Annotated in this window: 54 protein-coding genes, 1 tRNA gene and 2 pseudogenes (2 of these 57 only partly in view); 34 read left to right on the forward strand and 23 right to left on the reverse strand. The window is 61.6% G+C overall.

What is annotated here, in order from left to right; translation table 11 throughout:
- The 13 genes and pseudogenes from atpD to H4I97_RS00535 all read left to right on the forward strand — a co-directional run.
- Positions 1-71, forward strand: partial view of a F0F1 ATP synthase subunit beta gene (gene atpD, locus H4I97_RS00475; protein WP_182307497.1) — the 3' portion only. It extends 1318 nt beyond the left edge of the window; the window shows 71 of its 1389 coding nt (coding positions 1319-1389); the start codon falls outside the window, past its left edge; it ends in the stop codon at positions 69-71.
- A 62-nt stretch (positions 72-133) separates the two neighbouring features.
- Positions 134-541, forward strand: coding sequence for a F0F1 ATP synthase subunit epsilon (locus H4I97_RS00480; protein WP_182306034.1), 408 nt, complete (start codon positions 134-136; stop codon positions 539-541).
- Positions 542-698: 157 nt separating this feature from the next.
- Positions 699-1631 carry an L-lactate dehydrogenase gene (locus H4I97_RS00485; protein WP_182306035.1) on the forward strand — a complete coding sequence of 311 codons (933 nt, stop codon included), beginning with the start codon at positions 699-701 and terminating at the stop codon, positions 1629-1631.
- 93 nt (positions 1632-1724) lie between these two features.
- Positions 1725-2075, forward strand: a complete 351-nt coding sequence (locus tag H4I97_RS00490) for an ArsR/SmtB family transcription factor (protein WP_182306036.1) — start codon at positions 1725-1727, stop codon at positions 2073-2075.
- Between the two features lie 66 nt (positions 2076-2141).
- A complete protein-coding gene (locus H4I97_RS00495) occupies positions 2142-3035 on the forward strand; it encodes a LysR family transcriptional regulator (protein ID WP_182306037.1) in 894 nt (297 codons plus the stop codon).
- Between the two features lie 203 nt (positions 3036-3238).
- Positions 3239-3718 (forward strand): formate dehydrogenase subunit gamma, encoded by a 480-nt coding sequence (locus tag H4I97_RS00500; protein WP_182306038.1) that lies wholly within the window; start codon positions 3239-3241, stop codon positions 3716-3718.
- Positions 3715-5271, forward strand: coding sequence for a formate dehydrogenase beta subunit (locus H4I97_RS00505; RefSeq protein WP_182306039.1), 1557 nt, complete (start codon positions 3715-3717; stop codon positions 5269-5271). The genes H4I97_RS00500 and H4I97_RS00505 overlap by 4 nt, the downstream gene beginning before the upstream one ends.
- A gap of 60 nt (positions 5272-5331) precedes the next feature.
- The gene (gene fdhF, locus H4I97_RS00510; protein WP_182306040.1) at positions 5332-8214 is read left to right on the forward strand and encodes a formate dehydrogenase subunit alpha; all 2883 of its coding nucleotides are present in this window, start codon (positions 5332-5334) and stop codon (positions 8212-8214) included.
- Positions 8211-9044, forward strand: a complete 834-nt coding sequence (gene fdhD / locus H4I97_RS00515; RefSeq protein ID WP_182306041.1) for a formate dehydrogenase accessory sulfurtransferase FdhD — start codon at positions 8211-8213, stop codon at positions 9042-9044. The genes fdhF and fdhD overlap by 4 nt, the downstream gene beginning before the upstream one ends.
- Positions 9034-9267 (forward strand): formate dehydrogenase subunit delta, encoded by a 234-nt coding sequence (locus H4I97_RS00520; RefSeq protein ID WP_182306042.1) that lies wholly within the window; start codon positions 9034-9036, stop codon positions 9265-9267. The genes fdhD and H4I97_RS00520 overlap by 11 nt, the downstream gene beginning before the upstream one ends.
- Before the next feature lie 96 nt (positions 9268-9363).
- Complete coding sequence (locus tag H4I97_RS00525; RefSeq protein ID WP_244658684.1) at positions 9364-10752, forward strand: sigma-54-dependent transcriptional regulator; 1389 nt, start codon at positions 9364-9366, stop codon at positions 10750-10752.
- A pseudogene (locus tag H4I97_RS00530) lies at positions 10745-12768 on the forward strand (sensor histidine kinase). Before H4I97_RS00525 ends, H4I97_RS00530 begins: the two are co-directional and overlap by 8 nt.
- A 295-nt stretch (positions 12769-13063) precedes the next feature.
- Positions 13064-14716, forward strand: a complete 1653-nt coding sequence (locus H4I97_RS00535) for an OFA family MFS transporter (protein ID WP_182306044.1) — start codon at positions 13064-13066, stop codon at positions 14714-14716.
- A 65-nt stretch (positions 14717-14781) separates the two neighbouring features.
- Here the strand turns inward: H4I97_RS00535 and H4I97_RS00540 are convergent, their stop codons facing one another.
- The 4 genes and pseudogenes from H4I97_RS00540 to rocF form a co-directional block, all read right to left on the reverse strand.
- Positions 14782-15627: an asparaginase domain-containing protein gene (locus H4I97_RS00540; RefSeq protein ID WP_182306045.1), complete on the reverse strand. Its 846-nt coding sequence runs from the start codon at positions 15625-15627 to the stop codon at positions 14782-14784.
- 154 nt (positions 15628-15781) lie between these two features.
- Positions 15782-16261, reverse strand: a complete 480-nt coding sequence (locus H4I97_RS00545; RefSeq protein WP_112686511.1) for a chemotaxis protein CheW — start codon at positions 16259-16261, stop codon at positions 15782-15784.
- Between the two features lie 195 nt (positions 16262-16456).
- Positions 16457-17664, reverse strand: a pseudogene (rocD, locus tag H4I97_RS00550) (ornithine--oxo-acid transaminase).
- Positions 17665-17682: 18 nt separating this feature from the next.
- Positions 17683-18618, reverse strand: a complete 936-nt coding sequence (rocF, locus tag H4I97_RS00555) for an arginase (RefSeq protein ID WP_182306046.1) — start codon at positions 18616-18618, stop codon at positions 17683-17685.
- A gap of 123 nt (positions 18619-18741) precedes the next feature.
- Here rocF and H4I97_RS00560 point away from each other — a divergent pair, with 123 nt between their 5' ends.
- Positions 18742-19170, forward strand: coding sequence for an Lrp/AsnC family transcriptional regulator (locus tag H4I97_RS00560; protein WP_182306047.1), 429 nt, complete (start codon positions 18742-18744; stop codon positions 19168-19170).
- Positions 19171-19204: 34 nt separating this feature from the next.
- Here H4I97_RS00560 and H4I97_RS00565 read toward each other — a convergent pair whose 3' ends face one another.
- From H4I97_RS00565 to H4I97_RS00575, 3 genes are all read right to left on the reverse strand, one after another.
- A complete protein-coding gene (locus H4I97_RS00565) occupies positions 19205-23368 on the reverse strand; it encodes a translocation/assembly module TamB domain-containing protein (RefSeq protein WP_182306048.1) in 4164 nt (1387 codons plus the stop codon).
- Between the two features lie 42 nt (positions 23369-23410).
- Complete coding sequence (locus H4I97_RS00570) at positions 23411-25276, reverse strand: autotransporter assembly complex protein TamA (protein WP_182306049.1); 1866 nt, start codon at positions 25274-25276, stop codon at positions 23411-23413.
- Between the two features lie 222 nt (positions 25277-25498).
- On the reverse strand, positions 25499-25759 hold the full coding sequence (locus H4I97_RS00575; RefSeq protein WP_148154097.1) for a YMGG-like glycine zipper-containing protein: 261 nt from the start codon (positions 25757-25759) through the stop codon (positions 25499-25501).
- Between the two features lie 310 nt (positions 25760-26069).
- Between H4I97_RS00575 and H4I97_RS00580 the strand changes: the two genes are divergently transcribed.
- The 4 genes from H4I97_RS00580 (at position 26070) to hemA (ending at position 31228) form a co-directional block, all read left to right on the forward strand.
- Entirely contained in the window at positions 26070-26558 is a 489-nt protein-coding gene (locus H4I97_RS00580) for a (2Fe-2S)-binding protein (protein ID WP_182306050.1), read from the forward strand.
- Positions 26559-26637: 79 nt separating this feature from the next.
- Positions 26638-28986 (forward strand): xanthine dehydrogenase family protein molybdopterin-binding subunit, encoded by a 2349-nt coding sequence (locus H4I97_RS00585; protein ID WP_182306051.1) that lies wholly within the window; start codon positions 26638-26640, stop codon positions 28984-28986.
- Positions 28987-29001: 15 nt separating this feature from the next.
- The gene (locus tag H4I97_RS00590; protein WP_182306052.1) at positions 29002-29796 is read left to right on the forward strand and encodes an FAD binding domain-containing protein; all 795 of its coding nucleotides are present in this window, start codon (positions 29002-29004) and stop codon (positions 29794-29796) included.
- A 217-nt stretch (positions 29797-30013) separates the two neighbouring features.
- Positions 30014-31228: a 5-aminolevulinate synthase gene (gene hemA, locus H4I97_RS00595; protein ID WP_182306053.1), complete on the forward strand. Its 1215-nt coding sequence runs from the start codon at positions 30014-30016 to the stop codon at positions 31226-31228.
- Positions 31229-31327: 99 nt separating this feature from the next.
- On the opposite strand, the gene dxr is transcribed toward hemA, so the two are convergent.
- On the reverse strand, positions 31328-32518 hold the full coding sequence (dxr, locus tag H4I97_RS00600; RefSeq protein ID WP_182306054.1) for a 1-deoxy-D-xylulose-5-phosphate reductoisomerase: 1191 nt from the start codon (positions 32516-32518) through the stop codon (positions 31328-31330).
- Between the two features lie 114 nt (positions 32519-32632).
- On the opposite strand from dxr, the gene H4I97_RS00605 reads away from it, so the two are divergent.
- Both H4I97_RS00605 and H4I97_RS00610 read left to right on the forward strand, forming a co-directional pair.
- Complete coding sequence (locus H4I97_RS00605; protein ID WP_244658685.1) at positions 32633-34489, forward strand: heavy metal translocating P-type ATPase; 1857 nt, start codon at positions 32633-32635, stop codon at positions 34487-34489.
- Positions 34490-34581: 92 nt separating this feature from the next.
- Entirely contained in the window at positions 34582-35079 is a 498-nt protein-coding gene (locus tag H4I97_RS00610) for a YciE/YciF ferroxidase family protein (protein ID WP_182306056.1), read from the forward strand.
- Between the two features lie 36 nt (positions 35080-35115).
- Here the strand turns inward: H4I97_RS00610 and H4I97_RS00615 are convergent, their stop codons facing one another.
- Both H4I97_RS00615 and H4I97_RS00620 read right to left on the reverse strand, forming a co-directional pair.
- On the reverse strand, positions 35116-36171 hold the full coding sequence (locus H4I97_RS00615; RefSeq protein ID WP_182306057.1) for a DNA topoisomerase IB: 1056 nt from the start codon (positions 36169-36171) through the stop codon (positions 35116-35118).
- Positions 36172-36207: 36 nt separating this feature from the next.
- Complete coding sequence (locus tag H4I97_RS00620; RefSeq protein WP_182307498.1) at positions 36208-36471, reverse strand: hypothetical protein; 264 nt, start codon at positions 36469-36471, stop codon at positions 36208-36210.
- Between the two features lie 166 nt (positions 36472-36637).
- Here H4I97_RS00620 and H4I97_RS00625 point away from each other — a divergent pair, with 166 nt between their 5' ends.
- Complete coding sequence (locus tag H4I97_RS00625; RefSeq protein ID WP_182306058.1) at positions 36638-36982, forward strand: hypothetical protein; 345 nt, start codon at positions 36638-36640, stop codon at positions 36980-36982.
- A 16-nt stretch (positions 36983-36998) separates the two neighbouring features.
- On the opposite strand, the gene H4I97_RS00630 is transcribed toward H4I97_RS00625, so the two are convergent.
- Positions 36999-37328: a hypothetical protein gene (locus H4I97_RS00630; protein WP_182306059.1), complete on the reverse strand. Its 330-nt coding sequence runs from the start codon at positions 37326-37328 to the stop codon at positions 36999-37001.
- Between the two features lie 302 nt (positions 37329-37630).
- Here H4I97_RS00630 and H4I97_RS24485 point away from each other — a divergent pair, with 302 nt between their 5' ends.
- The 3 genes from H4I97_RS24485 to H4I97_RS00645 all read left to right on the forward strand — a co-directional run bounded on the left by H4I97_RS24485 (position 37631) and on the right by H4I97_RS00645 (position 38455).
- The gene (locus H4I97_RS24485) at positions 37631-37843 is read left to right on the forward strand and encodes a BON domain-containing protein (RefSeq protein WP_244658809.1); all 213 of its coding nucleotides are present in this window, start codon (positions 37631-37633) and stop codon (positions 37841-37843) included.
- Positions 37836-37994, forward strand: a complete 159-nt coding sequence (locus H4I97_RS00640) for a hypothetical protein (protein ID WP_182306061.1) — start codon at positions 37836-37838, stop codon at positions 37992-37994. Before H4I97_RS24485 ends, H4I97_RS00640 begins: the two co-directional genes overlap by 8 nt.
- 89 nt (positions 37995-38083) lie before the next feature.
- Positions 38084-38455, forward strand: a complete 372-nt coding sequence (locus H4I97_RS00645; protein ID WP_182307499.1) for a metal-dependent phosphohydrolase — start codon at positions 38084-38086, stop codon at positions 38453-38455.
- Between the two features lie 3 nt (positions 38456-38458).
- Here the strand turns inward: H4I97_RS00645 and H4I97_RS00650 are convergent.
- A tRNA-Arg gene (locus tag H4I97_RS00650) sits at positions 38459-38535 on the reverse strand.
- Positions 38536-38616: 81 nt separating this feature from the next.
- A complete protein-coding gene (locus tag H4I97_RS00655) occupies positions 38617-39777 on the reverse strand; it encodes a M20 aminoacylase family protein (protein WP_182306062.1) in 1161 nt (386 codons plus the stop codon).
- Between the two features lie 153 nt (positions 39778-39930).
- On the opposite strand from H4I97_RS00655, the gene H4I97_RS00660 reads away from it, so the two are divergent.
- Both H4I97_RS00660 and H4I97_RS00665 read left to right on the forward strand, forming a co-directional pair.
- Positions 39931-41043, forward strand: coding sequence for a D-alanyl-D-alanine carboxypeptidase family protein (locus tag H4I97_RS00660; protein WP_378143158.1), 1113 nt, complete (start codon positions 39931-39933; stop codon positions 41041-41043).
- A 16-nt stretch (positions 41044-41059) separates the two neighbouring features.
- Positions 41060-42199: a CobW family GTP-binding protein gene (locus tag H4I97_RS00665; RefSeq protein ID WP_182306063.1), complete on the forward strand. Its 1140-nt coding sequence runs from the start codon at positions 41060-41062 to the stop codon at positions 42197-42199.
- Positions 42200-42208: 9 nt separating this feature from the next.
- On the opposite strand, the gene H4I97_RS00670 is transcribed toward H4I97_RS00665, so the two are convergent.
- From H4I97_RS00670 to H4I97_RS00690, 5 genes are all read right to left on the reverse strand, one after another.
- Positions 42209-42439 (reverse strand): sulfurtransferase TusA family protein, encoded by a 231-nt coding sequence (locus tag H4I97_RS00670; RefSeq protein ID WP_182306064.1) that lies wholly within the window; start codon positions 42437-42439, stop codon positions 42209-42211.
- Positions 42436-43644: a L,D-transpeptidase family protein gene (locus H4I97_RS00675; protein ID WP_182306065.1), complete on the reverse strand. Its 1209-nt coding sequence runs from the start codon at positions 43642-43644 to the stop codon at positions 42436-42438. Before H4I97_RS00675 ends, H4I97_RS00670 begins: the two co-directional genes overlap by 4 nt.
- A gap of 167 nt (positions 43645-43811) precedes the next feature.
- Complete coding sequence (locus H4I97_RS00680; RefSeq protein ID WP_182306066.1) at positions 43812-44765, reverse strand: acetyl-CoA carboxylase carboxyltransferase subunit alpha; 954 nt, start codon at positions 44763-44765, stop codon at positions 43812-43814.
- Between the two features lie 61 nt (positions 44766-44826).
- A complete protein-coding gene (xerD, locus tag H4I97_RS00685; protein WP_182306067.1) occupies positions 44827-45774 on the reverse strand; it encodes a site-specific tyrosine recombinase XerD in 948 nt (315 codons plus the stop codon).
- Between the two features lie 29 nt (positions 45775-45803).
- The gene (locus H4I97_RS00690) at positions 45804-45956 is read right to left on the reverse strand and encodes a hypothetical protein (RefSeq protein ID WP_182306068.1); all 153 of its coding nucleotides are present in this window, start codon (positions 45954-45956) and stop codon (positions 45804-45806) included.
- 149 nt (positions 45957-46105) lie between these two features.
- On the opposite strand from H4I97_RS00690, the gene H4I97_RS00695 reads away from it, so the two are divergent.
- Complete coding sequence (locus H4I97_RS00695) at positions 46106-46699, forward strand: shikimate kinase (protein ID WP_182306069.1); 594 nt, start codon at positions 46106-46108, stop codon at positions 46697-46699.
- On the forward strand, positions 46692-47819 hold the full coding sequence (aroB, locus tag H4I97_RS00700; RefSeq protein ID WP_182306070.1) for a 3-dehydroquinate synthase: 1128 nt from the start codon (positions 46692-46694) through the stop codon (positions 47817-47819). The genes H4I97_RS00695 and aroB overlap by 8 nt, the downstream gene beginning before the upstream one ends.
- Before the next feature lie 119 nt (positions 47820-47938).
- On the opposite strand, the gene H4I97_RS00705 is transcribed toward aroB, so the two are convergent.
- Positions 47939-48220 (reverse strand): BolA family protein, encoded by a 282-nt coding sequence (locus H4I97_RS00705; protein ID WP_182306071.1) that lies wholly within the window; start codon positions 48218-48220, stop codon positions 47939-47941.
- A 108-nt stretch (positions 48221-48328) separates the two neighbouring features.
- Here H4I97_RS00705 and H4I97_RS00710 point away from each other — a divergent pair, with 108 nt between their 5' ends.
- The 4 genes from H4I97_RS00710 (at position 48329) to H4I97_RS00725 (ending at position 52933) form a co-directional block, all read left to right on the forward strand.
- On the forward strand, positions 48329-48955 hold the full coding sequence (locus H4I97_RS00710) for a J domain-containing protein (protein WP_182307501.1): 627 nt from the start codon (positions 48329-48331) through the stop codon (positions 48953-48955).
- A gap of 65 nt (positions 48956-49020) precedes the next feature.
- Positions 49021-50013 carry a cobaltochelatase subunit CobS gene (cobS, locus tag H4I97_RS00715; RefSeq protein WP_182306072.1) on the forward strand — a complete coding sequence of 331 codons (993 nt, stop codon included), beginning with the start codon at positions 49021-49023 and terminating at the stop codon, positions 50011-50013.
- Between the two features lie 15 nt (positions 50014-50028).
- Positions 50029-51927 (forward strand): cobaltochelatase subunit CobT, encoded by a 1899-nt coding sequence (gene cobT, locus H4I97_RS00720; RefSeq protein ID WP_182306073.1) that lies wholly within the window; start codon positions 50029-50031, stop codon positions 51925-51927.
- Positions 51928-51979: 52 nt separating this feature from the next.
- Positions 51980-52933, forward strand: coding sequence for an esterase-like activity of phytase family protein (locus tag H4I97_RS00725; protein WP_182306074.1), 954 nt, complete (start codon positions 51980-51982; stop codon positions 52931-52933).
- Positions 52934-52986: 53 nt separating this feature from the next.
- Here the strand turns inward: H4I97_RS00725 and H4I97_RS00730 are convergent, their stop codons facing one another.
- Together H4I97_RS00730 and rpmB are read right to left on the reverse strand one after the other, a co-directional pair.
- Positions 52987-53622: a queuosine precursor transporter gene (locus H4I97_RS00730; RefSeq protein ID WP_182306075.1), complete on the reverse strand. Its 636-nt coding sequence runs from the start codon at positions 53620-53622 to the stop codon at positions 52987-52989.
- 110 nt (positions 53623-53732) lie between these two features.
- Entirely contained in the window at positions 53733-54023 is a 291-nt protein-coding gene (gene rpmB, locus H4I97_RS00735; protein ID WP_129334129.1) for a 50S ribosomal protein L28, read from the reverse strand.
- Positions 54024-54264: 241 nt separating this feature from the next.
- Here rpmB and H4I97_RS00740 point away from each other — a divergent pair, with 241 nt between their 5' ends.
- Positions 54265-55041, forward strand: coding sequence for a DUF3108 domain-containing protein (locus tag H4I97_RS00740; protein ID WP_182306076.1), 777 nt, complete (start codon positions 54265-54267; stop codon positions 55039-55041).
- A gap of 145 nt (positions 55042-55186) precedes the next feature.
- The gene (locus tag H4I97_RS00745) at positions 55187-55843 is read left to right on the forward strand and encodes a lysoplasmalogenase family protein (RefSeq protein ID WP_182306077.1); all 657 of its coding nucleotides are present in this window, start codon (positions 55187-55189) and stop codon (positions 55841-55843) included.
- Here the strand turns inward: H4I97_RS00745 and H4I97_RS00750 are convergent.
- Together H4I97_RS00750 and gloB are read right to left on the reverse strand one after the other, a co-directional pair.
- Positions 55840-56265, reverse strand: coding sequence for a cupin domain-containing protein (locus H4I97_RS00750; protein ID WP_182306078.1), 426 nt, complete (start codon positions 56263-56265; stop codon positions 55840-55842). The genes H4I97_RS00745 and H4I97_RS00750 overlap by 4 nt on opposite strands.
- On the reverse strand, positions 56265-56386 hold the final stretch of the coding sequence (gene gloB, locus H4I97_RS00755) for a hydroxyacylglutathione hydrolase (RefSeq protein WP_182306079.1). Its footprint extends 649 nt past the window's final position; 122 of the gene's 771 nt are visible here — the last part of the coding sequence; its start codon lies beyond the right edge, outside the window; it ends in the stop codon at positions 56265-56267. Before gloB ends, H4I97_RS00750 begins: the two co-directional genes overlap by 1 nt.

Consider the following 56386-nt stretch of genomic DNA (forward strand, 5'->3'; position numbering starts at 1 on the left):
CCTTCTACATGGTCGGCTCGATCGACGAAGCGATCGAGAAGGCGAAGAAGCTGGCGGCCGAAGCTGCCTGATCCTGCAACGGGCGCGCGTTCCGACGCGCGCCTCTGCCCTCCATTTGAAAAAGTGAAGAGTCATGGCCGACAATTTCAACTTTGAACTCGTTTCGCCCGAACGTCTGCTGCTTTCCGAGAAGGTGAGCGAAGTCGTCATCCCGGCGACCGAAGGCGAAATGACCGTTATGGCCAATCATGCGCCGACCATGACGACGATCAAGCCTGGTGTCGTTTCGGTAAAGTCTGCCTCCGGGCAGACGAGCCGGTACGTCGTTTTCGGCGGCTTCGCAGATATCCTTCCGACAGGCTGCACGCTGCTTGCGGAATCGGCGGTCGAGATGAGCGAGTTGAACCGCGAGACGCTGGTAAAGCGAATTGAGGCGGCAAAGGCCGATCTCGACAAGGCCGACAGCGCCGAGCACAAGACCAAGCTCGAGCAGTATCTCGCCGAGTTGACCCACCTCAACGGAGCCATCATTCCGGCCTGATTCCGGGCCATGCAAGTAAAGAGAGGCGGTCGAAAGGCCGCCTTTTTTGTATTTCGGATTTGACGGCGAGCCGTCCACCGCAGCTTGACGCGTCCGTTTCCATCAGCGAACCTGAGAGGCGGGGGCGACGAGCATCGGGCGACATCGGCAGGTGAGCATGAAGATCGGTATCGTGGGCGCAGGCATGGTAGGCAGCTCGGCCGGCTACGCACTGGCCATGATGGGCGGCGTCAGCGAGATTGTCCTCGTCGACCGGAACGACGCCCTGGCTCGTGCGCAAGCCGAGGACATATCTCACGCTGTGCCTTTCGTCTCGGCAACACTCGTCCGTTCGGGCGCCTATCATGATCTCGCTGGCGCACGCATCGTCATCCTTGCGGCAGGCGTCAGCCAGAAGCCGGGCGAGACGCGGCTCGAATTGCTCGAGCGGAATGCCGAGGTGTTTCGCAAGGTCGTTGAGGCCGTCCGGAATGCTGCGCCGGACGCGATCCTGCTGATTGCGACCAATCCCGTCGACATCATGACCCACGTTGCGACCAAGCTCTCGGGGTTGCCGCCGCAGCGGGTGATCGGTTCAGGGACGATCCTAGATACCGCCCGTTTTCGCAGTCTCGTCGGCCGTCACCTCGGTATCTCACCGCAGTCTGTGCACGCCTATGTGCTCGGTGAGCACGGGGACAGCGAAGTACTCGCCTGGTCCAACGCACGCGCGGGATCGATCGGGCTGGAAACCTTTGCAGACCAGATCGGTAAGCGCCTCGACGCTACCGTTCGTCAGAGCATTGATGACGGCGTACGCAATGCCGCCTATCGCATCATTAGCGGCAAGGGCGCGACCTATTATGGCATCGGAGCGGGTCTTGCCCGGATCGTCAACGCGATCGCGCGCGACCAGCGCGACGTTCTCTCCGTATCAATCGTGACGGATATGGTGGAGGGCGTGACCGATGTCGCGCTCTCGGTCCCGCGGGTCATCGGTGCGGACGGGGTGCTTGCCGATCTCTTTCCCGAACTCGACCGCGACGAGCAGGCGGCCTTGCGAAAAAGCGCAATGCTGATCAAGGAAGCGACGGAGTCGCTTCGCCTCTGATGCAAAGACGGGAACGTTGCGGGTTGGTTTTGCCAATCAGATACTTTATGACATTTCGTGAATTAGGCATATGCGTGCCTCAACCGAACTGTGATGGTAGTAGCCTTGCTGGACAACGTGACCGATAAGAGCCATCTCGACGACTTCATGTCGAAAGCAGCGGCCGCGAGTGAACTGCTTAAAGCGCTTTCGCACGAATCGCGCCTGCTTATTCTCTGCATCCTCGTGAACGGCGAACGGACTGTCAGCGAGATCGAGGCGATCCTCGGCATTCAACAGGCGGTGGTCTCCCAGCACCTCGCGCGGCTGCGGATCGAGGAACTGGTCAAGACACGCAGAGAGGGCCGGCAGGTCTATTACAGCATCGCCAATCCTGGTCTCAACGACCTTCTCGCCGTTCTTTACCGGATGTATTGCGAGCCGGAAGGCAATAATCGCTCTTGATCGCTATCCTGTCGCCGCTTCCCGCGCCGACGAGAGCTGTGCTATTCCTCATGCGGAGGAGCGGCAATGATCGACAAGCTGGAATTCTTTATCGCCCTGGCGCGTGAGCGACATTTCGGGCGAGCGGCCGAGGAGTGCGGGATTTCGCAGCCTACGCTTTCGGCCGCCATTCGCCAGCTCGAAGATCAGCTCGGAGTGGTTTTGGTCCAGCGCGGTTCCCGTTTTCAGGGGTTGACGCCGGAAGGACAGCGTGTGCTCGAATGGGCGCGTCGCATCGTCGGCGACACCCGGACGATGCGTGAGGAGATGCGGGCCGCCCGTCACGGGTTGGCCGGACATGTCCGGATCGCAGCCATTCCGACAGCGCTCGCCATAGTCCCGAAGATTACGGAGCCCTTCCAGGTCAAACACCCGGATGTGACCTTCTCTGTGATTTCTAGGACATCACTGCAGGTCCTGAGCCAGCTCGAGAACTTCGAGGTCGATATTGGCATCACCTATCTCGACAACGAACCGCTTGGCCGCGTCAGTATGGTGCCGCTCTATGCGGAGCGCTACCACCTCATCACGGCCTCGGACTCGCCACTGGCCGATCGCGAAACTGTGACCTGGCGCGAGGTTGCCGATCTTCGGCTTTGTCTATTGACCGCGGACATGCAGAACCGTCGCATCATCAATCAGCATATGGCCGAAGCAGGCGTTGTGCCGCAGCCTACGCTCGAATCAAACTCAATGATCGTGCTCTTCTCGCATATCCGCACCGGACGATGGGCCTCGATCATGCCGAAGAACGTTGCGGAATCCTTCGGTTTTTCCGCCGGTATCCGAATGATTCCTCTCGTGGAGCCGGAGGCGGAGCATGTCGTCGGTCTTGTCGCGCAGCATCGTGAGCCGTTCACCCCGCTCGTTTCAGCCTTGCTGCACGAAGGCCGCAGGCTGGCGGAGGTCGAAGCGTTTTGATAGTTTTTATCTATCGATCAACGAAACACCATTATTGACCCCGACGCCCCCAGTCGGCGATCCTTGCTGCTATAATCAGCGGACAGCGAAGGTTTCCGGTCTCGCGCACTGAGCAGCAAAGCTACTGAACAGAAGACCGGCACGCCCAAACGGTTCAACACGACCCGCTGAAGCCATTTCGTGTCGGTTTGGGAGGACTGATCATGAATATACGGTCATCGGTGGATGACATCTTGTCTCGCACGAGTGCGATCGTCGAAGAGCACAAGCGTTCGGAAGGGCCCTTGCTGCCAATCTTGCATGCGGTCCAGGAAGCGTTTGGCTTCATTCCGGAAGATGCAAAGCCACTCATTGCGCAAGCCCTCAATCTTTCACGCGCCGAAGTACATGGCGTCGTTTCCTTCTACCACGATTTCCGTTCGGAACCTTCCGGTCGGCATGTGCTCAAGCTCTGTCGCGGAGAGGCGTGCCAGTCGATGGGGGCGGACCGGCTTGCGGATGAGTTGAAACGGCTGCTCGACGTGGAGTGGGGTGGCACGACGGCGGACGGTGCTGTGACCGTCGAGCCGGTTTTCTGTCTGGGCTTATGCGCCTGTGCGCCATCGGCCATGCTCGATGGTCAGGTGCATGGCCGGCTGGACGGCGAAAGCTGCGCTGCACTGATCGCGGAGGTGCGCCGATGACCATAACCGTTTTCGTCCCCTGTGATGCTGCCGCCCTTGCGGTGGGCGCAGACAAGGTTGCCGCGGCGATTTCCCGCGAGATCGAAGCGCGCGGTGTCGACGCCCGCGTCGTTCGCAACGGTTCTCGCGGGCTTCTCTGGCTTGAACCGATGGTGGAAGTCAGAACCGAGCATGGACGCATCGCCTACGGGCCGGTAACGCCGGGCGACGTACCGGAACTGTTTGCTGCGGATTTCCTGCGGGGAGGAGCGCATCCGCTGTGTCAGGGACGGACCAGAGACATTCCGTTCCTGCGCAATCAGACGCGCCTCACCTTTGCCCGTTGCGGTGTCACCGATCCCCTGTCGCTCGATGACTTCCGCGCCTATAGCGGCCTCAAGGGGCTCGAAAAGGCGCTGGCGATGTCTCCCGGCGAAATCGTTGCCGCGGTCACCGAGAGCGGCTTGCGCGGCCGCGGTGGCGCGGGCTTCCCGACCGGCATCAAGTGGAAGACGGTTCTGGATGCCCCGGGCACGACGAAATACATCGTCTGCAATGCCGACGAGGGAGATTCCGGAACGTTTTCGGACCGCATGGTCATGGAAGGCGATCCGTTCATGCTGATCGAAGGCATGATCATCGCCGGGATGGCAACCGGTGCGACCAAGGGGTACATCTACACCCGGTCCGAGTATCCGCACGCCATCGAGACGATGCGACGGGCGATTACGATCGCTCGGGAGGCAAATCTTCTCGGTCCCTCCATCCTCGGGTCCGGCCGGGCCTTCGACCTGGACGTTCGCGAAGGCGCGGGCGCCTATGTCTGCGGCGAGGAGACGTCCCTGCTGAACAGCCTCGAAGGCAAGCGCGGGATCGTCAGGGCAAAGCCGCCGCTACCGGCCCTGCAAGGGCTCTTCGGCTGTCCGACGGTGGTGAACAATGTGATCTCGCTGGCGTCCGTTCCCGTCATTCTTGACCGTGGACCGGCCTTTTATCGGGATTTCGGCGTCGGCCGCTCCCATGGCACGATCCCTATCCAGCTTGCGGGTAACGTCAAGCACGGTGGCCTCTATGAGACGGCATTCGGCCTTTCGCTCGGCGAAATCGTCAACGATATCGGCGGGGGCACCTTGAGCGGGCGTCCGGTCAAGGCCGTGCAGGTCGGCGGCCCACTCGGAGCCTACTTCCCGCCCTCGCTTTTCGATACGGTCTTCGACTACGAGGCCTTTGCCGCTCGCGACGGTCTCATCGGGCACGCGGGTATCGTCGTTTTCGACGACACCGTCGACATGCTGAAGCAGGCGCGTTTCGCCATGGAGTTCTGCGCGATCGAAAGTTGCGGCAAGTGCACACCTTGTCGGATCGGCTCGACACGTGGCGTCGAAACGGTCGACCGGATCGCGCATGGTATCGAGCCGGAGCAGAATAAGGCGTTGCTGGGCGATCTCTGCAACACGATGAAGTTCGGCTCGCTCTGTGCGCTCGGCGGCTTCACGCCCTACCCGGTGATGAGTGCGCTTAAGCACTTTCCGGAGGATTTCGCGCCGGCGCCCGTAAAGGAGGCTGCGGAATGACAAAGATGACCGTCGCTCTCTGCCGGACCTTTTCTTTTGTTTTCAACCAGGAGGCTCGCCATGCCCCTCGTTCCTGAAATCGATTACGGCACTCCGGCTTCGAGGTCGGAGAACACCGTCACGCTGACCGTCGACGGGAAGCGCGTCACGGTTCCTGCAGGGACCTCAATCATGCGGGCATCGATGGAAGCCGGTATCGAGGTGCCGAAACTCTGCGCGACCGACATGGTCGACGCCTTCGGCTCCTGCCGGCTCTGTCTCGTCGAGATCGACGGACGCGCCGGCACGCCGGCTTCCTGCACGACGCCGGCGGTCGAAGGTATGGTGGTTCATACCCAGACCGACCGACTGAAGCAGATCCGCAAGGGGGTGATGGAGCTTTACATCTCCGACCACCCGCTCGATTGTCTTACCTGCGCGGCCAACGGCGATTGCGAGTTGCAGGACATGGCAGGCGCTGTGGGCCTGCGAGATGTCCGTTACGGCTACGACGGTGACAATCATGTGAAAGCGAGGTCCGGAACTGGCGAAGTGAATGCTCACTGGATGCCGAAGGACGAGAGCAATCCCTATTTCGCCTACGATCCGTCGAAGTGCATCGTCTGTTCGCGTTGTGTGCGGGCCTGCGAAGAGGTGCAGGGTACCTTCGCCCTTACCATCGAGGGCCGGGGCTTCGAATCCCGCGTTTCTCCGGGGATGCATGAGGACTTCCTCGCGTCCGAGTGTGTGTCGTGTGGCGCTTGCGTGCAGGCGTGTCCGACGGCGACGCTCACCGAGAAGTCCGTCATCGAGATCGGGCAGCCGGAACACTCTGTCGTCACCACCTGCGCCTATTGTGGCGTCGGCTGTTCCTTCAAGGCGGAGATGCGCGGCGAGGAACTGGTGCGCATGGTGCCCTACAAGGACGGCAAGGCCAATCGCGGCCATTCCTGCGTCAAGGGACGGTTCGCCTATGGCTATGCCACCCACAAGGATCGCATTCTCAATCCGATGGTGCGCGAGAAGATCACCGATCCCTGGCGCGAAGTGACCTGGGAGGAAGCGCTTGCGCATGTCGCCTCCGAATTCCGCCGCCTTCAGTACCAGTACGGCAAGGATTCGATTGGCGGCATCACCTCGTCACGCTGTACCAATGAAGAGACCTTCCTGGTGCAGAAGCTGATCCGCGCCGGCTTCGGCAACAACAATGTCGACACCTGCGCCCGCGTCTGTCATTCGCCGACCGGCTACGGTCTCGGCCAGGCCTTCGGCACGTCGGCTGGCACGCAGGACTTCGATTCGATCGAGCACTCGGATGTCATCATGGTGATCGGCGCCAACCCGTCGGCGGCGCATCCGGTCTTTGCCTCGCGCATGAAGAAGCGCATCCGCCAGGGCGCCAAGCTGATCGTGCTCGATCCCCGCGAGACCGAGACCGTCAATTCGGTCCATGCCAGGGCGGACTTCCACCTGCCGCTCAGGCCCGGCACCAACGTTGCTGTTCTGACAGCTCTTGCTCATGTCATCGTGACCGAAGGCTTGTTCGCCGAGACCTTCATTCGCGAACGGTGTGACTGGTCGGAATTTGAAGACTGGGCCGCTTTTGTCGCCGAGCCTCAGCACTCACCGGAAGAGACGGAGAAGTTCACCGGCGTTCCGGCGGAACTGGTCCGTGGTGCGGCGCGCCTTTATGCAACCGGCGGCAACGGCGCGATCTACTATGGCCTCGGCGTGACCGAACACAGCCAGGGTTCGACGACAGTGATGGCGATCGCAAACCTCGCCATGGCAACCGGCAACATCGGGCGTCCGGGCGTCGGGGTGAACCCGCTGCGCGGGCAGAACAATGTGCAGGGTTCGTGCGACATGGGTTCATTCCCGCACGAACTACCGGGTTATCGGCACATCTCGGACGACGCGACCCGGGAAACCTTCGAGAAGATGTGGGGCGTGACGCTCGATAGCGAACCGGGTCTGCGCATCCCGAACATGCTGGATGCGGCTGTCGACGGTTCGTTCAAGGGCCTTTACATCCAGGGTGAGGACATTCTGCAGTCAGATCCCGACACCAAGCATGTATCCGCCGGCCTCGCCGCCATGGAATGCGTGGTGGTGCACGACCTGTTCCTCAACGAGACGGCCAACTACGCCCACGTCTTCCTGCCGGGCTCGACCTTCCTGGAAAAGGACGGCACGTTCACCAATGCCGAGCGCCGTATCAACCGCGTGCGCAAGGTCATGTCGCCGAAGAACGGCTATGCCGACTGGGAAGTGACGCAGATGCTCGCCCGGGCCATGGGCCTGGCGTGGAACTACAGCCATCCGTCAGAGATCATGGACGAGATAGCTGCAACGACGCCGAGTTTCGCCAGCGTGACGTACGATCTCCTGGAGAAGATGGGTTCGGTGCAGTGGCCGTGCAACGCGAAGTTCCCCGAAGGCTCGCCGATCATGCACGTCGACGGCTTCGTGCGCGGCAAGGGCAAGTTCATCCGGACGGAATATGTCGCCACGGACGAACGGACCGGCCCGCGCTTCCCGCTGCTGCTGACCACAGGCCGTATCCTGTCGCAGTACAATGTCGGCGCGCAGACGCGCCGCACGGAGAATGTCGCATGGCATGCAGAGGATCGTCTCGAGATCCATCCGCACGATGCCGAGCAGCGTGGCATCAAGGATGGGGATTGGGTGCGGCTGGCCAGCCGTGCAGGTGAAACGACGCTTCGGGCGCTGATCACCGAACGCGTCTCGCCGGGCGTGGTCTACACCACCTTCCACCATCCGGAAACGCAGGCGAACGTCATCACCACCGATTACTCGGACTGGGCCACCAATTGCCCGGAATACAAGGTGACGGCCGTCCAGGTTTCGCCCTCCAATGGCCTGTCTGACTGGCAGCGCGACTACGAAGACCTGTCGCGGAAGTCGCGTCGCATCGCCGGGAAACTGGAGGCGGCCGAATGACGCCAGAGCGCCTCGCCGCGGTCGCTGTTCCGGAGCTTGCGCTCCGGGCAGGTGTCGTGCGGCGTGGCGAGCGTGCCGTTCCCGAGGAGATCCCGATCGCCTTCAGCTACGGCGGCACCACCCACGCCGTCATGATGGCGACGCCGGCGGATCTCGAGGATTTTGCCGTTGGGTTCAGCCTCACCGAGGGCGTCATCTCCGATCCGGCGGAGATCATCGGTATAGAGGTCGTTGACGAGGGGCGTGGTATCGACGTGCAGGTGACGCTCGCCGATCCTGTCGCCGATGCGCTGCGCTCCCGTCGCCGTCAGATGGCGGGGCCTGTCGGCTGTGGCCTCTGCGGAATTGAATCAATCGAACAGGCGTTGAGGCCCGTCCGCTCCGTGGGCGATGGCAATCTGCGCTTGCGCTCGGAGGAAATCGTGGACGCGGTCCGGACGCTCGGCGGTGCGCAGCACCTCAACCGTCGGACGCACGCCGTCCATGGCGCCGGCTTCTACGTTCCGGGAAAGGGGTTGGTCGCAATCCGTGAGGACGTCGGACGTCACAACGCCCTCGACAAGCTCTGCGGAGCCGTCATCACGGCCGGTCTTCGCGGCGCAGACGGGGTGGTCGTCGTCACCAGCCGCCTCTCGGTCGAGATGATCCAGAAGACGGCGATCCTCGGAAGTCGGTTCCTGCTTGCCGTCTCGGCTCCGACACGTCTTGCGATCGAGGCGGCCGAACAGGCCGGCATGACGCTCGTCGCTGTCGTTCGCGGCGAGGATTTCGAAGTCTTCACCTACGCTGACCGTATATTGTTTCCAGGAGCCGTTGCCGATGTCGCGTGAGCATACCGCCGAAAAGCTGGTTCGGATGGCGAACCAGATCGCATCCTTCTTTGCGTCCCAACCGGAAGCGACGCGGATCGATGGGGTCGCCACGCATATCAACAAGTTCTGGGAGCCACGCATGCGTCGTCAGCTGTTCGAGATCATCGACGCCGGCGGAGCCGGACTCGACCCGCTGGTTCTCGATGCCGCGAAACTGGTCAAGCGGCCGCAGCCGGCATAGCGTTGCTGGTCATTTGCCGACGTGTCCCGTGGCTTTTGCGACCTCGCCTTCTCTGCTATTCAAGACGGTAGTCTGATCGAGGGGATGGAGAGGCTAGTGCGGGCAGAGACGGTACGGAAGTCAGCCGCCGCCGAACGTGTGCCCGAATTCGGACCGTGGCTTGCGCAAGCCTCCATTCTCGTCGTCGATGACGAGCCGGGGATGCGTAACTTTCTCGTCCGCACCCTCGGACCGCGCTGCAAGCGGATCGAGGAGGCGGCCGATACAGACGAAGCGTCCCGCAAGCTCGACCGCCACCACTTCGACGTCGTCATTCTCGACAATATCATGCCTGGCAGGAACGGCGTCGACTGGCTTGTGGAGCAAAGGTCGATCGGTTTTTATGCCGATGCGATCCTCATGACGGCCTACGCAGACCTGGAGACGGCGATCCAGGCACTGAGGGCAGGAGCAGTCGATTTCGTCCTGAAGCCCTTCCGTTCCAATCAGATCCTTAACGCCGTCGCCCGTTGTCTCGACCGTATGCGGTTGCAACGGGAGAATTTCGTCCTGCGCTACGAATTGCGTACCACCTCAGATCATATTCTCCTGCGCGACAAGCTGATCGGCGAATCCTCGGCGATCCGCCGTGTTCGGGAGACGATTGCGAGGGTCGCTCCCTTGCCGACGACCGTGCTGCTCAGCGGTGAATCCGGAACGGGCAAGGAGGTCGCAGCGCGGTCGATCCACGCGTTGTCGGATCGTGCGGAGAAGCCGTTCGTGCCGGTCAACTGTGCCGCGATCCCGCCGGACATGATCGAATCCGAACTTTTCGGCCATCTCAAGGGAGCCTTCACGGGAGCGGAGAGCAGCCGCGAGGGGCTGTTCATGCACGCTCAGGGCGGGACGCTGTTTCTGGATGAAATCGGTGAGATGCCGCTCGCCACCCAGAGCAAGCTGTTGCGGGTGCTTGAAGACAGGCGCGTGCGCCCGGTTGGCGCGGAGCGTGAGGTTCCGGTCGATCTCCGCTTCGTCTTCGCAACCAATGCGGACCTCGATGCGCAGGTCAGGCAGGGCAACTTCCGGGCCGATCTCTTCTACCGGATCAACGTCATGCAACTCCTTCTGCCGCCGCTACGCGAGAGGGACGGTGACGTGCTCGAGTTGGCTGGCCTCTTCATGGACAAGTTATCCCAGCAACTCGGCATGCCGCCGGTGACCATGGACTCGGAGGTCAAGGCGGCACTCCTGCGTTATCGCTGGCCCGGCAATGTTCGCGAGCTACGGAACTTGGTCGAGCGGTCGCTGATCCTCGGCGCTTTCCCCGACGACTTCCAGGGTCATCGGTCTCCTTTGCCCTCTGCCGCTTCAACGCTCGAAGACGTGGAACGGCAACACATTCTCGCCGTTCTTCAGGAGGTTGGCGGCAACAGGGATGAGGCGGCACGACGACTGGGTATCTCGCGCAAGACGATCGACCGCAAGTGCCTGGTGTGGAATGTCTGAGCGACCGGCACCCGTCACGTCCACCGCGGGCGGCTCCTCGATTCGCTTTCGCTTGCTCGCTATTGCACTGCTGCCAACGCTCGTCATCTTGCCGGTGCTGCTTGCCGTCACCATGGCCCGATGGGAAGCCAAGTTCGATGCGCTCCTGACGTCCAAGGTGAACGGCGACCTGACGATCGCGCACCAGTACCTGTCCCGGATTCTCGAAAACACCGGTGAGCACCTCAAGTCACTCACGGACTCGGCCGATTTCCGCGACGTCGTCACGCAGCGCGGGGCTGCGTCCCTGCCTGCGTTCCTCGACGAGAACCGCAAGCGGCTCGGGCTGGATTTCCTGATGGTCATCGGCAGCGACGGTCCACTTGCCGCCTCTCCCCTTGTGAGAGCCGCCTCTCCGATCCGCAGCGACTGGCCAGTCGTTCAGGCTGCGCTCTCCGGCCATGCGAGCACTGCCATCGACATCTTCAACAACGACGAGCTGGCCGCAATCTCAGCTGACCTGGCGTCCCAGGCGCAGCTGGAGCTCGTACCGACGCCGAACGCGCTGCCGACCGACCGGACCGTCGAGAATCGGGGAATGGTCGTCCATTCTGCAAGCCCCGCATTCATACCGGGACGCGGAAGCGTCGCGCTTGTCGGCGGAGTCCTGCTCAACCAGAACCTGGTTTTCATCGACACGATCAACGATCTCGTCTACCGCGAGGCGAGCCTGCCTGCCGGCAGCCGCGGAACGGCGACGCTTTTTCTCGACGACGTGCGAATCAGCACCAATGTCCGGCTCTTCGAGGACAAGCGGGCACTCGGTACGCGCGTATCCAAGTCCGTTCGCGACGCGGTGCTTGACCATGGCCGTGTCTGGCTCGACAGTGCCTTCGTCGTCAATGACTGGTACGTCTCCGCCTACGAGCCGATCAGCGACAGCTACGGCAAGAGGGTCGGCATGCTCTATGTCGGCTTCCTGGAGGCGCCGTTCGCACGCGCCAAGACAGAGACGCTGATCGGTATTGGCCTTGCCTTCCTTGCCGTGACCGCTGCCAGCGTTCCGATCTTTCTTCGCTGGGCACGAGGAATCTTCAAGCCACTCGAGCGCATGACGGCGACCATCGGCAGAGTCGAGGAGGGGGACCTCGGTGCCCGCACCGGGCTTGTGCGCGCCGACAATGAAATTGGCCGCGTCGCACACCATCTCGATACCCTCCTGGATCAGGTCCAGCAACGTGATCTCGAACTTCGGGCCTGGAACGACGAACTCAATGCCCGTGTCGCCGCACGGACGCACGAGCTCGAGATCGCCAACAGGCAACTCGAGGCGACGACGAGGCAACTGATCATGTCCGAAAAGCTTGCGGCGATCGGCGAAATCACGGCGGGGGTCGCTCACGAAATCAACAATCCCATAGCCGTCATGCAAGGCAATCTCGACGTTGTCCGCAGTGTTCTCGGTGACCATACGGCGGAGGTCGCAACCGAATTCCGGCTGATCGACGAACAGATTCACCGGATCAGCCAGATCGTAACCAAGCTGCTGCAGTTCGCGAAGCCCGAGGAATATGCCGGCTACATCGAACGGCACGTGGCGGCGGACGTCATTTCCGATTCCTTGCCGCTCGTGCAGCATCTTCTGAACAAGGGGCAATCGCCCTTTTTCGGGAGGATACGGCCGAGCGGCTCGTGTTGATGAATCGGACAGAACTGCAGCAGGTGTTGGTAAACCTGATCGTCAATGCCATCCACGCAATGCCTGACGGTGGCACCCTGACGCTGAAGAGTCGAGACGAGGACCGCGAGGGGCAGCGGGGCGTGGCGATCGAGGTGACGGACACCGGTGTCGGAATCTCACCCGACGTACTGCGCCGCGTCTTTGATCCCTTCTTTACCACCAAACGACAGCGTGGAACGGGCCTCGGCCTGTCGATCAGCCAGACACTGGTCACACGACAGGGGGGCAGCCTGACTGCCGATAGCAGTCCGGGTGCGGGAACCACTTTCACGGTCTGGCTTCCCGAAGCGGATTGAAGAATTTTTGCGCGGACAAAATGTCGCACGCAAACCGGACAAAATGTCCAAATTTCCGAGTGGGCGCGACCTAACACATTGAAAAACGTCGAGACGCCTCCTGGCACGCGGATTGCAACGTGACCTTTGCTTCCGGCGCTGTCCGACATCGGGTCACCGGAAGCGGGAGAGCGACTCGCTTGCGCGACATCGCTGGGGAGGCAGTACGTGCATCGGCTCCACGGATCGGAACTGATGTCTGTCTGCAGGCAGATGGATCCGCCGGCTTCGACCGGGGGAAGGGAGGAAAATAGAAATGTCTGTTAGCACGGAAACACTAACCGGCGGTTATGGTGCGGGTTTGCTTGACCGCGAACGTATCATCGCAAAGCCGGGCTTCAATCGCTGGCTGGTGCCGCCGGCGGCACTTGCCATTCATCTCTGCATCGGTATGGCCTATGGCTTCTCGGTGTTTTGGCTGCCACTCACAAAGTCGATCGGAATTACGGCGCCTGTCGCCTGTCCGGATATGACCCTGGCCACGGCGCTCTTCACGACCAGCTGCGACTGGCGCGTCAGCGATCTCGGCTGGATGTATACCCTGTTTTTCGTGCTTCTCGGCAGCTCGGCGGCCATATGGGGCGGCTGGCTTGAGCGCGCTGGCCCCCGCAAGGCGGGCTTCGTCGCGGCCTGCTGCTGGTGCGGTGGGATTGTCCTCGCTGCTATCGGTGTCATCTTCCACCAGCTCTGGCTGATGTGGATCGGTGCGGGCGTCATCGGAGGTATCGGCCTCGGGCTCGGTTACATCTCCCCGGTCTCTACCCTGATCAAGTGGTTCCCGGACCGTCGCGGCATGGCGACGGGCATGGCAATCATGGGCTTCGGCGGCGGTGCGATGATCGGAGCACCACTGGCCAACATGCTGATGAACACTTTCAAGAGCGATACCTCGGTCGGCGTGTGGCAAACCTTCATCGTGATCGCGGCGATCTATTTCGTCTTCATGATGGGCGGTGCTTTCGGCTATCGCATTCCGCCCGCCGGTTGGCGCCCTGAAGGTTGGCAACCGAAGGTCACCGGCAATGCGATGATTACGCACGGCCATGTCCATCTGCGCGACGCGCACAAGACGCCGCAATTCTGGCTGATCTGGGCCGTACTGACGCTCAACGTTTCCGCCGGTATCGGGGTGATCGGCATGGCCTCGCCGATGCTGCAGGAAATCTTCGCCGGTTCGCTGATCGGTGTTCCGGAACTGAAGTTTGCCGATCTCAGCAAGGAACAACTGGCTGCCGTCGCCGCGATCGCTGCCGGGTTCACCGGGCTGCTGTCGCTGTTCAACATTGGCGGACGGTTCTTCTGGGCATCACTCTCTGACAAGATCGGGCGCAAGAACACGTATTACGTCTTCTTCCTGCTCGGCATCCTGCTCTATGCCTCGGCACCATGGGCGGCCGGCATCGGCAGCAAAGTGTATTTCGTGGCGGCCTTCTGCGTCATTCTCTCCATGTATGGCGGGGGATTCTCGACCATCCCGGCGTATCTTGCCGACATCTTCGGTACGCAGTTCGTGGGTGCGATCCATGGTCGGCTTCTGACGGCATGGGCGACCGCGGGCATCATCGGACCGGTGGTGGTCAATTACATTCGCGAGGCGCAGATCGCTGCGGGGATCCCCCGTGCACAGGTCTACGACTTCACGATGTACATTCTTGCCGGCATGCTGGCCTTGGGGCTCATTGCCAACGCGCTGGTCAGGCCGCTCTCCGACAAGTGGTTCATGTCGGACGACGAAGTCGCGGCCCTGCAAGCCAAAACTCAGGCAAGCAACGCCGGCCCGACGGGCTCCTTCGGCATCGGCAAGGGTGGGCTCGACGGAAAGGCGCTGGCCGCTTGGGCCGTTATCGGTCTCCCGATCCTTTGGGGTGTCTGGATTACGCTGCAGAAGACCTTCGTGCTCTTCAGCTGAGCCTGACTAAAAGAGAGATTTTTCGTGGGGGGCGGGCTGAAAAGTCCGCCTCTCTTGCATTCGCCTCAGTTGAGCCAAAGGCGGATGAGAGCCGCTTCCGGTGTTTCCGGTCCACCATTCTCGACGCCGGTTGCCCAAAGACCTGCGCCCGCGGCGTAGGCCCCCGGTGTCAGCCCACCTGCCTCGCACTGGCTGACCGCACGGATTCGCTTGCCTGCAGCGACGGCGTCGGCGAGAACCTTCAGTGTCCTCTGATCCGACGGCGCCGTGCCTGCGCCGAAGACGCGCAGGACAGCGCCGTCGAGCGCGGCGAGGGTGGCTTCCAGCGCCCCGGCCGGCAGTCCCGGCGAGAGCGTCAGGATGGCGAGTCGGCGGGCGGAGAAGCTGCGCCGTGCCGGTATTGTTTGCGGTAACTGCTGCTGTGAGCGGAACGACAGCGCTTCGTGGCTGTGGTGCTTCACGAGGCCGTCTGCCGGCAGTAGTGAACCTGCAAAGGCCAGTTGCACGCTTTCACCAGCCGTCATGGCAGCCTCGATCGCCAGGGCAAGATTGCCTTCGGCATCGCCACCCATGCCGAGCGGTGTCATGGATCCACAAAGAATGACGCTGCGGCCTTCTCCGGCAAGCGCCTGCGAAAGCGCGGCACCGGTAAAGGCCATGGTGTCGGTGCCATGGGTCACGATGACGGGCATTCCGGGGTAGGTGCGGATGGCCGACAGGATCGCGTTCCAATCGTTTGGTCCCATGTCGGCGCTGTCGATCAGTGGATCGAAGACATGGCTATGCAGCGTGACGCCTGCCGGCAGGCGTTCTGCGACTGCGTTTTCGACGAGTCCTCTGACCGGAGCGAGGCCTTTTGGTCCGGGGGCCATGCCGATCGTGCCGCCGGTGTGGATGAGAAGCAGTTGCATGACGTTGAAACCTCAGACGATTCTGTCTTCCCTGTCGTACGTCAGGCCCTGTCCGCGATCAACTCACCTGACGAAGGACGGGGCGCGCACGCAATGAAGCCCGGCGCTACCCGATAGCGCCGGGCTCCTCAAATCAAGATATCGCGGGCTGCCGTCAGGCGGCGAGGTCGTCGGCTTCCGTGCCCTTGAACATCTTCGAGAGGTTCAAGAAGCAGATCATGCCGTTTTCGGTGGCGATGATGCCTTCGGAGAAGGACTTGTCGAAGGAGGCAGAGATTTCCGGCACCGGCTGCACCTGGGAGCTCGGGATCGTCAGAATATCAGAGACGCGATCGACGAGCATGCCGATGACCATGTTGTGGACTTCGGCGACAACGATTGCGCTGCGCTCGTTCGCGACCGTGCTCTTCATGCCGAGCTTGTAGGCGAGATCGATGATCGGGATCACCGAGCCGCGCAGATTCATGACGCCGATCACGTCTGCCGGCGCATGCGGAATGGGTGTCGACGGTGCCCAGCCGCGGATTTCGCGAATGGTCGTCGTCTTGACGCAGAATTCCTGGTCATGAAGTCGGAAAGCGATGATCTCGAGAGTGTCGCCGCCGAAGGTCGTGGAGTTTATCGTCGTTGCCATCAGTGTTCCCAGTCCTTTTGTCTTTGGCCGCACCGGCGCCGAAACGTCCTTGCCCATGCCGTGAAAGCGCGTGCCGGCGATGCGACGGACCGGGCTGCGGCAGTGACATCTCGTCTCGCTTAGAGCACCCTAGCGGAAGAGTGTTGCTCAAATCTAAATCCGGGGCCACAGGCGAGCTGGCGTGCGCTTCCTTCTTCAGGCACCTTTCGAAAGCACCGTCTCTATGTTTTCGAGTGCCCAGTCCACCTGCTCCCTCGTGATGACAAGCGGCGGCGCGAGGCGGATCGTGTTGACGTGGGTGTCCTTGGCCAGAATACCCCGATCCTTCATGGCGTAGCAGTACTTGCGTGCACCGCCCGCGTCCGGCTCCAGCTCGACCGCCATCATGAGGCCGCGGCCCCTGACATCGCGGATCATGTTGGAGCGGATCGAGCGCAGGCCGTCCATGAAATACGCACCCATCTTCTCGGCGTTTTCGATCATGCCTTCCTCTACCAGCACTTTCAGTGCCTCACGGGCGATTGCGCAGGCGAGTGGATTGCCGCCGAAGGTAGAGCCGTGTTGACCCGGCTGCAGCACGCCGAGCACTTCGGAGTTCGAAAGCACCGCGGACACGGGATAAAAGCCGCCCGAAAGCGCCTTCCCGATCAATGTGACGTCCGCCTCGATGCCCTCGTGTTCTTCGGCGAGCAGCTTGCCGGTTCGGCCGAGGCCGGTCTGGATCTCATCGAGGATCAGCGTGACATTGTGCTCGGTGCAGAGTTCGCGCACGCGCCGAAAATAGCCGGCGGGGGAATGATGACGCCGGCCTCGCCCTGGATCGGCTCTACAAGGGCGGCAACGGTGTTCGCGTTGATCGCGGCCTCGAACGCGGCTGCGTCACCGAAAGGCACGATGGTGAAGCCAGGCGTATAGGGGCCGAAGCCTTCGCGGGCGTCCGGATCGGTCGAGAAGCTGATGATGCTCAGCGTTCGGCCGTGGAAATTGTCCGAACAGACGATGATCTCGGCCTTGTTCTTCTCTACACCCTTTACCTCGTACCCCCATTTGCGGACCGCCTTGATCGCCGTCTCGACGGCTTCCGCACCGGAGTTCATCGGCAGGATCTTGTGCGAGCCGGTAAGTGCGGCGAGCTCTTCGTAGAAGAGGGCAAGCTGATCATTGCGGAACGCGCGCGAGGTCAGCGTGAGTTTTGACGCCTGTTCCGTCATGGCGGCCAGGATGCGCGGGTGGCAGTGTCCCTGGTTGACCGCAGAATACGCCGACAGGCAATCGAGATAGCGGTTTCCGTCGCTGTCCCAGACATGCACGCCCTGGCCTCGCGTCAAGACGACGTCGAGCGGCTTGTAGTTATGGGCGCCGAGACGGTGTTCGGTGGCAATCAGTTCAGCGGTCTGGGACATGGCGGCGTTCCTTGTGGCTCAGGCGGAGCGGGTGGGGCGATCGAGGACACGGCGGCCGAACAGGCTCGCCGCGAGATCAACGAGGACACGGGCGCTTTTGCCGCGATCGTCCAGGAAAGGGTTCAGTTCGACGAGGTCGAGCGAGGAGACGAGCCCGCTGTCGTGGAGCATTTCCATGATCAGGTGCGCTTCGCGGAAGGTTGCTCCGCCCGGTACCGTCGTGCCGACACCGGGAGCGACGTCCGGATCGAGGAAATCGACATCGAGGCTTACGTGTAGGAGGCCATTGCTACTCTCGACCTCGGCAAGAATCCTGCGCATGATGGCGCCGACACCCTCCTCGTCCACGGCCCGCATATCGAAGACGTTGACTCCGTGCCTGGCGATCGCGATGCGTTCCTCTTCGTCTACCGAGCGGATGCCAACCTGATAGACCCGCTTGGGATCGACGAACGGTCGTTCGGTCGGAAGAATGGGAGCGAACTCCACCTGACCGCAGAAGAAGGCCACGGGCATGCCGTGCATATTACCGGAGGGGGATGTCTCCGGCGTGTTGAAGTCGGCATGGGCATCGAGCCAGAGGACAAAAAGCGGACGGCCTGCCTGTGCGGCGTAGCGTGCCATGCCGGAAACACTGCCCATCGACAGGCTGTGGTCTCCGCCGAGCGCCACCGGCAAGCTGCCGGCGGCAGCTGCATCGAACGTGGTCTTCTCGAGGGCGCGGGTGAATGCGGCGACAGCGGGAAGATTGCGAGCCCTTGCGCTCGCGGCGAGATCGTCCGCCGGTTTTGGGCGGAGATCGCCCGCATCGTTCACGCGATACCCGAGTTCCTGCAGGACGTGCCCAATCCCGGCAATCCTGAGGGCCGCCGGTCCCATCGCACAACCGCCGCGGCCGGATCCTTCCTCGACCGGCACCCCGATCAGTGTCACTGCCTTCTGCTGCGCCTGCATTCGCTGCTCCTTGTGTTCTCCTGGGGATTATCTCTACGCACGGCGTCAGCAAAAAGATGGAAAAGTGCCTAAAAGGAAGTTAGATTTAACAAAATGAAAAGCCATTTTGACGGAATGTGACCCTTGGACGATCTCGATCACGCCATACTCGGCGCATTGCGTCACAATGCGAGGATTGCCGTGTCATCGCTCGCGGCGATGACCGGTGCCTCGCGCGCCACCGTCGCTGCACGGATCGACCGCATGGTTGCAGACGGTACCATCGCAGGGTTCACCATCAAAACCGGAAGTGAGCTGCGTGCAGCCGGTGTCCGCGCGATTGTGATGATAGAGGTCGTCGGCAAGTTTGCGGACAAGGTCGCCCATCAGTTGCGAGGGCTACCCGAGGTGCGCGCCCTTCACAGCACCAACGGCCGATGGGACTTCGTCGCGGAGCTCGAGGATCGCGACCTCGCGTCCTTCGACGAGACGCTGCGGCGCATCCGCCTCATCGAAGGCATCAACAACACGGAGAGCAATATTCTCCTGAAGACCAGCAAGGTGAGCTACTGACCCCGCCGCTTGTCGCGCACACGCGACGTCGGGGTCAGTATTCCTTTTCGTAAAAAATACCGGCACCGCCGGAACCGTCGCCGCCTGCCTCGCCCTTCAGTTTGACACCGCGGCCGACATCGAGATTGATGATAGCCCGACCCGTTCCGTTCGCCCCTTGCTCAAGCTCGATATAGGTGCGCTCGTTCAGGTATTTTCCGGCGCGGAACTGGGCCTGGCCTCGTTCATCGGTGGTGATGTCGAGGTTGTCGATGCCGATCGCGCCGCGCAGGCTGTTGAAGAGAGACGTCTGCCCGCCGGCAAGCTGTCCCACGGCATCTGCGAGCTGGGCGATCTGAAGCGCCGAAAGCCGGGTCATCGACTGACCAAAAATGAGCTGCGCCAGGATTTCGTCCTGCGGCAGGGCCGGGGAAGACGAGAAGGCGACCTGCGGATTGTTGGCGAACCCGGAGAGTGTCACCGTTATGGTCGTGCTGCCGGACGTGGTGGTGGCTTCCATGTCGAGAATGGGGATGAGCCCGCCGCCGAAGGTGATCGTTCCCTTGGTGAAGTCCAGCCGCTTCGTCAGGATGGCCAGACGCCCGCGCCGCAACGTGAAGGCGCCGCTGACCTCGGGATCGGCGGCGGTACCCTTCAGGGTGAGTGAGCCTCCGAGTTCGGCATCAATCCCACGTCCGCGCACGAACACGCGCGAGGGCGAGGAAACGGCAAGGTCGAGCCGGACGCTGGAACTGCTGCCACGCGCCTCCGTCGGTCGCAATGCGGCGGTTTGCGCGCGCACGTCCGGCGGGGCGTTTCTGTGCTTGACGTCGAGCTCGGCGAGACTTGCGGGTAGCCGTTCAGGCACCGTAATGGCCGTATCGGAGAGCGCGAGCGATCCGGAGAGGATGGGGCCGGAGAGAAGGGGGCCTTGCAAGCCGAGCGTGCCGTCGACGGTCGAGTGGAAGAGTGTTCCATCGACGTAGACGGCCTTGCCGAGTTTGATCTCTATATCGGCAGGTAATCCGGGAGACCGAATGTCGATGGTGCCCGAGCCCGACACCGTGCCGCCGCTCGCCAGACGCCCAGACAGACTAGAAATCGTCGCCCGGTTCTCGGCAAGTGCGACCGTGGCGGCAAGGTCTTCTACGGTGAGATTTCTCCGCACGTCGATCAGCCGTGCGCCACTCGTCGTCAGTCTGCCACCGATAACGGGAGCGTGGAGATTGCCGGATACGGTGAGCTCGACATTTGCTACGCCCTCCAACACGAGACCCTGTTGTGACAGCAGTCCGGACAGGGCCGCGAAGGGCAGATCGCCGACGAAGCGCATGTCGACATCCTGACCTCCGGATACGACAAGCGATCCTCCACCGGTGAGGACTGCGCCCCCGGCGCCGCTCGTGCGCGTATCGATCGTCAGCCTGTTTCCTTCAAAACGGCCCTTCGCGTTGATGTTCAGGTCGCCAACGGCAGCCGAGCGCGTCTGGGTGACAGCTGCGTTCCGCCAGTCCAGTGTGTAATCGACCGCGGGCGATGTCGCCTGCCCGGTGACAGTGACCGTTCCTGAAATACTGCCCGCTGCACCGAGATTCGGTGCCAGGCTGTTGGCGAGCGCAGCTGGGATGCTGTTCAGTGCGGCATTCAGATCAAGTGTGCTGCCGGCCTTTCCGTTCAATTCGACAGTGCCACTGCCTGCGGCGATGACGACGGATCGCAGCATTGCGTTGCCATTTACGACGTCCACCGTGGCGGGAGCCGAGAGCCGCAGTGGGAGTCCGCGCGGCGTTGCCGAAAGCCGGTCGATCTCAATGGTCAGGCCGTCCGGAGTTTGCGCGACGTTCCCGTCGAAAATTACGGGTGCGTTGTCGTAACGAGCTTCAAGTTTGACTGCAGTGGATGAACCTTGACGGGTAAAGGAGAGAAGAGGAGCTTCCAGCGTCTGACCGGCGGCCTTGAGTGACCGTGCGCGAACCGAACCATTGGCGGCAAACGTCTGAATGTCCGCGATGGCGACGTTTACCACGGGCTCCGTCACAACTACCGCACCGCGACTTGCAGCGGAGCCGCTCGCAGAAACGTCAAGGCTGGTTCGGGCGCCATCGGTTCGAACCACCACATTCCCCCGGAGGTCGCCGCTGGCCTCCTGACCGGCGAGTGCGGCGAGCAGACCGAGGTCCGGAAAGTCGAAGGTCAGTTCGCCGCTCGGTGCGAATTGTGGTGAGAAAGACATCGAGCCAGACGCGCGATTTGGACCCACGACGACCGAGAGCGCCGGGATATTCGCTCCACCATTCGCCGGGACAAGATCGGCGCTGCCGCTGATGGTCTGCCCGTCCAACTGGCCGGAAATCCTCAGCTGTCCCGTGGGAGCTGCAGGATTTGCGGTTCCCTCCAGTTCAATCGCCAGGTTCTCGAGGGTCCTTCCGGCTGCCTTCGCCTCGACTGCACTCAGATCCACTCTTGCTCTGGCGTCGTCGAGAGGGCCGGAGACGGAAACGGTGAAGTCGGCCGCGCCTTCGGTATTCGGAAGGAAGTGCCCGATATCGGCGAGCTTGCCCTGTAGCTCTGCCGTCAGCTGATTGTCGGCCGACAGCGCACCGCTGCCGGACATCTCCAGCACGTCGGAGGTAATCGTCACGTTGTCGAGGCTGACGGTGCGTTGTGGCGCAAACTGAAGATCGCCGGCAAGCCCGATCGTTCCGCTGAACTTTGACGCGACGCCCGCAGGCAGGACATCCGGCAACAGGAACAGTGCGACATGGGACGACAAGACGCCTGTGTCGAGCGAATAGCTCCCGTCGAGCTTGCCACCTATTGAGGCGCTTTCAATGGTCGAACCGCTGAATCCGATATTTCCCGCCGTGATCGTGAGCGGTGCGTGAACGGTAAGCGGCGGGCGAATGATACGATCAAGAGATGCGATCGAAAATGATCCTGCCGTGACTGATAACGTCGTGTCAATCTGGCCTTCACGCTTCGTCAGGTCGAAGGCCGAGCTCTTGGCCGAGAGTGCCACATTGTTCAGGCGTCCCTCCGTCGTGGTGAGGGACTGCATCTGAGCTTTGATGTCGAGTGCGGCGGCCGATGCTGGCCCGTTGACGGACAATGTCGCACTTTCCACCTCTGTTTCGATCGTGCGCTTGTCGTCGGTCCAGCGAAGGACGACCGGTCCGGAGATCCCGGAGAGACTTGCCTGCAGATCGTTCTGACCCGCCGGATCGAAGGTTCCCGACGCAGCGAGTGCGAGCCGGGCGGAGGTAACGGTCCCGCTTTCGATCTCGATCGCGCCGGAGGGCGCTATCGCCGCGGCGATGTCGATCTGCGTTTGGCCTGCAAACAGTTCGCGCAGGGCAGGCGGAAGAATTCGATCGAATTGGCCATCGCCCTTGACCGTCACGTGTCGCCAGTTCTCGGCTCCCAGGCGGTGCGTGGCTACGACCGAGACCGTCTGCCGACCATCGACGTCAGCGGCAATATTGCCGCGCCAGTCGGACAGCGGTCCGTCGCCGTCTACGGCGATCTTGAGAGCGGGCTCTCCCGGCAGGCGCAGCAAGCCGGCCACAAGCCCGCCGGCCGGCTCCGCAACGGTCGCCTTCAGGCGCAAGTGATCGTCCGCCGGAGCATAGAGCAGATCCGCGACGAGCTGAGAATCGGGCATGTTCTGGCGCCGCGCCTCAACCGTCGCTGCGATCCGGTCGACATCGGCCAGGCCGGATCCGGCGAGGGAGAAGCTCATCGGCGTTCCCACCAGTGCGCTTCCAAGTGAGACGTCACCTACTTCAACCGAGGCGATGTCGATCGCCACCGGCAGCCGGAAGGAGCCGTTCGCGGGTGCGGGAGGTTGCGTCGAGACCGGGCGCCGGTCGATCTCGATCATCGCCGCCGCGATGCGATCGGCGCGGAAACGTCCGGCAAGCAGCGCCGACGGGCTCCAGTCCACGGCAAGATCACGGACCGTTGCATAGGTTCCCTTTGTATCGGAAATCGTCACCGTGCCGATGCGTAGTTTTCCCGACAGAAGGGGACCCGGATTAGATATCGCGATCCGGCGATCGGGCGTCGAGGCGAGCTCCGCGATCCAACCCGACAACAGCCTTCCGCCGAAAGAGGTGAACCCGCCGAGCACGATTGCGATGACCAACAGTGCTAGCGTCGTTCCTGCGACGTAGGCCGCGAGGCGAAGGATCCATTTCGTCAGACGGGTCAAAAATTGCATCGCGGTTCTTCGTCTTCCCTTTCGGTGTGGCGGCGGGCGGTGTCAGAAGCTCTGTCCGATTCCGGCATAGATGCCGTAACGGCTACCGCCGTCGTAGCGATCCAGCGGCATGGCCACGTCGAGCCGGATCGGTCCGAAGGGCGTGTTATAACGCAGGCCGATGCCTGCCCCGAGGCGGATATCGGAGAAATCGGGATAGATCTCCGACGATACCGTTCCGAAATCGAGGAACGGCACGACACCGATCGCATCGGTCACGTTGAGGCGCGCCTCAACGGAACCTGTGACGTAGGATCGTCCGCCGGTCGCATCGCCGCTGCCGTTGTAGGGCGAGATTTCCTGGTAGGCGTAGCCGCGGACCGAGCCGCCACCTCCGGCATAGAAGCGGCGCGTCGCAGGCATGCTGGCGAGGCCGTCGCCGCCGATCAGTGTTCCGGCGGCCAGCTTGCCGGCCAGGACCAGACGGTCGTCTTCACCGAAGCCGCGGTAGCCGGAAATCGAGCCCTCAAAGGACGAAAAGACCGTCCCCTCGAGAATCTCGTAGCTCGGTGTCGCAGAGAGCGTGGCGCGGTATCCCTCTGTCGGATTGAGCGTGTTGTCGCGGGTATCGCGAACATAATCGATCGGCAGGGCAAACGTGACGTAGCGATTGTTGCCGAACGCGTCATCAATGTCGTCGAAGCTCAGCGTTGTGGCGGCTGAGAGGGTGTCCTTGTCGCTGAGTTCGTAGGAGTAGCCGAGACGCGCGACGAGGGAAGCTGCGTCGTAGGATTCCGTCGTGATCGTCGAACCCTTGATACTGGCATCCAGGGTCCCGGAAGGAACGAAGGCGCCGGGCTTCACGAAGGAGATGCCGGCTGTGTAGTCGAGATTCTCGATGCCGTTCCAGTTGCCGAGACCGCCGACCGAACCCTCGATTCTCAGGGATTCCGCCTGCCCGAACAGGTTGCGATGCCCCCAATATCCCTCAAGCCCGGCACCATCGATCGTGGAGATCGACGCGCCGAAGCCGAAATAGCGGTGTTTGCCTTCGGAAACGGTAATGCCGATCGGCAGCGCTCCATCCGGAGCAAGCGTTTCCGATTCCTTGATCGTCACGCTCGAAAAGACGCCGAGTTTGCGCAGCCGTTCCGAGGCCTTCCGGATGTCGTCAGGCGTATAGGGCTTTCCTTCGTTGAGTCGCGAATACCGGCGAATGAAATCGGGGTCTACCGCCTTCTCCCCTGAAATGGTGACGGGACCGATCGGGGCGACAGGGCCGCTTTCCGCACCAAGGACCACATCGACCGTCTGCGACTTGTGATCCGCGACGACCTGCTGTTCCGTCAGATGCGCAAGGGGGCGCCCCTCCGTCTTGAGGTCATCGACGATCTGACGGGCCGCCTTGATGATCACGAGCGATCCGGCATCCCCGCCGGGTAGAAGATCGTAGCGGCTCGGGTCAAGGCGGGCTGCATCGCCTTCGAGGCGAATGTCGCCCAGTGTGAAAACCGGACCAGGCTCGACGCGGAGAGTGACCGGCACCGGACCTGTTCGGTCGAACTTCGGGTTGGGAGGCAGATCATCGATGTTGCGGCCGTCGATCGTGACGGTAACCACGCCTCCATAATGGGCCCGCTCATAAAGTGCCGCAATCAGCCTGTCGCGATCGTCGCGTGCCTTGATGACCAGCCCGAGGTCGCCGGAGACCGGGTTCTCAGCCTGATTGACGAGAAGCGAACTTCGTTCGATGGCCCGGGCGAGCTCGCGGTCGGAGCCATCGGTATCCAGACTAACGCTGTAGTTGAGGGGATCGACGACGTCTACATCAGCCTTGTCGTCCCCGAACAGCGTGATGCCGAATATCTTGAAGGCGTATGCGTCACCGGCAGAGCCGAGGCAAAACAAAGCCGTCGCTGCGACCGTCAAGGCGCTCCCGGCCCCCGAAACGCAGAACTCAATTTCGGCAATGTCGATCCGATCGGCTTACGCAACGTTGGTATTTCGGGTCATCCTATCCGACAGGCGTTTCCGTTTCGCTAAACGGCAACTTCAGATGCAGGCTCCGGAAGGGATACCGCTTTAGGACGTCCCAGAAAAGAAAAAAGTCCCGGTTTATCACCGGGACTTCTCCGATCTGGCGAGAGGCGATCAGTAGCCGCGCGGGCAGTAGTCGACGTAGCGGCGGCCGTAGCGATCGCGATAGTAGCACTTGCCGGGCTCACTGGCGGAGCCGATGACGGCGCCAGATACACCGCCGATTGCGGCGCCGACGGCAGCACCGCGGACGTCACCCGTAATCGCACCGCCGATGATTGCGCCCGAGGCGGCGCCGATGGTGGCACCCTTCTCGGTCTGTGTGCAACCAGCGACCGAAAGGCCGATCAGTACAAGCACAAGAGCCTTTTTCATGACTTTTCTCCAATGGTTTTACGCATTCCGGATGACCGGTCACTGCATCACTCGCGTATCCGCCGGCAGATCTCAATCCGTCCTTGCGATCGCTGCACAAGAATATCCTTCAAAATCGGAAAGTCCATTGAATTCAAATGTCCGTGATCACGTGCCGGGGGCGCAGTGTTCGCGGCGACACAGTAAAGCGCTGCAGTTGCTGCAATGCGGCAAATAAAAATGCCGTCCCCCCTCGAAGTACCAGTTGATCCGCTCTGGAAAAAGACAAATGATGGCGCGGGTGTCCTGGAGAGACACGAGGAGGAACAATATGGCTAAAGTAACGCTGTCGGTGAACGGCCGTACAGTCAGCGGCGATTGCGATGATCGCACGCTTCTCGTCCAATTCATCAGGGAAAAGCTGGGTCTGACGGGCACGCACGTCGGATGTGATACGACGCAGTGTGGTGCATGCGTGGTGCATATGGACGGCAAGTCCATCAAGAGCTGCTCCATCCTCGCCGTGCAGGCTTCCGGTTCGGAAATCACGACAGTCGAGGGGCTTTTTGCCAACGGCGAACTGCATCCGGTGCAGGCGGCGTTCAAGGAGCACCACGGACTCCAATGCGGCTTCTGTACGCCGGGCATGGTGATGACGGCCGTCGACATGATCAACCGCCACGGTGGCGAACTCGACGAGGCGACGGTTCGCCACGAGCTCGAAGGCAACATCTGTCGCTGCACCGGGTACCACAATATCGTCAAAGCCGTTCTTGCCGCCAATGCCGAGATGCATGCCGGCCGCCAGGCTGCCGAGTAGAAACGTCGATTTGCCGGCCGCTTGTCGCTGATCGTCGTCTACAGCTGTCGGGCAGCCGAAATGCCATCGGGAGGATATGATGGGCGTTGAAGGAATTGGAGCGCGTGTCGCGCGCAAGGAAGACAAGCGATTTCTGACGGGCAAGGGTCGTTATACGGACGATATGGTCGTTCCGGGCATGAAGTACGCCTATTTCGTCAGGTCGCCTTATGCGCATGCCCGTGTCACGGGAGTGGACGCGAGCGCGGCGAAGGCAATGCCTGGAGTGATCGACGTTCTCGACGGCAAGCAGCTTCTCGCCGACGGGATCGGCAATCTCATCTGTGGTTGGATGATCCATTCCAAGGACGGCTCGCCCATGAAAATGGGTGCCTGGCGTCCGCTCGCCCACGATACGGTACGCTATGTCGGTGACGCCGTTGCTGTCGTTGTTGCAGACACCCTCGCCGAAGCGCGCGACGCGGCCGAGGCGGTGGTGGTCGACTACGAAGAGCTGCCGATCGTGACGGATGCGGTCAGTGCGCTCGCCGAAGGGGCACCGCAGATCCATCCGGAAGCCCCCGGCAACCTAATCTTCGACTGGGAGATCGGCGACAGTTCGGCGGCCGACAAGGCGATTGCGGAGGCGGCGCACGTCACGGAAATCGAGATCCGCAACAACCGCCTGTCACCCAATGCGATGGAGCCGCGCGCGGCACTCGGCATCTACGACGCGGCCGAAGACCATTACACCTGCTATACGACAAGCCAGAACCCGCACGTGGCCCGCCTGGTGATGAGCGCCTTCTACAACGTTGCGCCAGAGAACAAGTTGCGGGTCATAGCGCCGGATGTCGGCGGCGGCTTCGGATCGAAGATCTACATCTACCCGGAGGAAATCGTCTGCCTCTGGGCGTCCAAGAAGACTGGCGTACCGGTCAAGTGGACGGCGGATCGGTCGGAAGCCTTCATGACCGACGCCCACGGGCGTGACCATGTGTCGAAGGTCAGGATGGCCTTCGACAAGGATAACCGCATCATCGGCCTGAAGGTCGACACGATCGCCAATCTCGGCGCCTATATGTCGCTCTTCTCGTCCTCCGTACCGACCTATCTCTACGCGACGCTGCTTTCCGGGCAGTACGACATTCCCGCGATCCACTGCAACGTCCGGACAGTCTACACCAACACCGTGCCGGTCGACGCCTACCGCGGAGCCGGACGCCCTGAAGCGACCTACCTGCTTGAGCGTACGGTGGAGACCGCGGCGAGGGAACTCGGGCTTTCTCCGGCGGAACTCCGCCGGAAGAACTTCATCCGTACCTTCCCCCATCAGACGCCGGTGATCATGACCTATGACGCCGGCGACTACGAGGCCTCACTCGAGGCGGCAATGTCCGCCGCCGACTGGAACGGTTTCCCGGCCCGCCGGGCCGAGGCCGAGCGCCGGGGCATGAAGCGCGGGATCGGCATGAGCTGCTATATCGAGGCCTGCGGTATCGCTCCGTCGCAGGCGGTCGGCTCGCTCGGCGCCGGAGTCGGTCTCTGGGAGTCGGCGGAAGTCAGGGTAAACGCGGTCGGCACGATCGAGGTGCTGACGGGTTCGCACAGTCACGGTCAGGGTCATGAAACGACCTTCGCCCAGCTCGTTGCGGATCGTCTCGGCGTGTCGATCGACAGCATTTCGATCGTCCACGGCGACACCGACAAGGTGCAGATGGGCATGGGTACCTACGGGTCGCGTTCCGGTGCCGTCGGCATGTCGGCGATCGTCAAGGCGCTCGACAAGGTCGAAGCGAAGGCCAAGAAGATCGCCGCACATCTGATGGAGGCCGACGAAAGCGATATCGTCGTCGAAAACGGTGAGCTGAAGGTGGCCGGGACCGACAAGTCACTGCCATGGTTCCAGGTCGCGCTTGCCGCCTACACCGCGCACAATCTGCCGGCCGGTATGGAGCCGGGCCTGAAGGAAAGCGCCTTCTACGACCCGTCGAACTTCACATTCCCGGCGGGCTGCTACATCTGCGAAGTCGAGGTCGATCCGGAGACCGGCAAGACGACGGTCGTCCAGTTTGTGGCGGCCGACGATTTCGGGAACATCATCAACCCCATGATCGTCGAGGGGCAGGTGCATGGCGGCATCGCGCAGGGCATCGGTCAGGCACTGCTCGAAAATGTCGAATACGATCCCGCAACGGGACAGCTGCTGACGGCAAGCTTCATGGACTACGCCATGCCGCGAGCGGACGATCTGCCATCCTTCAACGTCTCGCATCAGTGTACGCCCTGTCCGGGCAACCCGCTCGGCATCAAGGGATGCGGGGAGGCCGGGGCGATCGGGTCGCCGCCGGCGCTCATCAACGCCATCACCGATGCGATCGGCAACAACCGCCTCAACATGCCGGCCACGCCGCAGGCCGTCTGGCGGGCCATGCAGGCTCAGATCTAAAGGGGGACGTAGATCATGTACGCAACGAATTACCATCGCGCCTCCTCGGTCGAGGAAGCAGGCAGGCTTATCGCCTCAACGGAGGACGGCAAGTATGTGGCAGGTGGCCAGACGCTGGTCGCGACCATGAAGCAGAGGCTTGCGCAGCCGAGCGACCTCGTTGACCTTCGCCACATTCCGTCGCTGAAAGGCATCCGTGTCGATGGTCGCAATGTGACGATCGGCGCGGGCGTCACGCATGCGGAGGTCGCCTCGTCGGACCTCCTGCGGTCGGTCTGTCCGGCGATCTGCAATCTCGCCGGCATGATCGGCGACCCGCATGTGCGACACCTCGGTACTATTGGCGGTTCCATCGCCAACAACGACCCCGCAGCGGACTATCCGGCCGCGATGCTGGGGCTTGGCGCGACCATTGTCACGGATCGACGCGAAATCGCCGCAGACGACTTTTTCCGTGGACTTTTCGAGACCGCTCTCGAAAACAGCGAAGTCATCACCGCGGTGCGTTTTCGCGCGCCGGAGAAAGCTTGTTACACGAAATTCGCCAATCCGGCGTCCCGTTTCGCTATGACCGGTGTTTTCGTCTCCAAGGGAGAAGGCGGTGTCCGGGTCGCGGTCACGGGCGCCGGCTCGGATGGCGTCTTCCGGCACGAGGGCATGGAAGCAGCCTTGTCGGCCAACTGGGCGCCGGACTCCGTTGCCGGTGTGCCCGTCGATTCCAACGATCTCATGGCCGACATGCATTGTAGTGCCGAGTACCGGGCGAACTTGATCCGGGTCATGACGAAGCGTGCCGTCGCCGCATGTTGAGATGAAAAAGAGTCGTCGAAAGGGGCGGCGGTGGCCGCCCTTTCCTTTCCTGCTTGACGCAGATCAAGTCTGAGGGCGCATTGATCGCTTAGCAGTGTGTTCTGGAAGGACCAAAGGCCCGCGCCTTTTGTCGCAGTTTAGAACGAATTTACAAAGCCGGGGTTGACCGCACGCCCCGACGATCCCAAAAGGGATGAGGACATACTGGAGCTTGGCGATGGACTTCGAAGCGTTTTTCAAGAGCGAATTGGCGGGCCTGCACGAAGAAGGCCGGTACCGCATCTTTGCCGATCTTGAAAGACAGCGGGGTAATTTCCCGCGCGCCACCCGCTACACCGAGCAGGGTGAACAGGACGTAACTGTCTGGTGTTCGAACGATTATCTCGGCATGGGGCAGAACCCGAAGGTGATCGAAGCCATGAAAGAGGCCATCGACCACTGTGGCGCCGGTGCGGGAGGCACCCGGAATATCTCTGGTACCAACCACTATCACGTCCTCCTCGAGCGCGAACTTGCCGATCTGCATGGCAAGGAATCGGCGCTGATCTTCACCTCCGGCTATATTTCGAACTGGGCGACGCTCGGCACCCTCGGACAGAAGATCCCGGGCCTCATCATCTTCTCCGACGCGCTCAACCATGCGTCCATGATTGAGGGCATCCGTTACGCCAAATGCGAGCGCGTCATCTGGAAACATAACGATGTGAAGGACCTGGAGGCAAAGCTCGCCGCGGCCGATCCGAACGCTCCCAAGCTCATTGCCTTCGAATCCGTGTACTCGATGGATGGCGATATCGCTCCGATCAAGGAGATCTGTGACATCGCCGACAAGTACGGCGCAATGACCTACCTGGACGAGGTTCATGCGGTCGGCATGTACGGCGCGCGTGGCGGCGGCATCGCCGAGCGCGAAGGCCTGATGCATCGCCTGACCGTGATCGAAGGTACGCTCGGCAAGGCTTTCGGTGTCATGGGCGGCTATATCGCGGCCTCTTCCGCTCTGTGCGATTTCGTCCGTTCGTTCGCTTCGGGCTTCATCTTCACGACCGCGCTGCCGCCGGCACTTGCCGCGGGCGCTGTCGCCTCGATACGCCATCTGAAGACCAGCCAGATCGAGCGCTTCGCGCATCAGGAGCGTGTCCGGCGCCTGCGCTCCATGCTCGACGCCCGCGGTATCCCGCATATGGTCAATCCGAGCCATATCGTGCCGGTGATGGTGGGCGATGCCGCCAAGTGCAAGTGGATCTCCGACCTTCTGCTCGACAATTTCGGCATCTATGTGCAGCCGATCAACTATCCCACGGTGCCGAAGAAGACCGAGCGCCTTCGCATTACCCCGACGCCGCTGCATTCGGACGACGATCTCGAAAAGCTCGTCGGCGCCCTGCATCAGCTCTGGTCGCGCTGCGCTCTCGCCCGCGCCGTCGCCTGATCAGCAAGCAACCTGCTTCTTCGATTTAGATGCGGATCATGTCACATGATCCGCATTTTTCGTTTGGAGCTGTCGTTGACTCGGCGCGCAGGCGCATGATCAGGCCGCGGCCATCCGGCCAACCACCTCGCGGGCGCGCCGTCTTGCTTCAACGTCAGCCTGCACGACGTCAGCGATCTCGCCGGCGGGACCGATATCCGTCAACTGATCCATCACTGCCTCGACGACCTCTGCCATGCCGAGGAATCCGATCCGCTCGGCGACGAAGGCGGCAAAGGCGGCCTCTTCCGCGCCGTTGAGGACGGCACCCTGAAGGCCGCCGCGTTCGAGCGCCGTTCGAGCGAGGCGGAGCGCTGGGAAACGTGCCTCGTCCGGAGCTTCGAAGTCGAGCCGCGCGAGTTTGGAAAAGTCGATCCGCTCCACGTCGAGCGCGGATCGATCGGGATAGGAAAGGGCGTAACCGATAGCCGTGCGCATGTCGGGGACACCAAGCTGTGCAATGACCGAGCCGTCAACGTAGCCCACCATCGAATGTATGACGGACTGCGGATGAACGACGACCTCGATCTGCTCGGGACGGACACCGAACAGATGCTTGGCTTCGATCATCTCGAAGGCCTTGTTGAACATCGTCGCGCTGCCGACGGAGATCTTCAAGCCCATCGACCAGTTCGGATGCGAGCGAGCCGCCTGCAGCGTGACGCCTGCCATCTGCTCGCGGGTGTAGGCCCGGAACGGTCCGCCGGATGCTGTCAGGATGATCCGCTCCAGCGCATGTCGCTGATTCCTGTCGAGGCACTGGAAGATCGCACTATGTTCGCTGTCGACGGGGATCAGCTGCCCACCGCCGGTGCCGACGGCGTCGAGGAAGAGTTCGCCGGCGGAGACGAGGCATTCCTTGTTGGCAAGCGCGATATTGGCGCCGCGGCGAGCCGCGCGGAGTGTCGGTGCCAGACCGGCAGTCCCGACGATTGCCGCCATCACCCAGTCGGCGTCGAGCCCTGCCGCCTCGTCGAGGCCGCTCATGCCGGCCGCGACCGCGATGCCGCTGCCGCACAGCGCGTCCTTCAGGGCTGCATAACGGTTCTCGTCGGCGGTCACCGCGAGCCGTGCGCCGAATTTCCGGGCCTGTTCCGCCAGAAGCTCGATATTGCCGTTACCAGTGAGCGCCATGATCTCGAAAGCGTCGCGGCCTCCCAGCTGGCGGACGACGTCGAGCGTGTTTGTGCCGATCGAGCCTGTCGAACCGAGAACGGTCAGACGGCGCGGCACCTCGGTTCTCATGATCATTCCAAATTCCGGAGATTGCTTCCCTTGCAAATGCGTCTACAAGGGAATGTGCGCGCCAGCAAGCTTTAGCTCTTCTGTGGTGGTATGCTGGCGCCCAGCAGCTGTGAGGAAGACGTGAGCGCGCTGTCGCGATTTTTCGAGAACAATGGCAAACCCTTCCTCGCCATCCTCTCTCTGCTGACACTGGCTGCCGGTGCTTTCGCCCAATGGTCGGACGTGCCCTCCCTTGCGGTGCAATTCTGGTTTGCCGGTGGCGCCGTGGTGCTTGCAGCGCTCCTCGCAGAGATCGTGCGCTCCCTCTTGCAACGGCAGTTCGGGCTGGATGTTGTCGCCGCCCTCTCGATGTCTGCGGCACTTGTCTTCGGCGAGATGCTGGCTGCCAATATCGTGGCGCTCATGTATGCCGGCGGACAGCAACTCGAGAATTTTGCCGAAGGCCGGGCGCGTCGTGAGATGACGGCGCTGCTTGGGCGCGTTGCCCGCACCGCCATGTGCTACTGTGGCAACGGGCTTGACGAGGTTCCGATCGAGCGTCTCGTGCCGGGGGATCGTATCCTCGTCAGGCGCGGCGAGGTGATCCCTGTCGACGGCGTTCTTGCAGCTCCCTCGGCAGACATAGACATGTCGGCCCTCACGGGCGAGTCCATGCCGGTCCGGTTTTTCGAGGGCGATCAAGTGCCGAGCGGCTGCGTCAGTTGCGGTGCAGCTTTCGATCTGATCACGGCCCTCCCTGCCGCCGAGAGTACCTATGCCGGCATCGTTCGGCTGGTGAAGAGTGCGCAGGAAAGCAAGGCACCGATGGTGAGGCTCGCCGATCGCTATGCGTTGTGGTTCCTGATGGCTACTGTCATCATAGCAGGTATGGCCTGGTGGGTTACCGGCGATCGACTGCGGGCTCTCTCCGTCCTTGTCGTCGCAACCCCCTGTCCGCTGATCCTCGCTGTTCCCGTAGCCATCATCTCTGGCATGTCGCGTGCCGCTTCGGTCGGTGTGCTGATAAAGAGTGGCGGAGCTCTGGAGACGCTGGCACGGGTAAGAACGGCAATCCTCGACAAAACGGGAACCATGACCACCGGCCGAGCCGGTGTTGTCGACATCCGCACGATGGACGGTATCGATGCAAACGAAATGCTCCGGTTTGCCGCTTCTCTCGACCAGGCATCCAATCACGCCAGCGCCGAGAACCTTGTCGCCGCGGCCAAAGGGGCAGGACTTGCACTCAGCAACCCGGCGGATGTGACCGAGACGCCCGGGAGCGGCGTCGCAGGCACGGTCGACGGGCGTCGAGTGGTTGTGGGCGGTAGCAATTTCGTCAAGGAGCACTGCCGTTCCGGCGACCCTTACGACCTTGGTGACGCTCTTCCTCCCGGATCGGCCGTCGTTGCGGTCGGCATAGACGACGCGGTCGCAGGTATCATCCTTCTTTCAGACCAGGTGAGGAGTGACGCGCTGGAGACGATCGCTGCGTTTCGCGAGGCTGGCGTCTCCCGTTTCGTCCTCGCCTCCGGCGATCGTGCAGATGTCGTCCAGGCCGTCGGTGCTAGGCTCGGAATTGACCCCGCACACGGCGACCTTGCACCTGGCGACAAGGTCGAGGTCGTGTTGCACGAGCGGGAACATGCGCCCGTCATGATGATCGGTGACGGGGTGAACGACGCACCAGCCCTTGCCGCTGCGGATGTAGGTGTCGCCATGGGCGCTCGGGGAGCCGCCGCCTCCTCCGAGGCCGCCGACGTCGTGCTTCTAGTTGATGACCTCGGGCCACTGGCCATCGCGGTCTCCCTCGCCCGCCGTGCTCGCATGATTGCGCTGCAAAGCGTCGCGGTCGGGATCGGGCTTTCGTTCACGGCGATGGGTTTCGCAGCCCTCGGCTACCTGCCGCCCGTCGAAGGGGCACTCCTGCAGGAGGTCATCGACGTCGCCGTCATTTTGAACGCCCTCCGTGCCCTTGTGCCGCCCCGAAAGAGCTGACTGCCGGCAGCCTTCCTGTGGCTGAGAGCCGGAACAAAGGGCAGCGGATAAAGGTTCTTCTGCGGCAAATCCAACCGCAACGGAGAACCGCAATGGCAGAGAAGAATTTGGAAGATCTCTTCCACGAAACGCTGAAGGACATCTACTACGCAGAACGGAAGATCCTGAAGGCGCTGCCGAGGATGGCGCGCGGCGCCAGCAGCCAAAAGCTCAAGTCGGCGTTCGAGAAGCATAAGGAAGAAACCGAGGAACACGTCGAGCGCCTGCAGCAGGTTTTCGAGATCATTGGCAAACGGCCGCGTGCGAAGACTTGCCCGGCGATCGACGGCATCATCGAAGAAGGCGAGGAGATCATGGAGGCCTTCAAGGGGGCTCCGGCGCTCGATGCGGGGTTGCTGGCGGCTGCCCAGGCGGTCGAACACTACGAGATCAGCCGCTACGGCACACTGCGTTCGTGGGCCGAGCAGCTCGGTCACAAGGACGCGGTGAAGCTGCTCGACCAGACGCTCACCGAGGAAGCGAAGACCGACGAATCTCTGACGAAGCTCGCCGAAGGCGCCGTGAACACGGCTGCACAGAAGGCGGCATGAGCTTGAAGGCCGGGCAATTTCGTTGCCCGGTCTTCCTCATCTCTTCATCTTTCCGTCCCGCCGAAGAAACGCGACCAGTCTCGCTTCATCCGCGTAGAGGCCGGACTCTGGAACACTTCGGTCGAGTCGCGCGAGAAGAGTTCTCCTTTCCCCTTCGTCCTTCAGTTCGGCCAGCGAAAGGATCGCCGGATGAACATAGCTCGTCCGGCAGACCGAGGGCGTATTGTGGAGAGCTTTTGCCGCCGAGCGGCACATATCTTTGACGTGCGGCTGTTCTCCTCTGCGCAGCTGTGACAGTCCTTCGCGAAACGCTGCCAGGCTGCCGCCCCAGGTCCGGAAAGTCTTCGCCGAGACGGGAAGTCCGGCAATTTCGCTCAGATAGGCGTTCAGTTGACTCGACTCGACGCGATGTAAGCCGGTGTCGTCCCGCCACGAAAAGAGTTCGCGTCCCGGCAGGTCGGCGATCTCCTCCAGAATCCTTTGCAGCCGTGGGCTTCTCAACCGCTTGCTGACGCGTTTACCGCCCTTCGCCCGAAAGTGGATCTCCACCTGTTCGCCATCCAGGGAAAGATGCTGCTTGAGAAGCGTGGTCGCGCCATAGGTGTGGTTTTCCTTGGCGTAGGAACGGTTGCCAACCCGCAGATGTGTCTCGTCCAGGAGAACGATCAGGGCCGCCAGCAGGAAATGCGCCTCGTCCGACGGGGCGCGAAGATCGCGCTCGACCCGGCCCCTTATGGCGGGGAGGCTCTCGGCAAAGCGGAGAAGATCATCGAATTTCTGCTGGCTACGCAGCGCCTGCCATTCCGGATGATAGCAATACTGCTTTCGGTTCCTTGCGTCATATCCCGTCGCCTGCAGATGGCCATTCGCTTTGGTGCAGATCCAGACGTCATGATAGGCGGGAGGTAAGGCAAGAGCCCTGATACGTTGCCGCACGGTGGGATCGTCCAGAATAGATCCATCCGGCAGCTGGTAGCTGAAGCCTCGGCCCCTTCGAACACGCCGGATGCCCGGCTCCTCGTCACTCACATAGACGAGCCCCGCCTTCCTCAGGCTGACGGGTTGGTCCGCGGACGAACTCTTTAATGACATGGGAACCTTGCGCGTTACGCGAATGCCGGTGGTTCACTATTCTCTGTCGACGAACTTGTTGAAGCGGCTCTCCTTCCCGCCCTCGGTCTCATCCTGGTAAAGAAAAGCGAGTTTCGCCGAATCGAAGATATCGAAGAACTCCTGCCAACTGATCTCTTCCAGGTTTTCGTCCGGCTCGCGGAAATCTATGCGCAGTATCCCGCCCCGGGATGCGCCTTTCACTTTGGCAGGCCGGCCGCTCCGCGCCTCGGTCCATTTGCGGATATCCTGATGATCGGTTGTCTGTCTTGCGGTGGTCATGACGCCCTCCGTATGGCTTTGCGTTCTCCCGGCAAACAGCACAGAATGCGGTAATGTTCCGTCAGTCGATGGCAACACATCCGTTCTTCTACAACTGCCAGGAACAATGGCCGCTGCAAGCCGGTTTCCTCTACTGCCGGGGGCCGGGCAATACGGAGGAACGATCATGTCCGAACATATCGAGAATGCTGACGGGCAGGGAACGTTGCTGATCGGGAACGGAAGATCGCCGGTCACTTACCAGATTTCCGCGGTCCGAAGCGGAGAGCGCTATATGGCGACCGCAACTTTGCAGGCACCGCGCGACTGGCTTCTGAAGCAAGGTTTCCGGCGGGAGGCGCTGCTTGAGCGCGATGGCGCGGAAACGGTAAAATTATACTATCCGGAAGAGCTCGACGTCGCTGATGATGTCAGCGTCTCCCTTTCTTCCGAACCGCTGGCTTGTGATACGCGTGAGGACCTCGTGCACCGGTTCCCGGAACTCGACCTTGCGCGGATGCACCGTCTTTAGAGCCTTTCGCCGTCGGTCAGATTTGCTTCGGCAGAATGACCTCGGGATTTATGTGGCCAGCGACGACACCACGCGGGCCCTCCGGCGGATAGCGGCCGCTTTCATCCAGCACGACGCTGTAGAGCTTGTCGCTGCGGAATGCGCTTCCGATCGCTGTCGAGACATCCTCGGCGGGTTTGGCGTGGACTTCCGGGAAGTCGGGTTCGGCTTCCGTCGCCACGATGCGCGCGTCGCCTGCAGAACGGGCGCGGACCACGATTTCCCCCTGCGACGGCGCATTCTGCCAGTTCGGATCATCCGGTTCGGCGAGTGGGACAAGACGATAGATTTGCAGCTTTTCGTCCATTCGATGTTCTCCTTCCGACGTGTCGGGGCCTCGGAGGCAACGCGCCAGCGCCGGTAGCGTTCCACGGCGGAACCTTTGCGGGATTGGAGGGTTCCAGTTATTGGCACAAGACGAGGAGAAGAGACATGAAGAATGCCACGCCCAAGCCGGGGCGCCCCGGCGAAGTGTCGCAGTGGCCGCGCTGGGAGGGGCCTGAGGAGAGCCGACCTGCCGGCTACCTGCCGGGCGAGGGAGATGCCCGCTTGTACGAGGGCGGCCGCCCGCATGAGAAGACGCAGGACGATGCCTTTATCGCGGCTCAGGTGGCCGCGCAACTCGAACAAAATCCCTTTCTGGACTCCGGGTCTGTGAGCGTTTCCGTACAGCAACGGCGCGTTGTGCTGGAGGGCGTCGTTGACACACCCGAGGCCAGCCTTCGGGCTGAGAAGGATGCCCTTTCCATCGAGGGAGTCTACGCCTGCGAGAACCGGCTCGAGATAGGAGGGAGTAACCACGGGAGGGTACGTGATGGCTGATCTAGTCTGGTTTATTGCTGTCGCCATCGGTCCGCTCATGCTCGGAGCGGCGATCGCCTATGCAATGTTGCGTCAGAGGCGACTCTCCGCACGTGAAAAGCATGAACAGAACGACGCCGTTCGACATCTCTACGAAAACGGCAGGAGATAGGCCGGGAGGCCACGGGGGAGGGGTAGGTGCAGACGAGTGCACACCTGAGACACGCCATTCAGATCGCGGCGGACGCGCACGACGGGCAGATGGATAAGACGGGTCGCCCGTATTTCGAACACTGCCAACGGGTTGCCGCCGCACTGGTAGACGATGAAGCGAAGACTGTCGCTTACCTGCACGACGTCGCCGAAAAAGGCAGGGGCTGGACGGTCGACAGGTTGAAGGAGGAAGGCTTCTCCTCACACATCATTTCAGCGGTCGATGCGCTCACGAAAAGGAGCGGAGAGGACGAAGACGCTTTCCTGCGGCGCGTCTTTGGTCATCCGCTTGCCCGAGAGGTAAAGCGGGCGGATCTGGAGGACAACCTCTGGCAGGTGAACCTGTCACGCGGAAACGCGGAAAAATACGAGCATGCACTCGAGAAGCTGACGGAATGGACGAACGGGTCGCTGCAATAGAAATGGTGATCCCGACGCGATTCGAACGCGTGACCCTCAGATTAGGAATCTGATGCTCTATCCTGCTGAGCTACGGGACCACTAGGCGCATCCATACAAAACGAGTGCCGTGAAGCCAAGCTTTTTTCCGGGTGCCGACGGCGATGCCGTCCGCGCTCCGGTCACTCGGTGAGGCGCTGTTCGGCGAGGCGTACCCAGTAGGAGACGCCGTAGGCGATCGCTTCGTCGTTGAAGTCGTAGGCCGGATGGTGGAGGCCAGCAGTCTTGCCGTTGCCGATCATGATGTAGGCGCCGGGCCGCGCCTGCAACATGAAGGCGAAATCCTCACCTGCCATCGACGGGTCAACCTCGGTATCGACATTCTGTGGACCAGCGACATCGATCGCGGCGCGTGCCGCGTGCTGGGTCTCGTCCGGATGGTTGACGGTTACCGGACAGGCGCGCTCGTATTCGACGGTAACGTCGGCGCCGTGAGCCGCGGCCACGCCTTTCGCGACCTCTCGGATGCGGTTCTCGGCCAGATCGCGAACCGTCTCATCGAGCGAGCGGACGGTGCCGCCGAGCACTGCCTCCTCGGGAATGATATTGTGGGTCGTCCCGGCGTGGAAGCGGGTGACCGATACCACGACGGAACGCAACGGATTTGCGTTGCGGGACGCAATCAGTTGCAGATTGCCGACGATCTGGGCACCGACCGCTATCGGATCGATCGTGTGGTGCGGTTCCGCGGCGTGACCACCGCGGCCCTTCACCGTGACGGTGAACTTGTCCGGTGCCGCCATGATGCCGCCCTTGCGGATGGCGAAGGTGCCGACGGACATGCCGGGCATGTTGTGCATCCCGTAGACTTCTTCGATACCGAAACGCTCCATCAAACCGTCCTGAACCATGGCGAGCGCTCCCGCACCGCCCTCTTCGGCGGGCTGGAAGACAACGACGACCGAACCGCGGAAATTTCGAGTTTCGGCAAGATGCTTGGCGGCGCCGAGCAGCATGGCGGTATGGCCGTCATGACCGCAGGCGTGCATCTTGCCGGGAGTCTTCGAGGCCCAGGCTTTGCCGCCGATCTCCTGAATAGGCAGGGCGTCCATATCGGCGCGCAGGCCGATGGCGCGTCCCGCCCCCTGTCCACGGATCACGCCGACGACGCCGGTCCGTCCGATCCCCGTCACGATTTCGTCCACGCCGAATTCGCGCAATTTCTCCGCGACGAAAGCGGCGGTTTCGTCCACCTCGTAAAGAATCTCGGGATTTGCGTGGAGATGGCGGCGCCATTCAGTGACTTCGTGCTGGAGTTCTGCGGCTCGGTTCAAGATCGGCATCTGATTTCCTCGTCCGGCGTTACCGGTAACTTTCGATTCGCCCCGGGAATGTGCCCCTCCTGATTGACCTATTCAATGGGCTTTGCCATTGGTTGGCGAGATAGGCTAAATACCGCAGGTTCCGAAGCTTCCAAATATTCGAGGAATTCCATCGTGCAGACGAAGCAGACGTCCTTTTTGTCCGGACTGAGTCGCGGCCGTTTCCTGGCCGTCGCGCTAGGCCTTGTCATGGCCATGTCGCCATCGCTCTCTGCGGCCAATCCGCGGATTGTCGTCGAGGTCAATTCCGGGCGCGTGATCGAGCACGAGGACGCTTTCCGCAAGTGGTATCCCGCGTCGCTGACGAAGCTGATGACCGCCTACACCACGTTTCGCGCGGTGAAGTCCGGCCGGATTTCGCTCGAAAGTATCGTCACGATGAGCAAGAAAGCCGCCGATCAGCCGGCGAGCAAGATGTATTTCAAGCCGGGTGCGCAACTGACGCTGGACAGTGCATTGAAGCTGCTCCTGGTGAAATCTGCCAACGACATCGCTGTGGCGGTCGCCGAGACGGTCGGCGGATCGCTCGATAATTTCGTCGGCCAGATGAACTCCAATGCCGCCCGGCTCGGGATGAGCTCCTCGCACTTCGTCAATCCCAACGGACTTCCCGGGGCGGGACAATATACCACCGCTCGGGATCTTGCCGTCCTCGCCGTCGCGATTCGTCGCGAGTTTCCCGAGTATGCCGGTTACTTTTCGCTGGAGGGGGTGACGACCGGCAAGCGCACCTATCCCAACTACAATCTGCTGATCGGCCGCTTTGACGGTGCTGACGGCATGAAGACCGGTTTCATTTGTGCATCGGGCTTCAACCAGGTTTCGTCCGCCACACGGAATGGGCGGACCGTGATCTCCGTCGTGCTCGGAGCAGACAGTCTCGGGGCACGTGCTGATCTTTCTGCCGACCTGCTCCAGAAAGCGCTGACCACCCGCTCGGGCGCGAGCGTCACGCTCGAAACGCTTGCGCCCTACGGTGAGGGGCGTGATCAGGTGGCCGACATCAGCAGCGACATCTGCTCTCAGACGGCGCGCAAGGAACGCAGCGAAGGACGCGACGAAGAAGGTCGCATGAAGCTCTTCTCGCCCTATATAAGAGAGATGGATCGGCCGCCGCGTGCGGTGTTCGCAGGCCTCCTGCCCGGTGGTGAGGTGTCCGCCCAACCGGCGTCTGCGAGCAACACCATCGCGAACGTACCGATCCCCATCCCGAGGCCCAATTTCTGATCCGAAGGGGTCCAGCATGCCGTCCATGAACGAACGCATTCCCGTTTCCATCCTCACGGGGTTTCTCGGTGCGGGTAAATCGACCTTGCTCAACCGCATTCTCAAGGATCCGGCAATGCGGGATGCGGCGGTCATCATCAACGAGTTCGGCGAGGTCGGTATCGATCACATGCTGGTCGAGTCTTCTAACGACGCCATTATAGAGCTCGCCGACGGCTGCCTCTGCTGTACGGTACGGGGGGAACTCGTGGATACGTTGGCGGCGCTTGTCGACGGAATGCAGACCGGCAAGATCAGGCCGGTATCGCGCGTTGTTATCGAGACCACGGGCCTCGCAGACCCCGCTCCCGTCATGCAATCGGTGATGGGGCATCCCGTGATCGCCAGCTGTTTCGATCTGGAGGGGGTGGTCACCGTTGTCGATGCCGTGAACGGCCTTTCGACCCTCGACAATTTTCCCGAAGCCGTCCGGCAGGTCGCCGTGGCTGATAGGCTGGTCTTGACCAAGGCGTCCCTTGCCTCTGCCGAAAGGCTGCCCGAATTGCAGAGCCGTCTTGCGACGCTCAATCCACGGGCGCCGATCGCCGATGGCGACCATGGCGAGGTCGGGACTGCGGCGCTTTTTTTCAACGGGCTCTACGATCCGGTGACGAAAATTCCGGATGTCGACCGTTGGCTCAGCGGCGAGACGGCCGAACACAGTCACGCACACGGGCACCATGACGGACATGATCATTCTCACCACCACGATGCGCATCATCACGACGTAAACCGGCACGGCGAGTCGATCCGGTCCTATTCGATCGTCCATGATGGGCCGATCAACCCCGCCTCGCTGGAGATGTTCGTCGATCTCCTGCGGTCGGCACACGGCGAGAAGCTTCTGCGAATGAAGGCCATCGTGCGGACGACCGATCAGCCGGACCGACCGCTGGTGCTGCATGGTGTCCAGGCCATCTTTCATCCGCCCTATCGGTTGCCCTCGTGGCCCGACCCCAACGATCGCCGCACGCGGCTCGTCGTGATCGCCAGGGACCTGCCGGAAACATATGTGCGGGAACTCTTCGATGCCTTCACGGGCAAACCGCAAATCGACAGGCCTGATCGCGCCGCGCTCGAGGACAATCCACTCGCCATTCCTGGTATGCGCATGTAGGGGCGGCTCTCAGCCCTTGCGAATGTGAAAGCGGTGGCTGGCTTCGTGTTTCTCGCTCGCCAGCAGCACGTGTCCGCCTTCGCTGCAGAAGTGGGGGATATCGATCACGGCGAGCGGATCGGTGGTCTCGATCCACAGCTCGGCACCGCTTTCCATGACGGAAAGTCGCCGCCGAGTCTTGAGCACCGGCAGCGGACATTTCAGTCCCCTGAGGTCGTAGATCGCGTCGGAGCCACTCACTTCTGCCAGAACTTCCAGAACGGCTTCTTGGGCTCCTCGGCAACTGGCGCCACCGCGGCCGGAGCGAGCGGGTTCGCCTGCGGCAGGGGCACGCTGGCCGTTTGCGCGACGTCGTCCGTCTTCGCCGAAGCTCGAGCGGAAGCTGCGGTTGCCGCGGGTGCGGTACCTGGCTTTGTTGCCGCGTCCTTTTCCGTAACGAGCTTTTCAAATTCTTCGATCTTCAGCAGCTTCCCGGCCTTGAGCGCAGAGCCCGTCGGTGCATAGGCGAGGTCGTGACCCTTGCGCATCTCGGCGACGAGAGCCTTGCGCTCTGCCTCCGTCGGGTCGTACCAGATCTTGCCGTCGTATTTCTTGGAGGCCTTCGCGAAGTCGCGCTCGTACTGTGTATTGTAAGACGCAAGCGCCACCTGCAGCGCAGGGGGTGCCGACATCGGCGGGCAGGCAGCCATAGCGTTGAGGGTCTTACCGTCCTCGACCTGCTGATTGAAGACGTATTTCTTGTCGCATACACCGACTTCAGGCGGACGTTTGGTGACTTCGAAATTGTCGTAGCCGACCTTCAGCATCTTCCAGAAATCGTAATACGGGCTGTGTTGATGGCGCGCCATGTTGTCGGCCGTCATGCGGAATGGGAAGGCCTGCAACTGAATCGTCTGCTGGCCGCCCTTGAACGCGTCGCGGGCAAACGCATAGATCTCCAGGATCTGCGCATCCGTCATCGAGTAGCAGCCCGACGAAGAACATGCGCCGTGAATCATGAGATTGGTGCCGTTGCGACCGTTCGCTTGGTCGTAGCGGTTCGGGTATCCCGTGTTGATCGCAAGGAAATACTTCGAGTTCGGATTCAGGTGATAAGGCGAGAGCGGATAGAAGCCCTCGGGCGCTTGACGGTCGCCCTCCTTGACCTTCGGGCCGAGGCGCCCCGACCACGCGCATATCTGGTATTCCGCGATCTTGTCGAAACGGTTGTTCGTCTTCGCCTTCCAGATTTCCAGAACGCCCTCTTCCTTGAAGATGCGCAAGGCAATCGGCGAATTCCGCTCCATGCCCTTTGCCTTCATCTCGCCGAGGACGCGCGAAGGCAGCTGGTATTCGACCTTGTTTTTGACGGTCGACGGGTCAACGACGCTGTCGAGCGTATCGTTGCAGCCTGTAAGCCCGATCGTGAGGGCAATCATCAGAAGAGCGGTTGGTTTCAAACGCATTCGGGATTCTCATCTCGAAAAAGGGGTGACGTCGCCGGTTATCGCGCGCTCGCCTAATATACGATCGCAACCTTCACAAATTGTAAACCATCACTGCGTTTCCCGCCGCGCCGACCGGTCGGCGCTAGCACTCAAAAAGAGCAGGATTATGGCTTCCAGAAGGGCCGTTACAGCGAGCGTCCGATATCGAGGAACTTCTGTCGGCGTTCCTGCCGTAGCCGGTCGCCCGACAGGCGACCGAGATCAGCCAGCGCCGAGGCGATGACGTCGCCGGCGCGGTCGATGACTGCATCCGGGTCGCGATGTGCGCCGCCGATCGGTTCCGGAATGATGCCGTCGACCACGTTCAATGCCTTCAGATCCTCGGCCGTGATCTTCATGTTTGTCGCGGCTTCCTTGGCCCGGGTCGAGTCGCGCCAGAGGATGGAGGCGGCACCTTCCGGAGAGATAACCGAGTAGATCGCGTGCTCTAGCATGTAGACACGATTGCCGGTGGCGATCGCAATGGCGCCGCCCGACCCGCCTTCGCCGACCACTACCGAAACGATCGGAACGCGCAGGTTAAGGCATGTCTCGGTGGAACGCGCAATTGCTTCCGCCTGCCCGCGTTCTTCTGCACCGATGCCCGGATAGGCGCCGGCGGTATCGATCAGCGTCACGACGGGCAGCCCGAAGCGGTCCGCCATTTCCATGATACGGATCGCCTTGCGATATCCCTCCGGACGGGCGCTGCCGAAGTTGTGCTTCAGACGTGACTTGGTGTCGTTGCCCTTTTCCTGGCCGATCACGACAACCGGATCGCCGCGAAACCGCGCGAAGCCAGCCTGGATCGCTGCGTCCTCGGCGAACTTGCGGTCGCCGGCGAGCGGTGTGAATTCGGTAAAGAGTCTCGCGGCGTAGTCGACGAAATGGGGACGCTGCGGATGGCGGGCAACCTGCGTTTTCTGCCAGGCGTTGAGCTTGGAGTAGATTTCTTCCATCGCTTCACGTACGCGAACCTCGAGCCGAGCGATCTCCTCGGACGTGTCGATGCTCTCATCTTCTTCCGCAAGCTTCTTCAGCTCGTGGATCTTGCCTTCCAGGTCGGAGATAGGCTTTTCGAAATCGAGATAGTTATGCATTGAAACGCTTTCCGATCGTTATGCGCTTGCTTCAGGGCGCGTGGCACCGGCGTTGCCGGTCCTAATCGTGGTTTTTCGCCATTTTGGCAAGAGGGTGATGCGTCTGAACCAGCTGCTGCAGGCGTTCATCGAGCACATGTGTGTAGATTTGGGTCGTCGAGATGTCCGAATGACCGAGAAGCTCCTGAACCACGCGGAGGTCTGCACCGTTGGCGAGGAGGTGGCTGGCGAAGGCGTGGCGCAGCACGTGTGGAGAAATGGCCGCCGCGTCGAGGCCGGCGCGGGCCGCCAGACCTTTCAAGTCACGCGCGAAGACCTGACGCGGCAGATATCCTTCCTTGCTCGCGGCCGGAAACAGCCAGGAAGTCTTCTGCGCTCTTTCTTTCGTCGTACGCGCCAGCTCGTCGCCATAGGCCCGGACTGCCGCGATCGCGCTACGCGACAGCGGCACAAGCCGTTCCTTCGCTCCCTTCCCGCGGATCACCAGGAAACGCCCCTCCTGGGCCAGCACCTTCGCCGGCAGCGCGACAAGCTCGCTCACTCGCATGCCTGTCGCGTAGAGAAGCTCGAGCAGGGCGAGCATACGCAATTTCGCCAGTTTTTCGGGTCCGTCGATTTCGCTCTCCCGCTGTGCGAGCGACAGCAATCCTTCGACGTCATCGACCGAAAGTGTTTTTGGAAGTGCCCGCGCCTTCTTCGGTGCATCAAGAATCGAGGTTGGGTCGTCGGTGCGGATGCCTTCGGCATACAGAAACTTGTAGAACTGGCGCATCGCCGAGAGACGGCGCGCCTGAGAGGTTTCCATGAAGCCTCGCTTCGCGAGATCGGCGAGATAGGCGGCGAGGTCGGCGGATTTTGCCTCCACCACGCTTATCTTGCGCGGCGCAAGATAAGACCAGAGATCCTCCAGGTCGTGCTCGTAAGAGGCAAGCGTGTTGCCTGCAGCGCCCCGTTCGGCGCTCATCATCTCCAGAAACGCCTCGATACGTGCTTTGCTGAGATTGGACACGGGCAGTTTCCTGTTTGTCTCGGCTCGGCCTACTCTTGGGCCGGGTTGACCCGCTCGGAAGGAATCCGGACCGTGATCTCCCGCTCTTTCGGCTCCACGAACAGGACGAGCGCGTACATTGTTCCGTAAATCATCGCGGCGATTGTCGCGCAGAAGAACAGGAAACGGAACAGTGTCGGCATCGGCTCCTCCCTCGTCCGCGGGCGCCCTTTCTATATGAAGGGGGCTTGGACACGTTGCAAGCCCGTGGAGGTGCCTCTTTCGGTCGCTGTGGCTTGACGCTCGGCCCGCATTTGTCAATACCGTTCTCAAAAGAGACGCGAACAGGCTGATGACCGATTTGACCCCACCCGTTGCCCCGTCGCTGAGCGCGCGAGCCCGCGCAGCGCTCGGGCGCAGAAATTTGGTCTTCGTCGGACTGATGGGCGCCGGGAAGTCGGCGATCGGTCGTATGACGGCCTCGCAGCTCGGCCTTCCCTTCGTCGACACCGATGCCGAAATCGAACGGGTCTCGCGGATGACGATCAGCGAACTCTTTGCCGCTTATGGGGAAGGGGAGTTTCGCGAACTGGAGACACGTGTCATCAAACGTCTCCTGAGAACCGGCCCGCGCGTGATATCGACCGGTGGCGGCGCCTTCATCAACGAAAAGACGCGCAAGCAAATCGAACGGGGCGGGATCTCGCTCTGGCTCAAGGCCGACCTGGATGTGCTATGGGAGCGGGTCAACAAGCGCGACCATCGCCCTCTGTTGAAGACGGAAAACCCGAAGCAGACGCTCGAGAACCTTATGAGCCAGCGCTATCCAGTTTATGCGCTCGCCGACATGACCGTCCAGTCGCGGGACGAGCGCAAGGAGATCATCGTCGACGAGGTACTCGCGGCGATCGTGGAATACTGTACCAAAGGCCATAAGTATGAGTGAAGTTGAGAGTTCTGAACGTCTCGTTCATGTGCCGCTCGGTGACCGGGCCTACGACATCCTGATCGGGAGTGGCCTGATTGCGCGGGCGGGTGGCGAGATATCTACCCGTATCAAGGGACGCAAGGCCGCAATCATCACCGATGACCATGTCGGCCCTCTCTATCTCGACGCGTTGATGGACAGCCTGCAAACCGACGGGATCGAGGCCGTGTCGCTGAGCCTGCCAGCAGGCGAGAAGACCAAGAGCTTCGAACATCTGATGCGGGTCTGTGATGTCCTTCTCGAGGCGCGGATCGAACGCAACGATGCCGTCATCGCGCTCGGCGGCGGCGTCATCGGCGACCTGACCGGCTTTGCCGCCGGGATCGTTCGCCGGGGTGTTCGTTTCGTGCAGATTCCGACCTCGCTTCTGGCGCAGGTAGACTCCTCCGTCGGCGGCAAGACCGGCATCAATACCCGCCAGGGCAAGAACCTCGTCGGCGTGTTCTATCAGCCGGATCTCGTGCTTGCGGATACGGCGGTTCTCAACAGTCTGAGCAAACGTGAATTCCGGGCCGGCTATGCCGAAGTGGTCAAGTACGGCCTGATCGACAAACCGGACTTCTTCGACTGGCTCGAACGAAACTGGAAGGATATCTTCTCCGGCGGTGAGGCGCGTGCCGAGGCGATTGCCACGAGCTGCCGCGCGAAGGCAGAGGTGGTTGCTGCCGACGAGCGCGAACTCGGTCGCCGCGCGCTGCTCAATCTCGGCCATACCTTCGGTCACGCACTCGAGGCGGCGACCGGATACGACAGCAAGCGTCTCGTCCACGGGGAGGGGGTTGCGATCGGTATGGTGCTGGCGCATCAGTTTTCTGCGCGACTCAACCTGGCGAGCCCGGATGACGCCGAGCGAGTAGCGGCCCATCTCAAAGCCGTCGGCCTTCCGACCACGATGGGGGATATTGAAGGCGAGCTTCCTCCGACCGATATATTGATGCAGGCGATCGCCCAGGACAAGAAGGTCAAGGGCGGCAAGCTCACATTCATCCTGACCCACGGCATCGGCCAGTCGTTTGTTGCCGATGATGTCGCGGCCTCGGAGGTGTTCAGCTTCCTTCAGGAGAAACACCCAGGATAATCGGTTCCTTCCGTCGCGCCCGATTTACCGCTCGCGCTGGCTCCTCCCGCTCTTAAGTGGGCGGCGAAATGGCGGCGATCCCGGAGAAATGCCGCGGATCGAAGTCGCTGTGTCTGCGTTTACCAGCGTGTCTCTTCGCCGGGAGCGGCAGCCTCTATGGCGAGGGCATGGAGGCCGGCGTCGAACTCCGCTGCCAGGAGGTCGGTAATGGCCCTGTGGCGGGCGACACGGCTCATTCCGGAGAATGCGTCGGCCACGATACGGATACGCATGTGCGTCTCGCCGGATCCGGTCATGCCGGGCTGATGTCCGGCGTGCTGCATGCTTTCGTCGAGCACCACCAGGCGCTCGGGGTGAAAGGCGTCGACGAGCTTGGCTTCGATTGTTGAGCGGACCGACATTAAGGCTATCTCCGACTTTGCTGCGAGAGCGAAAAGCCCTCACAAAGCCAAGAACATTCTGATTTGTCAATTCTTGCCGCGAGGCAAGCGGAACCCCATAATTCGATGATGAACCTCGACTCAAAATACTTCGATCGCATCCGCACCCATCGCAAGAAGGAGCAGGATGCCGGTCCTGCCACGCCGACGTGCCAGTGGGACGGCTGCGAGAAGGCTGGAGTTCATCGCGCACCGGTTGGGCGCAATGCCGAGGGGCAGTTTTTCCTGTTCTGCTTCGAGCACGTGAAGGAATACAACAAAGGATACAACTACTTCTCAGGTTTGTCGGACAACGAGATCGCCCGCTACCAGAAGGAGGCGATCACCGGCCATCGTCCAACCTGGACGGTCGGCGTCAACAAGGCGGCGCGGAACAGTCCGCTGCATTCGACGTTGCGGTCCGGAACGGCCGGCACGCATTCGCAGGTCAAGGACCCCTTCGGGTTTGTCGGGCAGTCCCGCGGCGCAGGTGCGCGCTTTCAGCCGCAGGCCAGAAAACTCAAGAGTCTCGACGCGAAGGCGTTCGATACCTTGGGCCTGCCGGAGAACTCGTCTGCGAGCCAGATCAAGAGCCGCTACAAGGAGCTTGTGAAAAAGCATCACCCGGATGCAAATGGCGGCGATAGGGGCTCGGAGGACCGTTTTCGCGCTGTTATCCAAGCGTATCAACTGCTAAAGCAGTCTGGCTTCTGTTAGTCGAAAACGCTACGAAATACGCATTCTATATGCAGCCGGTCGTCGCCGCCCGGCATGGAGAGACGATGAGCAAAATTGACCTTGATGTGTCCAATCTTCCTGACACGACCATTTCGGTCCGGGAAGTGTTCGGAATCGACAGTGACATCCGTGTCCCGGCCTACAGCACCGGCGACGCTTACGTGCCGGACCTCGACCCTGACTACCTGTTTGACCGCGAAACGACGCTGGCGATTCTTGCCGGTTTTGCGCATAACCGCCGCGTGATGGTGTCGGGTTTTCACGGGACGGGCAAGTCGACCCACATCGAGCAGGTCGCCGCGCGTCTCAACTGGCCTTGCGTCCGCGTCAACCTCGACAGCCATGTCAGCCGTATCGACCTCGTCGGCAAGGACGCGATCGTCCTGAAGGACGGCAAGCAGATCACCGAATTCAAGGACGGCATTCTGCCGTGGGCTTACCAGCACAACGTCGCGCTCGTGTTCGACGAATACGATGCCGGTCGTCCGGACGTGATGTTTGTGATTCAGCGGGTTCTGGAATCGTCCGGTCGCCTGACGCTCCTCGACCAGAGCCGCGTCATCCGTCCTCATCCGGCATTCCGTCTGTTCGCGACGGCCAATACCGTCGGCCTCGGTGACACGACGGGCCTTTATCACGGCACGCAGCAGATCAACCAGGCACAGATGGACCGCTGGTCGATCGTGACCACGCTCAACTATCTGCCGCACGACAAGGAAGTCGATATCGTGCTTGCCAAGGTGAAGAGTTTCGCCTCGACCGAAGCGGGTCGCGAGACCGTCTCGCGCATGGTGCGGCTTGCCGATCTCACCCGCTCGGCGTTCATGAATGGCGATCTCTCGACCGTCATGAGTCCGCGCACCGTGATCACCTGGGCGGAGAACGCGGAGATCTTCGGCGACGTCGCATTCGCCTTCCGTGTCACCTTCCTCAACAAGTGCGACGAACTCGAGCGTAATCTCGTCGCGGAGCAGTACCAGCGCGCATTCGGCGTCGAACTGAAGGAGAGCGCCGCGAATATCGTTCTCGGTGCGTAAGGAAGCATTCTGACGATGGCAGGACCGGGCGACAATATCAGGGCGAAGTCAGGCTCGGCGGCGGATACGGAACCGCTGCGTCGGGCGATCACCGGGTGTGTCCGCTCGGTGGCCGGCAACGGCGAGGTCGAGGTGGTCTTCGCCAACGAGCGCCCGGGCCTCGCGGGCGAGCGCGTGCGCCTGCCCGAACTCTCCAAGCGTCCGACGGCGCACGAGCTCGCGGTGACCCGCGGGCTGGGCGATTCCATGGCGCTGAGGCTCGCCTGCCATGACCAGAAGGTCCATACCGCAATGGCGCCGCAGGGCGTCGATGCCCGCGCGGTTTTCGATGCCGTCGAGCAGGCGCGCGTCGAATCGATCGGCGCGTTGCGGATGCGCGGCATGGCCGAGAACCTCCAGACGATGAATGCGGAGAAATACGCCAAGGCGAACTTTTCCGGTGTCAGCCGGCAGGAGGATGCCCCGCTCTCCGAAGCCATGGCCATGCTGGTGCGGGAAAAGCTGACGGGCGAGAAACCGCCGGAAAGTGCGGGCAAGGTTCTCGATCTCTGGCGTCCCTTTATCGAGGAGAAGGCTTCGAGCGAATTCGAAGGACTGAGCAGCGCCATCAACGACCAGCAGGCGTTCGCGAGAGTCATGCGCCATATCCTCAGCGCGATGGAAATGGCCGAGGACTTTGGCGACGAGTCCGAGGAGAGCGAGCAGGACGACACGACCGACGAGGACCAGCCGCGCAGCAGCGAAGAGGATCAGGAAAGCGCCGAGGAAGAAGCCGGGCAGGACTCTGCGCCTGCGGAGGAGAGTGAAGCCTCCCAGGAGCAGATGGACGAAGGCGAGATGGACGGCGCCGAGATCTCCGAAGACGAGATGATGGACGAGGGCGACGATGATTCCGAAACGCCCGGCGAAATGCGTCGTCCGGCGAGCCCCTTCGACGATTTCAACGAGAAGGTCGATTACCGGATCTACACAACGGAATTCGACGAAGTCATAACGGCCGAGGAGCTTTGCGACGAGGCGGAACTCGATCGGTTGCGTGCCTTCCTCGACAAGCAGCTTGCGCATCTGCAGGGTGCCGTCGGACGCCTTGCGAACCGCCTGCAGCGTCGCCTCATGGCGCAGCAGAACCGTTCCTGGGACTTCGATCTCGAAGAAGGCTATCTCGACACTGCTCGCCTGACGCGGATGGTGATCGACCCCATGCAGCCGCTCTCGTTCAAGATGGAGCGCGACACGCAGTTCCGCGACACCGTCGTAACGCTGGTCATCGATAATTCCGGTTCGATGCGTGGACGCCCGATCACCGTGGCTGCGACCTGCGCCGACATCCTCGCGCGCACACTCGAGCGCTGCGGTGTCAAGGTCGAGATTCTCGGCTTTACGACCAAGGCCTGGAAGGGCGGGCAGTCCCGCGAGAAATGGCTCGCAAACGGCAAGCCGCCGACACCGGGTCGCCTCAACGATCTCCGTCATATCATCTACAAGTCAGCCGATGCACCGTGGCGCCGTTCGCGTCGCAATCTGGGCCTGATGATGCGTGAGGGTCTGCTCAAGGAGAATATCGACGGCGAGGCGCTGATGTGGGCGCATAGCCGCTTGCTCGGCCGCCGCGAGCAGCGAAAGATCCTGATGATGATTTCCGATGGTGCGCCGGTGGACGACTCGACGCTGTCGGTCAATCCGGGCAACTATCTGGAGCGGCATCTGCGTGCCGTCATCGACCAGATCGAAAGCCGTTCGCCCGTCGAGCTGCTGGCGATCGGCATCGGGCACGACGTCACCCGGTACTACAGCCGTGCGGTGACCATCGTCGACGCCGACGAGCTGGCGGGTGCGATGACCGAGCAGCTTGCGGCGCTTTTCGAGGACAAATCCCGCGCCCCACGGGGCGATCGCTTGCGCCGTGCGGGCTAAACCTTCAATCTTCGTACAGATCGGTGCCGCCCTTTTTGTCGGGGCGGCGCTCATGGTTCATGACGGCGTGGCCGAGGAGCCCAAGCGCATCGCAGTTGCGAGCGAGCCGATCCGCTTCTTCGACCGTGCGTCGCATGCCACGCGTTTCGGGTCACTTGAATTTCTGGGTGGACTGGAATTGTCCTCTGCCGAGATGGCGTTCGGCGCCTGGTCCTCTGTCCGCTTTCTTCCGGATCGGCGGCATTTTGTCGGCGTGCTCGATACGGGGCACTGGCTGAAGGGCGAAATCCAGCGCGACGGCGAAGGGCGTCTCTCGGGCGTGGACGACGTGTGGCTGACGTCTATGAGGGATGTCGACGGTAGCTACAACCAGAACAAATGGTCTGTCGACGCGGAGAGCCTTGCGATCCGTGGAGACGAAGTGGTCGTGAGCTATGAGCAGCGTCACCGCGTTACCGTCTTCTCGCCGCTTTCCGAGTTCGAGACGGCACTGCCCGGCGAATCCCTGCCCCTGCCGTTCCCGACTGATGAGCTGCGCAACAACGGTGGATTGGAGACACTTGCGCTGTCGCCGCTTGCAAGCCCTCTCGGAGGCGCTCTGGTGGCTGTGGCGGAGAAGAGTCGCAATCGGGATGAATACCGCCTTGCCGGTATCCTCGACGGTCCATTGCGTGGCGCCTTCCGCGTGAGAACGAGCGACGACTTCGACGTCACGGATGGGACTTTTCTTCCCGGCGGAGACCTGCTCTTGCTCCAGCGCCGCTTCAATCTCGCCGACGGCGTCGGAATGCGCATCGTGAGGGTATCCGGTGATGCATTGAAACCCGGAGCCGTCGTCGAGGGTGACACGATCCTTGAGGCGGATCTCGGTTACCAGATTGACAACATGGAGGGGATCGACGCGGTTCAGGCCGAGGATGGCTCCGTGCATCTCTTTATGGTGTCGGACGACAACCATTCGCTCCTGCAGCGAACGCTGCTTCTGGAATTCCGTCTCGTCGAATGAAAAGTGGCCGCGCGGCATCAGCCGGCGGCCATCTCTTGCTCGGGTTTTGCCCGTCAGACGCTCTTCGGAGCAGCCATGGGGCGGATGGTGTTCATCAATGCTCCGTAGGGCAGCAGCATGACGAGTCCCACAAGCATCTTGACCGTGAAATCGCCGATCGCCCACGAGACCCAGCGCGGGGCCTCCAGGGCGAAGATACCGAGGACCGGTGCCGAGCCAATTGCGAAGTCGTCATTCGGACCAATGAGGCTGAAGATTGCGGCAAAGGACAGGGAGAAGAAGATTACTGTATCCGTCACCGAGCCGAAGATCGAGCCGAACAACGGGGCTTTCCACCAGGTCATCCGGCGCAGCTTGTTGAAGACGGCGATATCCAGCAATTGCCCGACGAGGTAGGCCGATCCGGACGCGATCGCGATGCGGGGCTGTGACGTGGCGAAGGAAAGTCCCACACCGACGAGGAAGCCGACGAAGACGACCTTGCGGGCGATTGCAGGACCGAATTGGCGGTTCGTGAGGTCGGTGACCAGGAACGCGACCGGATAGGTGAACGCACCATAGGTCAGGATGTCGCCGAGCTGAATACCTGCGAGCTCGCCGGAAAGCGGATACTGGACGAGGATGTTCGATGCGACCACGACGGCCGTCATCAACAGGCTGTAGGTGAGGATATAGCGTGTCATCTGCATTTTTTTATCCTGGGTGATGCCACCAGTTGGAGGATTGTTCTTTTTCAAAAGGAAAAGGCCTGAGCGGCGCAAGCCGCACAAGCCTTAAGATCCTTCAGCCTCGAAGACGCTTACGCGGCTTCGGCGGTCTTCTTGACGATCTGGCGGCGCAGCAGGCGGGCGCGCATGCTCAGTTCCTTCTCGTCGGCCTTCAGCAGGAAGGCGTCGAGGCCACCGCGATGCTCGACCGAACGCAGGGCAGCCGCCGAAACGCGCAGGCGGAAGCGCTGGCCGAGAGCGTCCGAGATCAGGGTGACGTCACACAGGTTCGGCAGGAACTTGCGCTTGGTCTTGTTGTTCGCGTGGCTCACGTTGTGGCCCGACTGGACGCCCTTGCCGGTCAATTCGCAACTGCGGGACATGATACACCTATTGTTCTTGGCCATCGGATCGGTGCCGGAAAACCGGTGCGCAATCCAACTAGGCATGATTGGAAAGTTGCGGTTCTATAGTCAGACTGGCCGCGCACGTCAAGCCTGACAGCGGAGATTCCCTCGATTGTACGCTCGGCATGCTATTTTCTTGCCATGTTCTGGTTCAAAGGTAGCCTGCGCGAAGGGACTTCTACCCTCGCAGCTCAGTTTAGGGGCCGGACCAAGCTACATGAAACGTTATCTGAGTGTCCTGACGTTTGCATTCGCAGCGATGGCTTTCGCTGCACCCGCCGGAGCCGACGGCGACATTCGATACGAGACCGAATACAACGTGTCGCTCGGCATCCTGCCGATCGCGCATGCCTCCTTCGTCACGAAGGTTCTCAGCAGCGGCTATACCATTTCCGGCGATGTCAGATCGGCCGGAATCGTCGACGTCATCGCGAGGATCTCGGCCCAAACCAGCGTTTCCGGGGTACTGATGAGGGATCGGATGCAGGCTTCGCGCTATTCGCTTGTCTACAAGTCCAACAACAAGGTTCAGACCTATGACGTGCGTTATCGGAACGGAGACGTCGTCAAGGCCGAGATCAGCCCGACGCCGAAAAGGAAGCCGCGCAACTGGATCGACGTCACCGATCGTGATCTCAAGTCGGTGCTCGATCCGATCAGCGGCATGATCGTGCCTGACGGCCAGGACGTTTGCCGCAGGACACTGCCGATTTTCGACGGCGAGAGCCGGATGGATCTCGTCCTTTCTCCGAAAGGGAGCTCGCGCTTTTCCGTTGGTGACGTTGAAGGCGAGGCGATCGTTTGCGCCATTCGCTATGTGCCGAAATCGGGATTCCGCAAAGGGCGCAAGGACATCGAATACCTGCGCCGGGCCACCGACATGGAGATCTGGTTTGCCAAGACTGCGCTCCTCAAGGTATATGCTCCGGTCTACGCCCGCGTGCCGACGCGTATGGGGCCGCTTTACATCAGGGCCGTGAAATTCGACGGCTGAAGTCACCGCGGGATCGCCAACGCCCGCAAAGGGGGAATAGGTGAGATCGAGAACGACGCTGATCATGTTCACGGACGCTCTCGTATTTTCGCCGGTGACATTCGTCGCTTCCGCAGCCTTCGTGGCTGATTGACGGTACAGCAGGATGGAAATCTCGTCCGCCGTCTGGCTGTTGTCGTCTATTGCAATCGGCCTGATCTACACCGCCTTTCTTAGTCGTCCGTCAAGCGTTCTGCGGACGGTCTTGAAGACACTGCCGGTAACGCTGCTCGCGGGATTTGCCTGGTCCGTCGACGCACCCGTGTTGCTGCTGGCGGCGTTGCTTCTGAGTGCGACAGGCGACGCCTTTCTTGCCCACGACGGAGAAGGTGCGTTCAGGAACGGTCTCGCGTCCTTTCTTGCAGCCCACCTCGCATATGGGGCTCTCTTCGTTTCGATGGCGGCTCCGTCGGTCCTGTCGGACGAGGCCTGGAGAGTTGTCGCTGGCGTGGCGTCGGTGGCCGCGATGGCCATCATTCTGCCACTCCTGCGCAGGCACGCCGGGCAGCATCGCGTGGCGGTGTCCGTCTATGGCGTGGTTATCCTCGGGATGGCACTGCTTGCATTGTTCGTTCCGGCGCCGGCCGTTTTTCTCGGCGCGGCCGTGTTCATGAGCTCGGATGCCGTGCTCGCGCTGCAACGGTTCGTGCTCAGGCCGGATCATGCCTTGAGCCGTGTTGCCTCCTACTATGTCTGGATCAGTTATTTCAGTGCCCAGTGCATTCTGGCGTGGGCGCTCGCAAGGTCCGCAGCGAGCCTCTAGCCCTGTCCCGGTGACCAATCGGGCGGCGCCATTTCGAAAGCGGAGAAATCGAAGCCCGGAGCAACAGTACAACCGACCAGGGTGTACTCTCCCAGGCTTTCGGCCGCCTGCCAGCGATTGGCCGGAATCACCGCTTGCGGTCGTTCACCCATCAGCACCGCAGGACCGAGGCGGATCGTTTCAATGGTGACTCCATCGACAGCATGATGAAGAGCCAGCGGAGCACCGGCGTAGTAATGCCAAACCTCCGCGGCGTCCCTGACGCGGTGCCAATGGGATCGCTGGCCGGACGTCAACAGGTAGTAGATCGCAGTAGAGTGGCCGCGGCCTTTGTCAGCCGCATCGCGAAAGGTTTCGGAATACCAGCCGCCTTCCGGATGCGGCTGCATTTCGAGCTCCGCGACGATCTCTTCGACACGCATCAGAAGTGATCCTTGCGCCGGCGGATCTCGGCAAAGACCTCTTCGTTCGTCCGGCCTTCCATAAGAAGATTGCGGCGGATCGTCGGGTCGGATGCCCGGAGGAATGGATTTGTCTCCTTCT

The sequence above is a fragment of the Ciceribacter thiooxidans genome, from assembly GCF_014126615.1.
In the GTDB taxonomy this organism is placed as follows: Bacteria; Pseudomonadota; Alphaproteobacteria; order Rhizobiales; family Rhizobiaceae; genus Allorhizobium; species Allorhizobium thiooxidans.

Bases quoted from the DNA above. Each gene is read 5' to 3' on its own strand.
- H4I97_RS00480 (WP_182306034.1), top strand. From the start codon at position 134: ATGGCCGACAATTTCAACTTTGAACTCGTTTCGCCCGAACGTCTGCTG.
- H4I97_RS00485 (WP_182306035.1), top strand. From the start codon at position 699: ATGAAGATCGGTATCGTGGGCGCAGGCATGGTAGGCAGCTCGGCCGGC.
- H4I97_RS00490 (WP_182306036.1), top strand. From the start codon at position 1,725: ATGGTAGTAGCCTTGCTGGACAACGTGACCGATAAGAGCCATCTCGAC.
- H4I97_RS00495 (WP_182306037.1), top strand. From the start codon at position 2,142: ATGATCGACAAGCTGGAATTCTTTATCGCCCTGGCGCGTGAGCGACAT.
- H4I97_RS00500 (WP_182306038.1), top strand. From the start codon at position 3,239: ATGAATATACGGTCATCGGTGGATGACATCTTGTCTCGCACGAGTGCG.
- H4I97_RS00505 (WP_182306039.1), top strand. From the start codon at position 3,715: ATGACCATAACCGTTTTCGTCCCCTGTGATGCTGCCGCCCTTGCGGTG.
- fdhF (WP_182306040.1), top strand. From the start codon at position 5,332: ATGCCCCTCGTTCCTGAAATCGATTACGGCACTCCGGCTTCGAGGTCG.
- fdhD (WP_182306041.1), top strand. From the start codon at position 8,211: ATGACGCCAGAGCGCCTCGCCGCGGTCGCTGTTCCGGAGCTTGCGCTC.
- H4I97_RS00520 (WP_182306042.1), top strand. From the start codon at position 9,034: ATGTCGCGTGAGCATACCGCCGAAAAGCTGGTTCGGATGGCGAACCAG.
- H4I97_RS00535 (WP_182306044.1), top strand. From the start codon at position 13,064: ATGTCTGTTAGCACGGAAACACTAACCGGCGGTTATGGTGCGGGTTTG.
- H4I97_RS00540 (WP_182306045.1), bottom strand. From the start codon at position 15,627: ATGCAACTGCTTCTCATCCACACCGGCGGCACGATCGGCATGGCCCCC.
- H4I97_RS00545 (WP_112686511.1), bottom strand. From the start codon at position 16,261: ATGGCAACGACGATAAACTCCACGACCTTCGGCGGCGACACTCTCGAG.
- rocF (WP_182306046.1), bottom strand. From the start codon at position 18,618: ATGCAGGCGCAGCAGAAGGCAGTGACACTGATCGGGGTGCCGGTCGAG.
- H4I97_RS00565 (WP_182306048.1), bottom strand. From the start codon at position 23,368: ATGCAATTTTTGACCCGTCTGACGAAATGGATCCTTCGCCTCGCGGCC.
- H4I97_RS00575 (WP_148154097.1), bottom strand. From the start codon at position 25,759: ATGAAAAAGGCTCTTGTGCTTGTACTGATCGGCCTTTCGGTCGCTGGT.
- H4I97_RS00580 (WP_182306050.1), top strand. From the start codon at position 26,070: ATGGCTAAAGTAACGCTGTCGGTGAACGGCCGTACAGTCAGCGGCGAT.
- H4I97_RS00585 (WP_182306051.1), top strand. From the start codon at position 26,638: ATGGGCGTTGAAGGAATTGGAGCGCGTGTCGCGCGCAAGGAAGACAAG.
- H4I97_RS00590 (WP_182306052.1), top strand. From the start codon at position 29,002: ATGTACGCAACGAATTACCATCGCGCCTCCTCGGTCGAGGAAGCAGGC.
- hemA (WP_182306053.1), top strand. From the start codon at position 30,014: ATGGACTTCGAAGCGTTTTTCAAGAGCGAATTGGCGGGCCTGCACGAA.
- dxr (WP_182306054.1), bottom strand. From the start codon at position 32,518: ATGATCATGAGAACCGAGGTGCCGCGCCGTCTGACCGTTCTCGGTTCG.
- H4I97_RS00610 (WP_182306056.1), top strand. From the start codon at position 34,582: ATGGCAGAGAAGAATTTGGAAGATCTCTTCCACGAAACGCTGAAGGAC.
- H4I97_RS00615 (WP_182306057.1), bottom strand. From the start codon at position 36,171: ATGTCATTAAAGAGTTCGTCCGCGGACCAACCCGTCAGCCTGAGGAAG.
- H4I97_RS00620 (WP_182307498.1), bottom strand. From the start codon at position 36,471: ATGACCACCGCAAGACAGACAACCGATCATCAGGATATCCGCAAATGG.
- H4I97_RS00625 (WP_182306058.1), top strand. From the start codon at position 36,638: ATGTCCGAACATATCGAGAATGCTGACGGGCAGGGAACGTTGCTGATC.
- H4I97_RS00630 (WP_182306059.1), bottom strand. From the start codon at position 37,328: ATGGACGAAAAGCTGCAAATCTATCGTCTTGTCCCACTCGCCGAACCG.
- H4I97_RS00640 (WP_182306061.1), top strand. From the start codon at position 37,836: ATGGCTGATCTAGTCTGGTTTATTGCTGTCGCCATCGGTCCGCTCATG.
- H4I97_RS00645 (WP_182307499.1), top strand. From the start codon at position 38,084: ATGGATAAGACGGGTCGCCCGTATTTCGAACACTGCCAACGGGTTGCC.
- H4I97_RS00655 (WP_182306062.1), bottom strand. From the start codon at position 39,777: ATGCCGATCTTGAACCGAGCCGCAGAACTCCAGCACGAAGTCACTGAA.
- H4I97_RS00665 (WP_182306063.1), top strand. From the start codon at position 41,060: ATGCCGTCCATGAACGAACGCATTCCCGTTTCCATCCTCACGGGGTTT.
- H4I97_RS00675 (WP_182306065.1), bottom strand. From the start codon at position 43,644: ATGCGTTTGAAACCAACCGCTCTTCTGATGATTGCCCTCACGATCGGG.
- H4I97_RS00680 (WP_182306066.1), bottom strand. From the start codon at position 44,765: ATGCATAACTATCTCGATTTCGAAAAGCCTATCTCCGACCTGGAAGGC.
- H4I97_RS00690 (WP_182306068.1), bottom strand. From the start codon at position 45,956: ATGCCGACACTGTTCCGTTTCCTGTTCTTCTGCGCGACAATCGCCGCG.
- H4I97_RS00695 (WP_182306069.1), top strand. From the start codon at position 46,106: ATGACCGATTTGACCCCACCCGTTGCCCCGTCGCTGAGCGCGCGAGCC.
- aroB (WP_182306070.1), top strand. From the start codon at position 46,692: ATGAGTGAAGTTGAGAGTTCTGAACGTCTCGTTCATGTGCCGCTCGGT.
- H4I97_RS00705 (WP_182306071.1), bottom strand. From the start codon at position 48,220: ATGTCGGTCCGCTCAACAATCGAAGCCAAGCTCGTCGACGCCTTTCAC.
- H4I97_RS00710 (WP_182307501.1), top strand. From the start codon at position 48,329: ATGAACCTCGACTCAAAATACTTCGATCGCATCCGCACCCATCGCAAG.
- cobS (WP_182306072.1), top strand. From the start codon at position 49,021: ATGAGCAAAATTGACCTTGATGTGTCCAATCTTCCTGACACGACCATT.
- cobT (WP_182306073.1), top strand. From the start codon at position 50,029: ATGGCAGGACCGGGCGACAATATCAGGGCGAAGTCAGGCTCGGCGGCG.
- H4I97_RS00725 (WP_182306074.1), top strand. From the start codon at position 51,980: ATGGTTCATGACGGCGTGGCCGAGGAGCCCAAGCGCATCGCAGTTGCG.
- H4I97_RS00730 (WP_182306075.1), bottom strand. From the start codon at position 53,622: ATGCAGATGACACGCTATATCCTCACCTACAGCCTGTTGATGACGGCC.
- rpmB (WP_129334129.1), bottom strand. From the start codon at position 54,023: ATGTCCCGCAGTTGCGAATTGACCGGCAAGGGCGTCCAGTCGGGCCAC.
- H4I97_RS00740 (WP_182306076.1), top strand. From the start codon at position 54,265: ATGAAACGTTATCTGAGTGTCCTGACGTTTGCATTCGCAGCGATGGCT.
- H4I97_RS00745 (WP_182306077.1), top strand. From the start codon at position 55,187: ATGGAAATCTCGTCCGCCGTCTGGCTGTTGTCGTCTATTGCAATCGGC.
- H4I97_RS00750 (WP_182306078.1), bottom strand. From the start codon at position 56,265: ATGCGTGTCGAAGAGATCGTCGCGGAGCTCGAAATGCAGCCGCATCCG.